This is a genomic window from Aquabacterium sp. (assembly GCF_035476535.1).
Classification (GTDB): domain Bacteria; phylum Pseudomonadota; class Gammaproteobacteria; order Burkholderiales; family Burkholderiaceae_C; genus Pseudaquabacterium.
Genome location: NZ_DATILJ010000244.1, coordinates 1 through 56874 on the forward strand (window position 1 = coordinate 1; position 56874 = coordinate 56874).

Here is a 56874-nt window from a genome sequence, read left to right on the forward strand (position 1 = left end):
CACGGGCAAGATCGAAGAGCTGATCCACGAGCTGAAGAGCGACTACACGGTGGTCATCGTCACCCACAACATGCAGCAGGCCGCACGTTGTTCGGACTACACCGCCTATATGTACCTGGGCGACCTGATCGAGTTCGGCCCCACCTCGGAGCTGTTCATGAAGCCCAAGCGCAAGGACACCGAGGACTACATCACCGGGCGCTTCGGCTGACGCCGGCGGAGAACACCATGACTGACAAACATCTGTCGACGCAGTTCGATTCCGAGCTCAGCGGCATTTCCACCCGCGTGCTGGAGATGGGCGGGCTGGTGGAGTCGCAGGTCGCCCAGGCGGTGTACGCGCTGTCCAACTTCAGCGGCGAAATCGCTGGCCAGGTGCTGAAGCAGGAGCAGCGCGTCAACGCGATGGAGATGGAGATCGACCGCGACCTGTCGTCGATCATCGCGCGGCGCCAGCCCACGGCACGCGACCTGCGGCTGCTGATTGCCGTGTCCAAGACCATCGGTAACCTGGAGCGCATCGGCGACGAGGCCGCGCGCATCGCCCGCACGGTGCAGCGTCTGCTGAACACCGGCATGTCCAGCCGCATGCGGCTGCCGGTGGGTGACCTGGCCTTCGAAGCCGAATTGGCCACCAAGCAGTTGCGCAAGGCGCTCGACGCCTTTGCGCGCCTGGACACCGGTGCTGCACTCGAGGTGCTGAAGCAGGACGACCAGATCGACCAGGAGTTCGAAGGCCTGATGCGCAAACTGATCACCTACATGATGGAAGATCCACGCACCATCTCGTCGGCAATCGATCTGGTGTTCGTCGCCAAAGCCATCGAGCGTGTTGGCGACCATGCCAAGAACCTGGCCGAGGTCATCATTTATGTGGTCAAGGGCACCGACGTCCGGCACAACCCGGTCGAAGCGGTCGAGACCCTGGTGCGCTGAACAGGAGCCGACACCATGAGCACCATCGTTGTGGTCGAGGATGAATCGGCGATCGCCGAACTGATCTCGATCAACCTGCGCCACGCCGGCCATGAAGTGACGATCGCCGCCACGGCGGAACAAGCGCAGCGCGAGATCGATGCGATGCTGCCCGACCTGGTGGTGCTGGACTGGATGCTGCCCGGCCAGTCCGGCCTGAGCCTGGCCCGCCAGTGGCGCGGCGCGGCGCGCACGCGCGAACTGCCGATCATCATGCTCACCGCGCGCAGCGAAGAGGCCGACAAGGTGGCTGGGCTGGATGCCGGCGCTGACGACTACCTGGCCAAGCCGTTCTCGACCAACGAGCTGATGGCGCGCATCCGTGCCGTGCTGCGGCGCAAGGCGCCCGAGGCCTTGGACGAAGTGGTCGAGGTCGCCGGTCTTCGATTGGATCCATCGACACGCCGCATCAGCTGCGGCGAGCGTGAGCTGAAGATGGGGCCGACCGAGTTCCGCTTGCTGCACTTCCTGATGACGCATCCGGAGCGCGTGCACAGCCGCTCGCAGCTGCTCGACCGCGTATGGGGCGACCACGTGTTCATCGAGGAGCGCACGGTCGACGTGCATGTCAAGCGGCTGCGCGAGGCGCTGGCGCCCGGCGACAAGTCCTGGATGATCGAAACCGTGCGCGGCGCCGGTTATCGGCTGACGCAGCAGGCGGGCGTCACGACGGCGTGAGGGTCACACGACGATGAACTGGCTGTTGCCGCGGCTGCTGGTCACGCTGGCCGCACTGGCTCTGGGCACCGGCATCGGCTTCGTGATCGGCGACTGGTTGAAGCTGCCGGCGGTGGCCTCGGCCATCGGTGCCGCCCTGGGCATCGCGCTGGTGGTGCTGATCGATGCGCTGCGCGGCCACCGGCTGATGCGCTGGCTGCGCGGCGCGCAAGAGGGCGACGCACCACGCGACGCCGGGATGTGGGGTGAACTGGGCTACCGCATCGAGCGGGCGCTGCGCTTGCGTGAGCGTGAGTTGGCGCAGGAACGTGAGCAGCTGGCGCAGTTCCTGTCGGCCATCGAAGCCTCGCCGAACGGCGTGCTGCTGCTCGATGCCAACGACCAGATCGAATGGAGCAATGCCGTTGCGGCCGACCACCTGGGCCTGAATGCGCAACGGGATCGGCGCCAGCCGATCACCAACCTCGTGCGCACGCCGGCCTTCGTCGCTTACCTGCAAAGCGGCGACTGGGAGCAGGCCGTGAGCTTTGCCGGGCCCGGCCACACCAGCACTCTGGCCGTGCTGATCAGACGTTATGGAGAAGGCAACAAGCTGGTGATCTCGCAGGACGTGACCGAGAGGCTGCGCACGGAGGCGATGCGGCGCGACTTCGTGGCCAATGTCTCGCATGAGATCCGCACGCCGCTGACCGTGCTGGCCGGTTTCATCGAGACCATGGCCAGCCTGCCGCTGACCGAAGTGGAGCGCCAGCGCGTGCTGAAGCTGATGCAGCAGCAGACCGACCGCATGCAGGTGCTGGTGTCCGATCTGCTGATCCTCGCCCAGCTGGAGGGCAGCCCGCGCCCGCCGGCGGACCGCTGGGTGCTGCTGAAGGGCCTGCTGCAACGCGTGGAGGCCGATGCGCGCACGCTGTCCGGCGGGCGGCATGTCTTGTCCGTGGCCGATGCCGGCAGCGCCGAGATTGCCGGCACGGAGGCCGAACTGCTCAGCGCCATCGCCAATCTGGTGACGAACGCCGTGCGCTACACGCCCGAAGGCGGTCGCATCACGGTGGGCTGGCAACTGCGGCCCGACGGCAGTGGCGAGCTGGACGTGCGCGACAGCGGCATCGGCATCGCGCGGGAACACCTGCCGCGGCTGACCGAGCGCTTCTACCGCGTCGACGGCAGTCGCTCACGCGACACGGGCGGCACCGGGTTGGGCCTGGCCATCGTCAAGCATGTAATGCAGCGTCACGGCGGCGAACTGGACATCGACAGCGAACCGGGCAAGGGCTCGCGCTTCCGCCTGCTGCTGCCCGCTGGCCGCGTGCGCAGCGGCCAGCCCCAGCCGCTCAGCCCGGCGCTGTTGTCGACCTGAGTTGCGCCGTGCCGCCGCGGCGGTAGACCACCAGCCATTCGTGGCGGTCGGTGGGCCGGGGTTCGCGCGCAACCTCGTCCCAACCCGGCGGGCCGATGATGCGCTGTGTGCCGCGTTGCACCTGGACCAGCACTGGGCAGCGCCCTGCGGCGGCGCGGGTGTCGGCGTCGACCGTGCGACGTGCGTGGTACTCCAGCGCGGCCACCAACGAAGGCGTGGCGCCCGGCGCCGCGACGCACTCGCCCGCGGGCAGCCAGCGCTGCAGGCGCGCCATCAAAGGCCGGTAGCTGCGGCCGTAGTCCAGCAAGGGCAGCCACAAGGTCATCAGCAGCAGCCAGCACAGCGCCACGCCGCCGGCGGGTAGCACCAGGCTCTTCCACAAGGCCGTCTGGTGACGGCCCGTGCGCCAGCGCACCAGGCCGATCCAGGCCGCACTGGCAGCCAACGCCAGCAGCAGCGCCGTCAGCGAGAACTGGGGCTTGAATCCGATGGCCAGGCGCACGATGTTGGCCGCCGGCTTGGCTGGCACACCGGTCTGCATGGACAGGTAGACCACCCAGATCGTCAGCGCGCACAGCGAGAAGAAGAACACCGAGAACCAGTCGATTGCCGCCGCAGTGCTGCGGCGCAATGTCGGCAACGCGAAAGCGGCGAGGATCGCGCTGCCCGGCAGCGCGAGCATCAAGGCGCGGTCCGAGCCGCCCATGGCGATGCTGGTGAACAGCGCGACGGCCACCGACAACAGGGGCACCACCAGATGCAGCTGCCCCAGGTGATTGCGCCAGCGCCACAGCGTCCAGCAGGCCAAGGCCCAGGCTGGCCAGAGGAACCAGACGAACAACCGCAGCAATTGCACCGGCTCGATCGGTGCGCCCAGGCGCCAGCGCCAGGCGTGCACCGGCCACGCCACCAGCACCGCCAGCAGAGTGGCTGCAGCGACCCAGGGCATGAAGCGCTGCTGCGCCGTGCCACCTTCAGCACGCCAGCACAGCAGCACGCTCCCCAGGCCGATGGCCGCAGCCATCGCCGGCGCGTCGCTGGCCGCCAGCGCCGGCAGCGCGGCCAGCGCACCCAGGCGTGCCATCCAGCGGCGCGATGACACAGCGGACAAGGCCCATTGGTAGCAGGCCAACGCGGCCAGTTGTGCGAGTTCCGGTGTCGTTTCATGGCCCAGTTGCAGCAACCCCAGCGTGGCGATCAACGCGAGCAAGGCGCCGTCAGCCACGGCACGCGCATAGTCCTGGGGGCTGGCCTCGCCGCCGAAGGCGAAGGGCAGGGGCTGGGCTGCTTCGGTCTGGGCCAGGTTGAAGCAGGCGTACCACACGGCAACCAGCGTCAGCACCAGCAGCAGCGCAAACGGCAGGCGCGCGGCCACCGCGGCATCCAGCCAGGGCGACAGCGCCGCAATGCTGATAGCGCCTATCCAGTGCGGCAGCAGCGACGCTTCGGTCGGCACGCCGCCGAGCGCCGGAACCAACCATGAGATGCGGCCCTCGGCCATGGCCAGCATCTGGCCGAAGGCATTCAGGTCGGCGCCGCGCCAGGGGTCGCGGCCGAAGAGACCGGGCAGTACATAGGCTGCACAAAAAGCCAGCAAGGCCAATCGCGGCAGCCGGCGGGCGGCGTCTCGCGTGACCAGGGCGGGGTTGGGCAGCGGCGTCACGGGCCGATCATGAAGGGCAGGCAACAAAAAGGGCAGCCGAGGCTGCCCTGATCGTGGGGTTGCATCCCGCCGGCAGTCAGGCCGACTTCTTGGTGATGCCCACGCGCGCAAATTTGTTGCGGAACTTCTCGACGCGGCCGCCAAGGCTGTCGATGCTCTTTTGCGTGCCGGTGTAGAAGGGGTGGGTTTCGCTGGTGGTTTCCAGCTTCACCAGCGGCAGCTCGCGACCATCGTCCATCTTGACGGTTTCCTTGGTCTGCACCGTCGAGCGGGTGACAAACTTGAAGCCGTTGGACAGGTCCACGAAGCAGACGTCGCGGTAGTTGGGGTGAATGCCTTCTTTCATACGAAACCTCTCGCTGCAATGTCGGCAGCCACTCGGCACCATGCCGGGCACTTGCCAGTTGCGGTAAACCCAAGATTATAGCGGTCGATGCTCACCCACCGCGCCGCATCATGTCGAAGAAGTCCAGGTTGTTCTTGCTGGCCTTCATCTTGTCGAGGATGAATTCCATCGCCTCGATCTCGTCCATGTTGTAGAGCAGCTTGCGCAGGATCCAGGTCTTTTGCAGGATCTCGGGCTTCAGCAGCAACTCTTCGCGGCGCGTGCCGGTCTTGTTGATCAGGATCGACGGGTAGACGCGTTTCTCGGCCATGCGGCGATCCAGGTGGATTTCGCAGTTGCCGGTGCCCTTGAACTCTTCGTAGATCACTTCGTCCATGCGGCTGCCGGTATCGATCAGCGCGGTGCCGATGATGGTCAGCGAGCCGCCTTCTTCGACATTGCGGGCCGCGCCGAAGAAACGCTTCGGGCGTTGCAGCGCATTGGCGTCGACGCCACCGGTCAGCACCTTGCCGGAAGAAGGCAGCACGTTGTTGTAGGCCCGCGCCAAGCGGGTGATCGAATCGAGCAGGATCACCACGTCCTTCTTCAGCTCGACCAGGCGCTTGGCGCGCTCGATCACCATCTCGGCCACCTGCACGTGGCGGGCTGCGGGTTCGTCGAAGGTGGAGGAAATGACCTCGCCGCGCACGGTGCGCTGCATTTCGGTCACTTCTTCGGGCCGCTCATCGACCAGCAGCACGATCAGGTGGATCTCGGGGTGGTTGGCGACCAGTGAATGGGCGATGTGCTGCATCATCACCGTCTTGCCGGTCTTCGGCTGCGCCACCAGCAGCGCGCGCTGGCCTTTGCCGATCGGCGCGATCAGGTCGATGATGCGGCTGGTGACGTTCTCTTCGAGCTTGATGTCGCGTTCGAGCTTGAACTGTTCCTTGGGGAACAGCGGCGTCAAGTTCTCGAACATGATCTTGTGCTTGCTCTCCTCGGGCGTCAGGCCATTCACGCGGTCGACCTTGACCAGCGCGAAATAACGCTCACCGTCCTTGGGCACGCGCACTTCGCCTTCGATCATGTCGCCGGTGTGCAGGTTGAAGCGGCGGATCTGGCTGGGCGAGAGGTAGATGTCGTCGGTCGACGCCATGTAGCTGGCTTCGATCGAGCGCAGGAAGCCGAAGCCGTCCGGCAACACCTCCAGCACGCCGTCGCCGAACACCTGTTCGCCGCCCTTGGCGCGCTTTTTCATGATGGCGAACATCAGCTCCTGCTTGCGCAGTCGAGCGACGTTGTCGATCTCCAGTGCCTCGCCCATCGTGATGAGTTCGGAGACGTGGAGCGCCTTCAGTTCTGAGAGATGCATATCGGGGAATCACCCTCGGGTGGTGGGCCATGCGCCTTGCCAGGGACACAGAGCCGGAAACCGGGCACGAACCGTTGCGACAGGCTCCGCAGTTGGCGGAGTACAACAATGGCGCTGGGGTGGTGGCCGGAACCCACGCGCTTGGCCCGAGCTTGGGGCTCAGGGGGCGTGGTGGCAGATCCTGCGGCGGCGGGGGTGCGCTTTTGACGACACCACCCGCTGCAATGCGCAGATTATAGGTGCGGGGCGAGGAATGCCGTCAACTGGGCTTTGGACAATGCGCCGACCTTGGTGGCGGCCAGCTGGCCGTCCTTGAACAGCATCAGCGTCGGAATGCCGCGAATGCCGTACTTGGCGGGCACGTCGCGGTTCTCGTCGACGTTCAACTTGGCCACCTGCAGGCGGCTGCCCAATTCCTTGGCGGTCTCGTCGAGGATCGGAGCGATCATCTTGCACGGACCGCACCACTCGGCCCAGTAGTCCACCAGCACGGGGGTGCCGGACTTCAGCACGTCGGCATCGAATGTCGCATCGGTGACGTGCTTGATCAGTTCACTGCTCATCGCGTTTCCTTGGGGCGAACGCCCTCGAAGTCTGCCTTCGAAGACGACCCTCGAAGACGGCCCGAAGAATTCTGACACAAAGGCCTTGCCCACGCTGTCGGCGACACTCCGGACAGTCGCTATGGCCACGATAGACCAGATCCATCTTTCAACAAGCCTGACGCCGGCCGAGCTGTGGCGCGAGCTGCCCTGTCAGGCGCAAGCCTGGATGCAAGGTCTCCAGTTGCCGGCACGCGACGCCGTGTTCCTGCTGCCGTTTGCCGAACTGCTGCCGCTGGCGCGCCAGGCCTTCGCCGAGCAGGGCGGCTGGCAGCCGCGCATTGAAACCGTGCAGACGCTGGCGGGCTCGCTGGGTCCGGCACCGGACCCCGCGGCCGGCGCGCCCAGCGGCGACCTGGCGATCGACCGCTTGCTGGCCGCCGGGCTGCTGGGCTCGGTGGCCGGTGTCAACGAGTGGCGACGGCGCGACCCGGCCGCATTCGACCAGGCCGTGGACGACGTGGTGCAGGCGACACACGCGCTGCTGCGCGGTGCGTGTGCACAGGCGCCGCAGGACCGCGCCGCCTGGTGGACGCAGGCCAGGGTGGCGCTGGAAGCGACCATCGGCCCAGGCGCCGTGTCGCAAAGTCTGACCGGGGCCCTGGCGCGCCTGGCACTGGAGTGGGCGGCGCTGGGCGGCGACGTCGCCACCGACCGGCTGTTCGATCTGCGGCCGTCGGCCTGGCTGTTGCTCTCGGCCGGCGGTGATGACGCTTTGGCCGGCGCGCTGCTGCATGACGCTGCGCAGCGCGGCACGCCGGTGCTGGTGCTGGCGGCCGACGCGGCACCGCAGGCCTTGTTCCAGGAATTGCCGCCGCAAGCGCCACGCCTGTGGCGCGCCATCGATGCCGAGACCGAGGCGCTGGCGGCCGCCACCGCCGTGATCCAGGCGCTGCAGCAAGGCCTGGCGCCGGTGGCCCTGGTCGCCGAGGACCGCCTGCGGGTGCGCCGCGTCCGCGCCTTGCTCGAACGTGCCGGTGTGGTGATTGCCGACGAGTCCGGCTGGACCTTGTCCACCACCCGTGCCGCGGCGCATGTCATGGCGCTGCTGCGTGCCGCGCATCCCGCCGCAAATGCCGATGCGCACCTTGATGGATTGAAGGCCGAGGCCGGCCCCGATGAGGCTGGTTGGATCGATGTGCTGGAAGCGCACTGGCGCCGGGGCGGTGCGCCCGATGCACGCCACATGCGCTTGTTGCGCGCGCTCGAGCGCTGGGAGATCTGCCAGGCGCGCTGGCGGGCGTTCGCCGTGCCGCGGCGCCAATCGCTGGCCGCCTGGCTGCAGGCCTTGCGCCAGTTGCTGATCGAAGGCCCCTCGGCCCAGCGCTGGAGCAGCGATGCCGCCGCGCGCGCGGTGTGGCAAGCACTGCGCCTGGACAGCGCCTCGGCACGCAGCGATGTCGACGCCACGCTGATGGGCTTCGACGAGTTCACCGCCTGGGTGGACGCGGCGCTGGCCGCCGGCAGCTACATCCCGGCGATTGATCGGGACGCCGCGCAGGTGCTGATCACGCCGCTGGCCCGCGCGATGCTGCGGCCCTTCGGCGCCGTGGTGCTGCCCGGTGCCGACGAGCGCACGCTGGGCCCACCGCCACCGGCGCCGGCCTTGCTGGGTGAAGCCTTGCTGCGTGCCATCGGCATGCCGGACCGGGAAGCCCGTGCGCGCCGCGCCGTGCTGGGCTTCGCGCAGCTGCTGCGCCATCCGCAACTGCTGCTGGTGCGGCGCCTGGCCGATGGAGACGAGCATCTGGGCCCGTCGCCCTGGGTGGCGCGGCTGCAGCTGGCGCGGCACGCGCAAGGCCTGTCGCCGTTGCCCGAGATCGACGCCCCGCTGGCGCAGCAATGCCTGCAGGCCGCGCCGGTGTACCCACCCAAGCCCAGCGCGGCCGGGGCATTGCCCAACGCCGTGAGTGCCAGCGCGGTGGAGGCCTTGCGCACCTGCCCCTATCGCTTCTACGCTCGCTCGGTGCTGCGCTTGACGGAGGTGGAAGAGCTGGCGCTGGACCCCGGCAAGCGTGACTTCGGCAGCCTGCTGCATGCCGTGCTCCAGCGTTTCCACGACGAGCGGACTGCCGGCCGGCCGCCGGCCGAGGAACATCAGCGCCTGCTGGCACTGGCCGATGAGGTGGCCGCCGAGAGTCAGCTCGATGGGCCGGCAATGCTGCCGTTTCGCGCCGGCATGCCGGCGTTCGCGCAGCGCTATCTGCAGTGGCTGGCGCAACGCGATGCCCAGGGCTGGCGCTACGCCGCCGGTGAACTGGACAAGACCTGCCTGCCCGACATCCTGCAAGGCCTGCAGCTGCGCGGCCGCATCGACCGCCTCGATCGCCACGACAGCGGCGAATTGCAGGTCATCGATTACAAGACTGGCAGCCTGCGTTCACTGCAGGCCAAGGTGAAGCAGCCGCTCGAAGACACGCAGCTGGCCTTCTATGCCGCGCAGATGTTGTGCGACGAAGAACTGCCTCCCGCGCTGTCTGCGGGTTATGTAGCGCTGGACGAGCGCGAGGCGATCACCGATGTGCCGCATCCGGATGTGGTGAGCAGCGCGCAGGCCCTGCTGGCCGGCCTGGCCGACGAATGGGCCCGGCTGGGGCAGGGCACCCCGCTGCTGGCCCTGGGTGAGGGCATGGCCTGCGAATTCTGCGAAGCGCGTGGCCTGTGCCGCCGTGACCATTGGTCGAACCGTCCAGACGACGATCCCGCATGACACCTGCCGGCACCTCCGCTCCCGTTGCGGCCTATCGGGCCGACGGCCAGCCCTGCAGCCGCGAAGCTTTCTACGCCATCGCCTGCGATCCCGCGCGCAGCGTGGTGGTCGAGGCCTGCGCCGGCGCTGGCAAGACCTGGATGCTGGTATCCCGCATGCTGCGTGCCTTGCTGGAGGGCACCCAGCCGCACGAGATCCTGGCCATCACTTTCACGCGCAAGGCGGCCGGCGAAATGCGCGAGCGATTGCAGGGCTGGTTGGCCGAGTACGCGCTGGCGACGCCCGACCAGCGCATCCAGGCGCTGCGAGATCGTGGGCTCGACGAGGTGCAGGCGCGGCGGCTGGAACCCACACTGGCCACGCTGCACGACAAGGTGCTGGCCGGCGGCCGCGCCGTGGACATCCACACCTTCCACGCCTGGTTCTCGCAGCTGATGCGCGCGGCGCCGCATGAGTTGTTGGACCGGCTGGGCCTGCAGTCGGGCATGAGCCTGGTCGAAGACACCAGCGAACTGCGGCCCGAACTGATGCGCCGCTTCCATGCCGCGGTCGCCGACGATCCCGCCGCGCTGGTCGACTACACCGCGCTGCTGGAGCAGCATGGCCGCAATCGGCTGGCGGCCTGGCTGGACGTGGCGCTGGCCAAGCGCATCGAGATCGAACTGGCCGACGAAGCTGGGCGCGCTGAAACCTCCGTGCCGCCGGCGCGCACCGATGGCCAGCCGCCCATAGCCCGCCTGCGCGACGACCCGGGCTTGCGTGCCGTGCTCGATGCCGCCGCCCGCACGTTGGGGGCCCACAAGAACAAGCGGCCGCGTGATGCCGGCGCGGCGCTGCGTCAGGCGCTGGAGCAAACCGATCCACAAGCCGCCTTCGACGCTGCTTGGTCCGCGCTGTTCACCCAGAAGGGCGAAGCGCAAAAACTCGGCGATATGCCCGAGTTCGGCGCGGCGGTCGATGCACTTCAGGCCCTGCGCGACGAACTCGACCAGCACCAGGCCCGGCTCGACCACCTGCGCATGCTGCGGCTGGCCAGGCTGCTGCTGCAGGCCTGGCGCGATCTGAAACGGGCCCGTGCGCTGGCCGACATGCCGGACCTGGAGCGCTGCGCGCTGGCGCTGCTGTCGGACCCGGTGCTGTCCGGGTGGGTGCAGCAACGGCTGGACGCGCGCATCCGGCAGGTGCTGATCGATGAGTTCCAGGACACCAGCCCGCTGCAGTGGCACGCGCTGTCGGCCTGGCTGTCGTCCTATGCCGGGGCCGGCGGCGGCGCCAGCGGGCAGCGGCCGCCGGCGGTGTTCATCGTCGGCGATCCGAAGCAAAGCATCTACCGCTTCCGTCGCGCCGAACCGCGTGTGTTCGAGGCGGCGCGGGCCTTCGTGGCCACCGGCCTGGGTGGCGTGCTGCTCGAATGCGACCACACCCGCCGCAATGCGCCCGGCGTGATCAATGCGCTGAACGCGGTGTTCGACACTGCGGCGAAGGCGGGTGAATTTGCCGGTTATCGCCTGCACAGCACCGAGGTCAGCGACGGCCCGCAACCGGCGCTGTTGGCGCTGCCGGAAGCCGAGCGTTCGGCGCGCAGCCGCCCGGGCGCTGCCGCGTCGACGACCTGGCGCGATTCCCTGACGATGCGGCGCGTCGAGCCCGAGCAGCTGTTTCGCCGCGCTGAAGCCGAGCAGGTGGCCGCGGCCGTGGTGGAACTGCTGGCCGCGGGAGAGGCGCCGGGCGACATCATGATCCTGTCGCGCAAGCGGGCCAGCCTGGCGCTGGTGGCCGAGGAACTGCGCCTGCGCCAGGCGCCCTGCATGGCCGCCGAAGACCTGTTGCTGGCCGAGTTGCCGGAGGCGCTGGACCTGATGGCCTTGCTGGACGCGCTGGCCTCACCGAGCCACGACCTGGCGCTGGCGCAGGCCCTGAAGAGCCCCATCTTCGCGGCCGCTGATGACGAGTTGCTGGCCTTGTCGCAGCGCGCCCGCGCGACGGGCCAGACCTGGGCCGGCGCATTGGACCACTGGTTTGACGCACCGCCCGCACTGGCGCGCGCGCGCACGCTGATGGCCGGCTGGCGCACCGTGCTGCCGGTGTTGCCGCCGCACGATCTGCTGGACCGCATCGTGCACCAGGCCGATGTGCTGGCGCGGCTGGTGGCCGCTGCACGGCCGGAGCGTCGGGGCCTGGCCAGCCAGGCGGTGCAGGCGCTGCTGGCGCAGGCCTTGGCGCTGGATGGCGGCCGCTATGCAACGCCCTACAACGTGGTGCGTGCCTTGCGCCAGCGGCCGATCCGCATCACCGCGCCGGCACAGGCCGGGGCCGTGCAGTTGCTGACAGTGCACGGCGCGAAGGGCCTCGAAGCCGAGACGGTGTTCGTGCTCGATGCGGATGCCGAGCCGCCACGGGCCGGCCAGGCGGGCCTGATGGTCGACTGGCCCTTGCATGAGCGCGCGCCGGCCTGCGTGGCCTTCGTCGCCAACGAGCACCGCTGCCCACCGAGCCTGCGTGCGCTCGACGAAGCCGAAGCGGTGCTGAGCGCGCGGGAGGATCTCAATGTCCTGTACGTGGCCATGACCCGCGCGCGCCAGCGTCTGGTCGTCAGCCGCACGCCCGCACGCAGCGCAAGTCCGGCGGCCTGGTGGCCCCGGCTGGCACCGTTGGCCACGGTGTGGTCGCCGCATGCCGCGGGCGGCAGCGTCAACGACAGTGAAGCGCCGAGCGTGTGCGTCCTGCCTGCCGCCCCACCGGCCGTTGCCACGCTGTCGCGCCCAAGCCGCCCCGCTGCCGACGACGAGGCCGCGGCCCGCCTCGGCCAAGCTGTGCACCGCCTGCTGGAATGGGCCGCGCAACCCGGCCGGCCGCCAGGCGAACCCGCCGAGCTGGCCCGCGCCGCTGCACAGGCCTTCGGCGTGCCGGACGACGAAGTGGCCACGGTGCTGCAGGCGGCCTCCCGCGTGCTGCAGTCGCCTGCGCTGGCGGCCTTCTTCGACCCCGCCGCGCTGCAATGGGCCGGCAACGAGGTGCCGGTGGCGGTGGACGGTGCCTGCCTGCGCATCGATCGCCTGGTGCAGCTGAAGGCCGACGGCTGCTGGTGGGTGCTGGACTACAAGCTCAACGCGGCGCCGGAGCAGCTGGCCGGCAACCGGGACCAGTTGCGCCGCTACCAGGCTGCCGTCGCCGCGCTGCAGCCCGGCGAGACGGTGCGAGCGGCCTTCATCGCCGGCGGCGGCCGGCTGGTGACGCTGTAGCCGGCCTGCTCCCCGACCGATCTGGCGCCCCTTCACCCGGCTGTTTCGGCCATCATGGCGAGCCGGTCTTGGGTCCAATCGGCTGCATCACCGCCTTCGTGCCCATGCCCGCTTCGTCTTCGGTCCAACCCCCAACTGCCCGGCCCAACGCCGTGCGCAACTTCGGTCGTTTCCAGCTGCTGCAGCTGATCGGCAAGAGTGCGCGCACGATGCTGTGGCTGGTGGCCGATCCGCGCAACGAGCAGGAACTGGTGCTGGCCATGCCGCGCCAGCGACCGGGCGACGCGGCGGCCCTCGAACGCTGGCGCCAGACAGCGCGCAAGGCCACCCGCATCGACCACCCGTCGCTGGCCCATGTGGTCGAGGTCGGCGAACACGAGCAGTGGCCCTACATCACCTACGACCGCGGCAACGCCGTCACGCTGGCCGAGGCGCTCAGCAGCAAAGGCATGCCGGCACAGGAGTTCGTACCCCGTGCGCTGCAGGCCTTGCAGGGCCTGGCCTTTGCGCATGAGGCTGGCGTGGCGCATCACGACTTGCAGACCACGATGCTGCTGATCGCCGATGGCGGCCCCTGCCGCGTGATGGGGCTGGGCGTGGCGATCGCCAGCCATGAACTTGCTGTCAACCCCGGCACGCTGCAAGGGCAACGCCAGGCGGCCGAGCGCGACGTGCTGGCCTTCGGCCTGCTCATGCACCATGCCCTGGCCGGCCAGCCGGCGCTGGAGCAGGTCGATGTCTCCAGCATCATCGAGCGGCTGCCACCGGCGGGCCGCGACATGGTGCGCCTGCCCTGGGACACGGCCCACCAGATTCCCGAGGCCTTGCGTGCCATCGTCAACCGCGCCACAGATCGTCAGGAACGCCAGCGCTACCGCAATGCGCGCACGCTGGAGCGGGCGCTGGAAGGCTGGTTCGCCAGCGAAGGTGATCACGGCGGCGGGCCGATCAGCCTGCTGCAGGACCGTATTCGCGCGGCCGGTGTGCTGCCCTCGGTGCCTGGCGGCGCTGCGCGCGCCGCCCGGCTGGCGCTGATGGAGCGTGAACGCACCATCGAACTCGCCGAGATCGTGCTGCAGGACACGGCACTGGCCTTCGAGCTGATCCGCATGGTCAACAGCGCGCAGGTGCGCGGCGCGATGGCCGCCGGCAGCGGCCCGGTGCTGACCATCCGCCGCACGATTGCGATGCTGGGGCTGGACGGCGTGCGCCGCGCCGCGTTGTCGCTGCGCGCCTGGCCGGGTCCGCTGAGCGAGAGCCATGCCGCTGACCTTGAACGTCTGCTCGACCGCGTGCGCCGTGCCGCGCGCATGGCGCAATGGCTGCGCCCGGCCGGCTACGACGCCGAGGTGGTGTTCCTGCTGGCCTTGTTGCAGAACCTGGGCCGCCTGGTCGTGCAGTACCACTTTCCCGATGAAGCCCAGCAGATCCGCCGCCTGATGCAGCCGGCCCCCGCCGCCAAGGCGGGCGAACCCGATGAACCCGGCATGAGCGAAGAGGGCGCCGCGTTCGCGGTGCTCGGCACCGACATCGAGGCGCTGGGCACTGCCGTGGCGCGCCAGTGGGGCCTGGACGACACGGTCCTGCACATGGCCCGCCGAGTTGCGACCAGCAGCCCGATCCGTTCAGCCGAAACCGATGATGAAGTGCTGCGCCTGACCGCCTGTTGCGCCAACGAGGTGGTGGATGCCACGGCCTTGCCGCCACACCTGCAGGTGAGCGCATTCCAGCGCGTGGCGCAGCGCTATGCACGGACGCTGGGCGTCTCGCTGCGCGACATCCAGCTGTCGGCACAGGGCATTGCCCCGGGCTCCGAAGAGGATGACGCGGCGCGTGCCTCGCAACTCGGAGGCCTGCATTGACCGCAACCGGCATGGCCGTGCGCCCAGGGCGCCGGGTGGGCCGCTTCAAGCTGGCCGAAGAACTGGGGCGGGGCGCGCAAGCCACTGTCTGGCGTGCGCATGACGAGCGGCTGGACCGCGACGTGGCGCTGAAGCTGCTGAACCCGGAAGCCGACACGGTGGCCGTGAGCCAATGGCTGCACGAAGCGCGCGCGGTGAGCCGGCTGTCACACCCGCACATCGTGCCGGTGTTCGAGGCCGACGAACACAACGGGCAGCCCTACCTCGTCTTCGAACTGGTGCGTGGCCACACCTTGGCCGATGTGCTCAAGCGCAAGGGCGCGATGGCCGCGCGGGATGCCGGCGTGATGCTGCTGGGCGTTCTGGATGCACTGCGCGTGGCCCACGAACATGGCATCGTGCACCGTGACCTGAAGCCGTCGAACATCCTGATCGATGCCGACGGCCGTGCCCGGGTGATGGACTTCGGCATCGCCGCCCGCGCGGCCGACACCAGCGACGGCCGCATCATCGGTACGCCGGGCTACATGTCGCCTGAAGCGGCACGCGGACTGCCACCCACGCCCTTGATGGACGTGTTCGCCGCCGGCATGGTGCTGGCCGAGATGCTCTGCGGCAAGCCTTTGCTGCGCGAGAAGGATCCGTACCGCGCCCTGCACCGCGTGGTCAATGAGGACATGGCGCTGCCCGACGGCGTGCAGATCGACGATGCACTGCGTGCGGTGGTCCAGCGTGCACTGGCGCGCGATGCGACGATGCGCTTCGACAGTGCCAGCGCCATGCGCGATGCGCTGCAGGCCTGGCTGCAGCCGCAGCAGGGCGAGGGCGCGGCCGGTGGTGCGTCGAACGGCACGCTGGAGTTCCTGTTGCGCCGCATGCGCCACAAGAGCGACTTCCCGACGCTCAGCGATTCGGTGGTGCGCATCCAGCGCATCGCCACCTCCGAGAACGAAAGCCTGAACAGCCTGGCCGGCGAAATCCTGAAGGATGTGGCGCTGACCAACAAGCTGCTGCGCATGGTCAACACCGTGCACTACAGCAGCGCGGGCGGCGGCTCGATCAGCACCGTGTCGCGCGCGGTGGCGCTGGTGGGGTTTGCCGGCATCCGCAACATGGCCTTGTCGCTGGTGCTGCTGGAGCACATGAAGGACAAGGGCCATGCCATCCGCCTGCGCGAGGAATTCCTGCGTTCGCTGATGGCCGGCCAGTTGGCCAGCGAACTGTCGCCCGTGGCGCGCGACACCGAAGAAGCCTTCCTGGGGGCGATGTTCCATAACCTGGGCCGACTGCTCACCGAGTACTACTTCCCCGAAGAAGCGCAAAGCATCCGCGAGCAATTGCAGCCCAAGGCGCAGCGTGGCGATGCGGCGCTGCCTTCGGCCGAAAGTGTGTCCGAGCGTGTGCTCGGTATCGGCTTCGAACAACTGGGCCTGGGTGTCGCGCGCTCCTGGGGTCTGCCGGAGGGGCTGCAGCGCTGCATGCGCCGGCCGGACACCGAGCCGCCCAACCGCGCGGTGGAGCGGGGGGCCGAGCGTCTGCGCTGGCTGTCGGCGGCGGCGAACGAGGCAGCCGATGCGATCCTGCGCAGTGAACCCGAACAACTGGACGGCAAGCTGAGCGCGGTGGCCGAGCGCTTTGGCAAGGCCCTGGCCCTGGGCAGCAAGGATCTGCTGGCCGCGGCTGCCGCGGCACGCCAGAAGCTGGCCCAGTTGGCGCCGGCCATGGGCTTGCAATTGCCCAGCGGCAGTGCGGCGCTGCGCCTGTTGACGGCCACTGCCAAGGTGGCACCCCAGGACGCTGGCGATTCACTGTCGCCCTATGAATTGCAGGCGACGATTCCGATGCCTGCACCGGCCCCTATCGCCGAAGCTGCGCATGCACCAACGCTGGTGCTGGTGCCGCCCGAACGCGTGGCTGAACTGCTGGCTGCGGGCATCCAGGACATCACCAACACCATGGCCAGCGAGCAGTTCAGGCTCAACGAGGTGCTGCGCATGATCCTCGAGACCATGTACCGCAGCATGGGTTTCCAGCGCGTGGTGTTCTGTCTGCGGGATGCGAAGAGCGGCATGCTGCAGGGCCGCTTCGGCCTCGGCGCCCAGGCCGATGTGGCGGCCAAGGCCTTCAGCGTCGACCTGCGCAAGGGCGCGACGCCGGATCTGTTCAGTGCCGTGTGCCTCAAGGGTGCGGACACGCTCATTTCGGACGCCAGGGCCACGCACATCGCGCAGCGCCTGCCGTCCTGGTATGCCAAGCAGGTCAACGCGGCATCGTTCCTGCTGCTGCCGATGTCGATGAAGAACGCGCCGTTTGCGCTGATCTACGGTGATAAGGCAGCGCCTGGCGAACTGGCGCTCGGCGAACGTGAACTGGCCTTGCTGCGCACTTTGCGCAATCAGGCGGTGATGGCTTTCCGCCAAGTGGGCTGAGGCAGGCCGCGCCATGAAAAAAGGCTGCCCGATGGGCAGCCTTTTGATTCCACGTACAGCGGAGAAGCGATTACTTCTTGGTCGCTTCGCCTGCCGGCGTCGTGGCGCCTTCTTTCACGGCCTTCTTGGTCTCGGCCTTGACTTCGGCGCGCGACTTGTCGGACTTGGCTTCCGCAGTTGCCGTGGCACCCGCTTCGCCGGCCTTCGGCGTCTTGCCTTCCTTCACGGCCTTCTTGGTGTCGGCCTTGACATCGGCGCGGGCCTTGTCGGACTTGCCGCCAGCGGGAGCAGCCGCGGTGGCTTCGCCGGCCGGGGCGGTCTTGCCTTCCTTCACGGCGGCCTTGGTTTCGGCCTTGACTTCAGCGCGCGTGGGCGCCGAAGCGGATTGCGCGTAGGCGCCTTGTGCCAGCATGGCCACGGCGGCGGCGATCAGCGAGAGAGCAGTCTTCATCTTCATCAGCAACTCCTGGTTGGATTTTGAGGGTATATGGACACTACGCGATGGAGCCAGAACGCTCGGACCATCAACCCTCATCTGGTCGATACGCCTTCACGCGGGAGCACTGCGGAAGGGAGCGAGGCGTCTATCCATCATCATAACGTCGCACTGTCACGCGGGTTGACTCAGGCCTGCCGCAGCGCCACTGGCTGCGGCGCGGAACATCAAAGCGTTGCGCCGATGCCGCACTTTCGCGCTTCACGCAGCCGATGGGGCTGGCGACAGCAAGTCGATGGAGAAGGGGGGAGGGTGACGAGCCTTGCCCTCGGCACTGGTTGCAACGGTTGGGGCTGCTTCGTTCCCGACCTGACCCGGTTGGCCGCGCTTCCATGCGAGGAGGCCCGTCACTGCCGATTGTAGGCGAGGCCGCCGGCCGCGATGGCTGCATCACGGCAGACCGTCCGGGCCGCCCACCGGCCCTGGGCATCGCGGTGCTCAGCGCAGCTGCAAGTCGTCGTCGCCGAACCGGATGTTCAGCGGCTCGATCAACAGCTGCTTCGGTCCGGCCTCGACCGTTCCGGCGATCCGCGCACCGATGCCCTGGGCCAGGGCGATGTCGACCGTGCGCTGTGCGTCACCGGCCGCCACGAAGATCGCGAAGCCGGCGCCCATGTTCAGCGTGCTGTAGGCCTCGCGGTCGTCCTGGTGGGCATGGGTCTGGATGAAGCGCAGCACCGGCGTCACCTCGGGCACGGTGTGAACGCGGTAGGTGAAGCTGCCCGGGTGGCGCAGCAGCTTGCGCCAGCCGTGGCCGGTGATGTTGGCGCAGTAGTGCGGCACGATGCCGGCACGCCACAACGCCTCGGTCACCGGTGAATACAGCAGGGTGGGGGCCAGCAGCGCTTCGCCGTAGCTCAGGCCGGGCAGCACCGGCGTCAACCAGCCCTGCGGCAGGCGCTCGACCAGCTTGCGCGCCAGGCTCAGGCCGTTGGCGTGGATGCCGCTGGAATCCAGCAGCACGATGGCGTCGCCCGCGGCGAGCTTGTCGCCCACCGACAGGCGTTCCTTCGGGTTGATCAGGCCAGTGCAGGAGGCCGCCAGGTCGATGCGCCCGGCCTCGACGATGCCGGCCAGCGCCGGCGTCTCGCCGCCGCCCCAGGCCACGCCGCACACATCGCAGGCGTTCTTCCAGCCGGCCACCAGCGCTTGCGCACGCTGCGCGTCGCCGAACCAGTCGGAGCCGCCGGCAGCCCAGTACGCCTGCACCACCAGCGGCGTGGCGCCGACCGTGATCAGGTCGTTGACCGCCATCGCGATGGTGTCCTGCGCGATGCCTTCGTACCAGCTCTTGCCGGTGAGCGTGGCCATTTCGTCGGCCACCATGGCCTTGGAGCCCAGGCATTCGACGATGGAGGCGATGTAGAACGGCCCCACGTCGACCACGTACGCCGATTCGCCCCGCGAGGCCTTGACCTCACTGAAGCCATGGGCGGCCAGATGCCCCGCCGTGGCTGCCGCGGCGCGCTGGGCGCTGACCTTCAGCGGATCGATCAGGTCGTAGTTGACGCCGGCCTGCTCGTAGCTGAGCGTGGCACTTTGCGTCTCGGTGGCGATGGGTTTCATGGCCCGGATTATCGGCGAGCCGACGCCCGGCCCCGACTGCCGTTTGGCAGCCGGAGGGCGCGAACCCGACCCGTAGAATGAGACCATGAGTCACGTCGTCCTGGCCCGCAAGTACCGGCCCCGCAGCTTCGATCAGATGGTCGGGCAGGAGCACGTGGTGCAGGCGCTGGGCAATGCGCTGTCCAGCGGTCGGCTGCACCATGCCTACCTGTTCACCGGCACCCGCGGCATCGGCAAGACCACGGTCAGCCGCATCCTGGCCAAGAGCCTCAATTGCACCGGGCCCGACGGCAGCGGCGGCGTCACCGCCCAGCCCTGCGGCCAGTGCATGGCCTGCACCGAGATCGATGCCGATCGCTACATCGACTACATCGAACTCGACGCCGCGTCGAACCGCAGCATCGACGAGATCCGCGACTTGATCGAGCGTGCGGCCTACAAGCCCAGCGTCGGCCGCTTCAAGGTCTTCATGATCGACGAAGCCCACCAGCTCACCAAGGACGCTTTCAACGCGCTGCTGAAGACACTGGAAGAGCCGCCGGACTACCTGAAATTCGTGCTGGCTACCACCGATCCGGAGAAGATGCTGCCGACGGTGCTGAGCCGCTGCCTGCAATTCAACCTCCGGCCGATGCCGCCCGAAGTGGTGCACGCGCATTTGCAGGCGGTGTTGCAGGCTGAGGACGTGCCGGTGGATGCCGGCTCGTTGCGCCTGTTGTCGCGTGCCGCGCGGGGGTCGATGCGCGATGCCTTGTCGCTCACCGACCAGGCCATTGCCTACGGCGCCGGGCAGTTGCAGGAAGCCGGTGTGCGGACGATGCTCGGCAGCGTCGACCGCCAGCATGCCGCGCGCCTGGTGCAGGCGCTGGCCGTGCGTGACGGCGCGGCCGTGCTGGCCACCGTGAACGAATTGCGCTCGCACGGCTTGTCGGCCGCCGGTACGCTGGAAGAAATGGCCGGGCTGCTGCAGCAGATGGCGGTGGAGCAGGCGGTGCCCGGCGCGCTGGACGACACCGATCCCGATACCGCCGGCGCGCGCCAGCTGGCCGGCGAGTTGCCGGCCGACGAGACACAGCTGCTCTACAGCATCGTGCTGCATGGCCGTGCGGAGTTGAGCCTGGTATCGGACGACTACGCGGCCTTGACGATGGTGCTGCTGCGCCTGCTGGCGTTTCCTCCGGCGGGTCCGGCGCCAGTTGGCGCCGGAACACGTGCGGCGCCGTTGCAGGCCGCGCCGCGCGAGGCCAGGCTCTCCACCGTGGCCAGGCCTGTGGTGGCGCCGCCGCCGAAGGCCTTGCCGGCATCCCACCCGCCGTTGCCGCGACCGGCCGCTGCCGTGGTGCCGCCATCGCCGCCCAAACCTGTTCCCGCGCCACCGCCGCAGTCGCAGCCCAAGGATGAGTTGCCGCCCTGGCTGGACGATGCGCTGCCCGACGAGGCCGAGGCGTCTGGCGAATCGGCAGCCCCCGCCGAGCCGGCCGCCAGTTCGCCGCCGCCGCCCGGCATCGTGGTGGTCACCACGCCGCTGGGTGACCGCTGGGCCGAGTTGCTGCGTCCGGTGCTGGCCGGCGGCAGCATCGTTGCGCTGGTGCGTGAACTGGCCTTGCAGGCCGAGTTGGTGGCTGTCGAGCAGCGTGACGGCAACAGCATCTGGCGCCTGCGGGTCGAGCGCGAATCGCTGCGCACTGCCGCCCTGCGCGACAAGCTGCAGGCGGCGCTGCAAGCCGCTGCTGAACCGACGCTGCGTCTGGAGCTCGAAGCCGGCGTGGCGGCCGATTCGCTGGCCCGCCGCGATGCCGCCGAACGTGAGGCCGCGCAGCGTGAGGCCGAACAGCTGATCCAGGGCGATCCGGCGGTGTGTGCGCTGATGGCACAGTTCCGCACCGCCCGCATCGTGCCCGGGTCGATCAAACCCGTTTCCGAACCGAGGACCCCCCTACCATGATGAAGAACCAGTTGGCCGGCCTGATGAAACAGGCCCAGGCGATGCAGGACAACCTGAAGAAGGCACAGGACGAGCTCGCCACGATCGAGGTCGAGGGCCAGTCCGGCGCCGGCCTGGTGAAGGTGCAGATGACCTGCAAGCACGACGTCAAGCGTGTGACCATCGACCCCAGCCTGCTGGCCGAGGACAAGGACATGCTCGAGGACCTGGTTGCCGCGGCGATCAACGACGCAGTGCGCCGCGCCGAGGTCACGACGCAGGAAAAGATGGGCAAGCTCACCGCCGGCATGCCGCAGATTCCCGGCATGAAGTTCCCCTTCTGAGCACCCGCAAGCAGTGACCGAGCGCAGTCTCGATGCGCTGATCGAAGCCTTGAGGCGCCTGCCCGGTGTCGGCGTCAAGTCCGCGCAGCGCATGGCCTTTCATCTGCTGCAGCATGACCGCGAAGGGGCACGGCGGCTGGCCGTGGCGCTGCAGGCAGCCTCGGAAGGCATACGCCACTGCGAGCGCTGCCATACCTTCACCGAGGCGGCGGTGTGCAGCACCTGCCTCGATGGCTCGCGCGATGCGCGGCAATTGCTGGTCGTCGAAACGCCGGCGGACCAGGCCGCGCTGGAGCGCACCGGCAGCTACCGGGGCCTGTACTTCGTGCTGATGGGGCGGCTGCGCCCGCTGGACGGCATCGGCATTGCCGACATCGGCATCCAGGCACTGCTGGAGCGGGCTGCCGACGGGGTGGTGCAGGAGGTGATCCTGGCGACAGGCTTCACGGCCGAAGGTGAGGCCACGGCGCATGTGCTGGCGCAGGCGCTGAAGGCTCAGGGCTTGTCGGTGACACGGCTGGCCCGCGGTGTGCCGGCCGGCAGCGAACTGGAGTACGTCGATCTGTCGACGCTGGCTCACGCGCTGTCAGATCGCCACTGAGTACCCCCAAAACCTGCCGCTTCGCGTCAGGCCCTCCGAGGGAGTTGAATCCGCGCGCCGCGGCCGATTCAGTCCCGCGCGACGCGTGTGCGCGCAGCCACCGCCGGCTTGGCCAGGCGTTTGCCGGTGGTGCTGGCTGCCCGTGCCGCCACGCGCACAGGCTTGCTGCTGACCGCCGGCGCGTTGGCCATCATGACCATGATGGCCTGGCCCGGCTTGAAGCTGGCTTGCGGTGAAGTTTTGTTCCACTGCGCCACCTGGGTCGGGTTGAGCCGGTAGCGCTTGGCCACGGCCGCCACGCTGTCGCCCTTCTTGCCGGCCTTGAAGCTCACGCGGCGCAGCGGCGGCCGGTCGGGCGCCAGCGCCAGCATCGCGTGGTCGGCGACATGCTCGGCCACGTCGTCATGGCGCTTGTTGTCGCGCGGCACCAGCAGCGTCGAGCCGGCCTTGACCAGCATGCCGCCAGGGATGCGGTTGACGTCGCGCAACTGCGGCTCGCTCATGCCGACCTGCCGCGCCGCATCGGCCGGTTTCAAGGTCTTGGGCGCCACCCAGGCGGTCCAGCTGGCCAGCGTGCCCTTGTGCTCGCCGAGGGCACGCACGAAGGTGTTGGCGTTGTCGTAGGGCAGCAGCACCTGCGGCGTGCCGGCGGCCAGGATCACCGGCTTGTTCATCTGCGGGTTCAGCTGCTTGAACTCGTCCAGCGGCAGCCCAGCCAGGCGCGCGGCAAGGTCGACATCGATGTCGCGCTGGATCGGCACCGTCAGGAAGTACGGGTGGTTCTGCAGGGCCGGCAGCGTCAGCGCAAAGGCTTCGGGCCGCTGCACGATGTTCTTCACCGCCTGCAGCTTGGGCAGGTAGTTGCGCGTTTCATCGGGCATGCGCAGGCTCAGGTAGTCGGTGCCCAGGCCGGCCTTCAGGTTGCGCGCCTGGCCGCGCTGCACATTGCCCTGACCCCAGTTGTACGCGGCCAGCGCCAGTTGCCAGTCGCCGAACATGGTGTGCAGCACCTGCAGGTAGTCCAGCGCCGCGCGGGTGGAGGCCAGCACGTCGCGCCGGTCATCGCGGAAGACGTTCTGCTTCAGGTCGAAATCGCGGCCGGTGCCGGGCACGAACTGCCACATGCCCGAGGCCTTGGCGTGCGACATCGCCTCCGGGTTGTAGGCGCTCTCGATGAAGGGCAGCAGCGCCAGCTCGGTCGGCATGCCGCGCTTGCCCAGCTCTTCGAGGATGTGAAAGAGGTAGCGGCCGCCGCGCTCGGTCATGCGCTGCACGTAGTCGGGCCGCGTCGCGTACCACTGTTCCCACTTGCGCACCAGGTCGCCATCGAGATCGTTCATGGCGAAGCCCTGGCGCACGCGGCCCCAGAGGTCAGTGCGCGCGGTCGCGTCGTTCGGGTCGATGCGCACCTGCGGACGCAGCGGGTCGATGGCCACCGGCTCGGCCGGCGCCACGGCGACCGGGCTGGCCACCGGCTCTGCCGGCGCGGGGGCCGGCACTTCGGGGACAGGGGCGATGACGACGGGCGCGGGTTCCGGCGCGGGCACTGTCGGCGCCGGGGCCGTGGCGCAAGCCGTGAACAGCAGGGCGGCCAGGGCCGGCGGAATCAGGCGGTACAGGCGTGTCATGGGATGCAGTTCTTCCTGTTAACGGACCCTAGAATGGCCGCCAGCGCGAGCCCCTTGGCATCCAGTGCATCGGCTGCGGATGGCACCGGCTGTGTCCCCTGGATCGGCCGCGCTGGCATATGGGCCAGCGGTGCGCATCCAGGCTGGGTTGTCGACGTAGGCGGGCTGGGCGATCAGTGTCATGACGCGCGAATCATCGATTATAGAGTTGGCCCAGTGGCTGAAAAGCCCGCCCGGCCGTTACCTGCTGTCCTGGGAGCAAGCGCAGTTCGATCGTGACGTGGCCGATCTGTTCGGCTTCCATGCGCTGCAGCTGGGCGTGAGCGAGCTCGATGGTCTGCGTGCCAACCGCATGCCGCACCGCTGGTTGGCCAGCGATTCGCTGTTCCTGCCCGATCCGCTGGACCTGCCGCCGGTGGATGAATCCATTTCGACGCTGGCGCCGCATGGCGGCCTGGCGCTGCATTGTGAATTCGATGCGCTGCCCTTTCCCAGCACCAGCCTGGACCTGGTGGTCCTGCCGCATGCGCTGGAACTGGCGCGTGATGCGCACGACACGCTGCGCGAGGTGGAGCGGGTGCTGGTGCCCGAGGGCCGCATCGTCATCACCGGCTTCAATCCCACCAGCCTGTGGGGCCTGCGGCAGGGGGCGACGCGCATGCGTCAGCGCATGGGTCTGGGCGGTGGCCCGTACCTGCCGCAGGCTGGCGAATTCATCGGCTACTGGCGGGTGCGAGACTGGCTGCGCCTGCTCGGCTTCGAAGTCGAGCTCGGCCGTTTCGGCTGTTGGCGGCCGCCTTTCCGCACCCAGCGCTGGCTGGAGCGCGGGCCGTGGATCGAAGCCGCTGGCGAGCGCTGGTGGCCGGTGCTGGGCGCGGTGTATTGCCTGGTGGCCGTCAAGCGCGTGCGGGGCATGCGGCTGGTCGGCCTGACGCGGCGACAAACGAGCAACAACAAGGCCTCCGCACCCGCGGTGGTGGCCAACATGGACATGGATGCGAGAGGACAGGAATGAGTGACACGGTAGTGATCTACACCGACGGTGCCTGCAAGGGCAACCCCGGCCCCGGCGGCTGGGGAGCCTGGCTGCGCTGGGGCGAGCACGAGAAAGAGCTGTTCGGCGGCGAGCCACTGACCACCAACAACCGCATGGAGCTGACCGCGGTGATCGAGGCCTTGTCGGTGCTGAAGAAGAAGCCCACGCCGGTGGCCGTCTACACCGACAGCGAGTACGTGAAGAACGGCATCACGACCTGGATCCACGGCTGGAAGACACGCGGTTGGCGCACCGCCGACAAGAAACCGGTGAAGAACGTCGAGCTGTGGCAGAAGCTTGATGCGCTGGTGGCGCAGCACAGCGTCAGCTGGCATTGGGTGCGCGGGCACACCGGCGATCCCGGCAACGAGCGCGCCGATCAACTCGCCAATCGCGGTGTCGACAGCGTGCGTCGGTCGTCCTAGCCGAGTCTTGGCAGTAAGGGGCATTCATACGACGTTACAGTGTGCGACCCGCTGAAACGAAGCTGCGATGAAGAAGGTTCACACGACGATGGTGGTGCTGGCGCTGGCCGGCGCTGCGCTGGCGGCCTGGTGGCTGCAGAACCGGCCGGCTGCCAGCGGTGCCGGCAGCGTCAATGCGGCCGCCAGCGCCGCCGCGTCGCGGGGACCGGCCGGCGCGGGTGGACCGGTGGCCGTGGAAGTCGGGCGGGCCGAACGCGTGCGGCTCGAAGACGATGCGCTGGCGGTCGGCTCATTGCGCTCGAATCAGGGCGTGATGCTGCGGCCCGAGGTCAGCGGGCGCATCCTCAAGCTCGGTTTTGCCGATGGCCAGCGCGTCAAGCGCGGCCAGCCGCTGGTGCAGCTGGACGATGCGTTGCAACACGCGCAGCTGCTGCAGGCCCAGGCCCAGGCCAGCATCGCGCGCACCAACCTGCAACGCAACCGCGAACTGGTGGCGCAGAACTTCGTCAGCCAGAGCGTCGTCGACCAGGCGCAGGCCACGCTGGAGGTGGCCGCAGCCCAGGTCACGCTGGCCCAGGCGCAGCTGCAGCGCATGAAGGTCACCGCGCCCTTCGACGGCATCGTCGGCATCCGCAACGTCAACATCGGCGACTACGTGAAGGACGGCGCCGACCTCGTGCAGGTCGAGGACGTGTCCTCGGTGTGGGTCGATTTCCGCCTGCCCGAGCGCAACCTGGCGCAGCTGAAGCCCGGACAGGTCGTCTCGGTCAACCTCGATGCGCTGCCGGGCAAGGCCTATACCGCGCGGGTCGAGGCGGTGGATTCGCAGCTCGACGCCAGCGGCCGGTCCTTGCTGGTGCGGGCCAAGCTGGCCAACACCGCCGGTGACTTGCGCTCGGGGATGTTTGCGCGGGCGCGCATCGTGTTCGCGGTGCGCGAGGCGGCGATCATGGTGCCGGAAGAAGCGCTGGTGCCGCTGGGCAACCAGCAGTACCTGATCAAGGTCGTCGACGGACCGAACAACAGCAAGCAGAGCGAGCGCATCGAAGCCCGCATCGGCGCCCGACGGGCTGGCCGCGTCGAGATCCTCGAAGGCCTGCAGGCCGGCGACGTGCTGGTCATTGCCGGCCAAACGCGCCTGATGCGCGGCGGGCCGCAGCCGCTGCGGGTGGTGCAGCTCGGTGACAAGGCGGGCGCCAAATCGGCGGACCGGCCGGCCAGTGCGGCGGTGATGAAGTCGGCCGCCGCGGCATCTGCCGTCAAGACCGGGCTCAACGGCACGCCCTGAAGGAGCGCTGGCGATGAAACTCTCCGAGATCTCGATCCGGCGGCCGGTATTCGCCACCGTGATGTCTCTGCTGCTGTTGCTGGTCGGTGCGGTGTCCTACACCAAGCTCAATGTGCGCGAGTACCCGCGCATCGATGAGCCGGTGGTCACCGTCAGCACGCGGCTGATCGGCGCGTCGTCCGAGGTCATCGAGTCGCAGGTCACCAAGCCGCTGGAGGATTCGATCGCCGGCATCGACGGTGTCGACATCCTGACCTCGATCTCGCGCCAGGAGCAGAGCCAGATCAGCGTGCGCTTCAAGCTGAGCAAGGACCCGGATTCCGCCGCCGCCGACGTGCGCGACCGCGTGGCCCGTGTGCGCGGCCGGCTGCCGGAGGCGGCCGACGAATCGATCGTCGCCAAGGTCGAGGCCGACGCCTTCCCGGTGGTCTGGCTGGCCTTCACGAGCGAGACCATGTCGCCGCTGGAGATCACCGATGTCGTCAACCGCATCGTCAAGCCACGCCTGCAGACGATTCCCGGCGTCGCCGACGTGCCGATCTTCGGCGAGCGCAAGTTCGCGATGCGCATCTGGCTGGACCCGGACAAGCTGGCCTCGTACCGGCTGACGACACTGGATGTCGAGGATGCACTGCGCAAGCAGAACCTCGAAGTGCCGGCCGGCCGCATCGAGAGCCAGCAGCGCGAGTTCAACGTCACCGCACGCACCGACCTCAACACCGAGCGCCAGTTCGCCGAAGTGGCACTGAAAGTCACCGGCGGCTTCACCGTGCGGCTGAAGGATGTCGCGCGCATCGAGCAGGCGCCGGCCAGCGAGCGCCAGAGCGTGCGCCTGAACGGCGTGCCGGCGGTGTCGGCCGGCATCATCCGCAATGCCACCGCCAACCCGCTGGACATATCCGCCGGCGTGGCAGAGGCTCTGCCGCGGGTGCAGCTCGATCTGCCGCCCGGGCTGAAGGTGCAGGTCGCCAACGACAACTCGGTGTTCATCGACCGCTCGGTGAAGTCGGTGTATCGCACCATCGCCGAGGCGGTGGGGCTGGTGGCGCTGGTGGTGTTCGTGTTCCTGCGCACCTTGCGTGCCTCGGTGATTCCGCTGGTGACGATTCCGGTCAGCCTGATCGGCACCTTCGCGCTGATGGCCGCGGCCGGCTTCACGATCAACACGCTCACGCTCTTGTCGCTGGTGCTGGCGATTGGCCTGGTGGTCGATGATTCGATCGTCGTGCTCGAAAACATCTTCCGCCACATCGAGGAAGGCGACGGCCACACGATGACGCCGTTCCAGGCCGCGCTGCTGGGCGCCAAGGAAATCGGCTTCGCGGTGCTGGCGATGACGATGACGCTGGCCGCGGTGTTCGCGCCGCTGGCCTTCACGCCCGGCCGCACCGGGCGGCTGTTCGTCGAATTCGCGCTGGCGCTGGCCGGCGCGGTGATCGTCTCCGGCTTTGTCGCGTTGACCCTAACGCCGATGATGTGCAGCCTGCTGCTCAAGCACAACCCGAAGCCGAACTTCTTCGATCGCGGCATGGAGCGTGTGCTGGTCTGGATCACCGGGCGCTACACCGGCGCGCTGCGCTGGGTGCTGAGCCAGCGCTGGATCGTGCTGGTGGTGATGGCCGCTTGCGGCGCCGGCAGCTGGGTGCTCTACGGCGGCCTGCGCAGCGAGCTGGCGCCGATGGAAGACCGCGGCATCGTGCTCGGCTCGATCAACGCCCCGGATGGCGCCACGCTCGGCTACACCGCGCGCTATGGCCGGGAGATCGAACGCATTGCCGCCGACTACCCGGAACTCGACCGCGTGTTCGTATCGTCCGGCAACCCGACGGTGTCGCAGGCGGTGGCGTTCATGGGCGCCAAGGACTGGACCGAGCGCCAGCGCAGCACGCTGCAGATCGCGCGCGACATGCAGGTCAAGTTCGCCGGCCTGCCCGGCGTCAGCGCGTTCGCATCGACGCCACCGAGCCTGGGCCAGGGCTTTCGGGACCGGCCGGTGAACTTCGTCGTCGTCACCAACGACAGCTACCAGAACCTGGCGGTCGCGACGCAGGCCATCCTGGCCGAGATGGCGAAGAACCCGGGCTTCATCGCCCCCGATTCGGACCTGCGGCTGAACAAGCCCGAGCTGTTCATGGAAGTCGACCGCGACCGCGCGGCCGATGCCGGCGTCAGCGTCGACCAGGTCGCGCGCACCGTCGAGACCATGCTCGGCGGCCGCGCGGTCACGCGCTACAAGCGCGGCGCCGACCAGTTCGACGTGCTGGTGCAGACGCAGACCTCGGGCCGCACGACGCCGGAAGACATCGACAAGCTCTTCGTGCGTGGCCGCAACGACGTGATGGTGCCGCTGTCCTCGCTGGTCAAGGTGCGTGAATCGGTGAGCCCGCGCGAACTGAACCACTTCAACCAGCGGCGCTCGGTGTCGATCGGTGCCAATCTGGCGCCGACCTACTCACTGGGCGAGGCGCTGAACTTCATGGACGAGACCGCACGCAAAGTGCTCCAGCCCGGTTACACCACCGAGCTGAACGGCGTGTCGCGCGAGTTCCGTTCATCCAGCGGCGCGCTGGCGCTGGTGTTCGTGCTGGCGCTGGTGTTCATCTTCCTGGTGCTGTCAGCCCAGTTCGAGAGTTTCATCGATCCCTTCGTGATCATGCTGTCGGTGCCGCTGTCGATGGTCGGTGCGCTGGGTGCGATCCAGCTCAGCGGCGGCACGCTGAACGTCTATTCGCAGATCGGGCTGATCACGCTGGTCGGGCTGATCACCAAGCACGGTATCCTGATCGTCGAGTTCAGCAATCAGCTGCGCCAGCAGGGGCGGGCCACGGTGGAGGCGGCGATCGAAGCCGCGTCCTTGCGCCTGCGCCCGATCATGATGACGACGGGGGCCATGGTGCTCGGTGCCCTGCCGCTGGCGCTGGCCAGTGGCGCGGGCGCCGAAAGCCGGCAGCAGATCGGCTGGGTCATCGTCGGTGGCATGTCGGTCGGCACGCTGCTGACGATCTTCGTCGTGCCCACCGTCTACACGCTGTTTGCCCGCGGCCGGGTGCCCGGTGAAATCTCGACGCCGGCGCTGGCCGATGCCACGGCGGCGGTGCATTGAGGCTTACGCGAAGCCGGGCAGCGTGAACTGCTCGGCACGCACGTCGGATGGCGCCAACACCTTGCTTGGCGCGGGTGGTGCCCCGACGGAGAATGACCCTACGCGCGGATGGGCCGTGCAGCACGGGACATGACGGCGGCCACGGGCAACTACCCACCCTCGAGAATCAGGCGCGCCATCGTGCAAGCGATGGTGCTGTTGCCGGTCGCCCGGCACGCTGTTGCGGCCGAACCGGCGGCGGCCATCGGCGTGCTGTACCCGGACATCGGCGAGCCTTACCGCAGCATCTTCACCAAGATCATCGAAGGCATCGAGCAGCAGGCCAAGGGCCGCGTGGCGAGCTTTGCGGTGGGCACCGCCACCATCGGTCCCGAGCTGGCGACCGAGTTGCGCCGCCGCGATCTGCGCGTGGTGATCGCGCTCGGCCGCAATGGCCTGAAGGCGGCGGCGGCGCTGGAGCGTGCGCTGCCGGTGGTAGCCGGCGGCGTGTTGGCGGTGCCGGAAGCCGAAGCACGCGACTTCGCCGTGCACAGCCTGACACCCGACCCGGCGCTGCTGTTTGCCCGGCTGCGCACGCTGGTGCCCGGCGCGAGGCGCGTCGCGGTGGTCTTCGACCCGCGCCAGAACGCTTGGTTGATGCGGCTGGCGCGGGAAGCTGCGCGTGCGCAGGGCCTGGAACTGCTGGCCACCGAAGCCGAAGACCTGAAATCGGCACTGCGCGCCTATCAGGGGACGATGGCCACGCTGGAATCGCGCCGCGACGCCCTGTGGCTGCCGCACGACTCCACTACTGTCGATGACTCGTCAGTCCTGCCGCTGGTGCTGCAGGAAGCCTGGGACCGCAGCTTCACGGTGATCTCCAGCAGCGTGGCCCATGTGCGCCGCGGCGCCTTGTTCTCGCTGTACCCGGACAACCTGGCGCTGGGCCGGCGGCTTGGCGGTGCCGCCCTGGCCGCGCTGGGCGGCGCCCGGCCCAGCGGCGTGCTGCCGCTGAAAGACGTGCTGATCGCCGCCAACGTGCGCGCAGCCAATCACCTGGGGCTGAATTTCGCTGCCGGCCAGCACAGCTTCGACATGGTTTTCCCGGAGTCATGACATGAGTGCCGAAGTCACAGCGTCCTCGGCCAGTCGGCCCCTCGCCAGCGGCTTGCAGGGCAGCACTTTCCGCCGCCAGCTGGGCGTGATGGTCACGGTCGGCGTGCTCTTCATTGCGCTGATGTCCTCGCTGGTCAGCTCCTGGCAGGCCAGCCGCGGCATCCGCGACACGCTGATCGAGCAAGGCCAGCGCATCACCCAGAGCCTGTCGACACAAAGCACGCTGGCGCTGCTGTACGGCGCGGCGGACAACGTCAGCGAAGCGGTGCAGACCACGCAGGCCTTCCCGGACGTCATCGGCGTCGAGGTGCGTCATGCCAGTGGCACCGTGCTGCTGGCCCGCGGCACGCCCGGCGCGCTGCCGGAAGCCCCGCGCGGCAAGTCCGACCTGCCTGTCGACGCCGCGGTGGCTGCACCCCGTGCACAGCCCGCACCGCGCCAGGCCTACCTGGCCGGTGAGACCGCTGGCGCCTGGCACTTCGCCGCGCCGGTGTGGACCCGCCGCGCCAACGATTCCCCCTTTGTCGTCGCCGCGCAACCCGAGGAGCTATTGGGCGAAGTACGCGTGGTGCTCAGCAAGACTACGCTGACGCGCATGATGAGCAACGTGTTCCTGACGAACATGGCGGTGTCCTTCTTCTTCGCGCTGCTGTTCCTGCTGGCGCTGCGCTGGTTCGCTGACCGGCTGACGCAGCCGCTGAATGCACTGTCGCAGGCCATGGCGCGGGCCGAACGCGGCGAGGCCAATGTGCATGCCGAGGTCACCGGGCCACGCGACATCGGCGCCATGGCCCAGGCCTTCAACAGCATGATCGCCGCCTTGCGCCAGCGCGAAGCGGAGCTGCAGCATCACCGCGACCACCTGGAAGAGCTGGTGACCGAGCGCACCACCGAGCTGAGCCTGGCCAAGGAGCGCGCCGAGGTGGCGAACCTGGCCAAGAGCGAGTTCCTCGCACGCATGAGCCACGAGTTGCGCACGCCCTTGAACGCGGTGCTCGGTTACGCCCAACTGCTGCAGATGGACGCTGGCCTCAGCGACCGTCAGCGCAAGGGTTTGGCGACGATCCAGACCAGCGGCGAGCACCTGCTGACGCTGATCGTCGACATCCTCGACCTGTCGCGCATCGAGGCCGGGCGCACCGAGTTGCGACCGGTGGTCGCCGACCTGCATGCGCTGCTGCTGGGCGTGGCCGACATCATCCGCATCAAGGCGCTGGAGAAGAGCCTGAGCTTCCAGCTCGAACTGGCGCCGGAAGTGCCTGGCACCATCGTGATCGACGAGCAGCGGCTGCGCCAGGTGCTGCTGAACCTGCTGAGCAATGCCGTGAAGTTCACCGACCGCGGCCAGATCGCCCTGGTGGTGCGCGAGGCCGGGCGCGAAGAGTCGCTGGTGCGCCTGCGTTTCGAGGTTCGCGACGAAGGTGTGGGCATCGACCCGCAGCACCTGGAGCACATCTTCGAGCCCTTCGAGCAGGTGGGCGACCTGCACCGCCGCTCCGGCGGCACCGGCCTGGGCCTGGCGATCAGCCGTCAGCTGGTGCGGCTGATGGGCGGCGAGGTGCACGTGGCCAGCCAGCTGCAAGTGGGCAGCGTGTTCTGGTTCGAACTGGTGGTGGCCTTGCGGCAGGGCGCCGCTGGCGAAGCACCGCTGCGCCGCGCCGGCATCACCGGGTACAGCGGCCGGCGCCGGCGGGTGCTGGTGGTCGACGATGTATCGGGCAACCGCACCCTGCTGTGCGAGATGCTCGGCACGCTGGGCTTCGAGGTCGACGAGGCCCACCATGGCCAGGAAGCGGTGGACCGCGCGCTGATGCCGGTGGGCGAGGGCGGGCCGGACCTGGTGCTGATGGATTCGGTGATGCCGGTGATGGACGGCTTGTCGGCCACGCGGCGCATCCGCCAGACTCGGCCGGCGAACGAACTGCCGATCGTGGCCGTGTCGGCGAATGCCTCCAGCGTCGACCGCCTGCGCTGCCTGGAGGCCGGCGCCAATGCCTTCCTGCCCAAGCCCATCGAGCGCAGCAGCCTGCTCGACACGGTGGGGGCGCAGCTGCGCCTGCAATGGCAGACCGAAACCGTTGCGCCGCCGCCGGCCGAGGCCTCTACGGCCTAGCGTTCAAGAGACGCGTCAGATAAAACAGCGTCAGGTCAGCCCGTCGAACGGCAGCACTTCGACCAGATCGCCCGCCGCGACATGGCCCTGGCCATGGTGCAGCACCACCAGGCCGTTGGCCTGGCTCATGCTGCGCAGGATGCCGGACCCCTGGCTGCCGGTGATCTCCACCTGCCAGCGGCCATCGGGCCCGCGGCTGACGATGCCGCGCTGGTACTCGGTGCGGCCAGCCTTCTTGCGCAGGCCGGTCGTGCACACCGCCTGCAGCGGCGGCAGGGCTTCGGCGGTGGCCCCGCTCATCGCCAGCAGGGCGTCGCGCACGAAGGCATAGAAGGTGACCATCACGGCCACCGGGTTACCGGGCAGCCCGAACAGGATGGCTTCGCGCCCGGCGTTGCCGGGCTCGCAGATCTTGCCGATCGCCATCGGCCGCCCCGGCCGCATCGCGATCTTCCAGAACAGCACCTCGCCCAGCTCGGCCATGATGCGCTTGGTGTGGTCCGCTTCGCCGACGCTGACGCCGCCGGAGGTGATCACTGCATCGGCGCAGGCCGCGGCCCGCGTGAAGGCCTCGCGCAGCGCCTGCGGGTCGTCGCGCACGACGCCCAGGTCCAGCACGTCAACGCCCAGGCGCGTCAGCATGGCCCAGATGGTGTAGCGATTGCTGTCGTAGACCTCGCCTTCACCCAAGGGCTCGCCGATGGAGCGCAATTCGTCGCCGGTGGAGAAGAAGGCCACGCGCAAGCGCCGAAACACCGCCACCTCGGCCTGCCCCAGTGACGCCAGCAAACCCAGGTCAGCCGGTCGCAGCAGGCGGCCGGCGTGCAAGGCTGCGTCACCGCGCGCCAGATCCTCGCCGCGCAGCCGGCGGTTGTCGCCCGTGCGCACGATGCCGGCCGGCACGCTGACCAGGCCCTCGGCGTTCAGCGTGGTGAACTCCTGCGGTATCACGGTGTCCAGGCCATCGGGCATCACCGCGCCGGTCATGATGCGCACGCAATGCCCCGGCGGCACCGGGCCGGTGAACTGCTGGCCGGCCAGGCCCGTGCCGGCCACGGCCAGCAGCGTCGGGCCATCGTCGGCCAGGTCCATGCCGCGCAGCGCAAACCCGTCCATCGCCGAGTTGTCGTGCGAGGGCACGTCGATGCCGGAGATCAGGTCGCGTGCCAGCACGCGGCCCAGCGCGCTGCGGATGGCCACCCGCTCGACCGCCTGCACCTTGGGCACCAGCCGGGCGATGAACTCCTGGGCCTGCGCCACCGGCAGCGCATTCGGGTCGTAGCCGGAGATGCAGGAAGCGATCTGTTCGAGGGTCTGGGTCATGGCCGCTCATCCACCGATGTAGTGCATTTCAACACGCCGTTCGCCGGAGGAGGCCGATGGCGCATCTGCACTGCGCAGTTCCGAGTAGCGGTCGTCCCGCCCGGCCCACAACAGGCCCAGCGCCGCGCTGATCTCGGCGTCGCTGCGGCCCGATCGCAGCAAGGCCCGCAGGTCGTGCCCGCTGCTGGCAAACAGGCACATGAACAGCTTGCCTTCGGTGGACAGCCGGGCGCGGTTGCAATCGCTGCAGAAGGCCTGGGTCACGCTGGAGATCAGCCCGACCTCGCCGCCGCCATCGGCGTAGCGCCAGCGTTCGGCGGTTTCGCCGGGCGCGCTGGGCGACAGCGGCACCAGCGGCCATTCGGCCTGCAGGCGCTGCAGCACCTGGGCCGAGGGCAGCACCTCGTCCATGCGCCAGCCGTTGCTGGCGCCCACATCCATGTACTCGATGAAGCGCAGCACGATGCCGGAGTGGCGGAAGTGCCGCGCCATGGCGACGATTTCCTGGTCGTTGGTGCCGCGCTTGACCACCATGTTGACCTTGATCGGCCCGAGCCCGGCGGCTCGCGCGGCTTCGATGCCACGCAGCACATCGGCCACCGGGAAATCGACATCGTTCATGCGGCGGAAGATGGCGTCGTCCAGGGCATCCAGGCTGACGGTGACGCGCTTCAGTCCCGCATCGGCCAGCGCCTGGGCCTTGCGCGCGAGCACCGAGCCGTTGGTGGTGAGCGTCAGGTCCAGCGGCTGGCCATCGGGCGTGCGCAGTTCGGCGAGCATGCCGATCAGGACTTCCAGGTGCTTGCGCAGCAGCGGTTCACCACCGGTCAGCCGGAGCTTGTGCACGCCATGCGCCACGAACAGCCGGGCCAGCCGCGTGATCTCCTCGAAGCTCAGCAGAGAGCTCTGCGGCAGGAACACGTAGTCCCGGTCGAACACCTCCTTGGGCATGCAGTAGCTGCAGCGGAAGTTGCAGCGGTCGGTGACCGAGATGCGCAGGTCGTGCAGCGGTCGGCCCAAGCGGTCGGCCAACAGGCCAGAGGCGGGTGTCAGCAGCGCCGGGATGACCGGCACCGGCGCGGCATAACGCAGATCGGCCAAAGGAATGACGGTTTCGCCCATGCGCTGATTGTGCCGTGGCCCCCGTGCGGCGCCATGACCGCCGGCAAGTTCAGCCCTGCCGCGCGGCGGGGGATGGCGCCGTCACGGCCGTGGCGATCACGGCGCGGTGATCAGCGTGCGGTGGCCTGCGGCAGGGCCGCGCCGCCCAGCTCGGCACGGCGGGCGCCGGTGAAGCGGCGCGACCAATAGGCCTCGCGCATGCTTTCGATGCGCACCTCGCCGCCGGCGCGCGGCGAGTGGATGAACTTGTCGTCACCGACGTAGATGCCGACATGGGAGAAGGTGCGGCGCATGGTGTTGAAGAACACCAGGTCGCCGGGCTTCAGTTCCTCGCGCGTGATCTTCTGCAGCACGCTGGTGCTGGCCTGTTCGTCGGCGCGGCGCGGCAGCACCAGGCCCAGGCTCATCTCGAAGATGTGGCGGGTGAAGCCGCTGCAATCGAACCCGGCTTCTTCGCTGTTGCCGCCGCGACGGTAGGGCACGCCGAGGAAGTTCATCGCCGACATCACCAGGTCCGACGTGGTGTCCCGCACCGATTGCACCAGCGCCGCCCCCTCGACCAGCGGCTTCAGCAGCTTGCGCTCGGCCAGCAGGTTCATCACCGGGTCGGTGGCCGCGGGCGGCGCGGGGGCGGGCGTCGGTTCGGGCGCGGCTTGGGCGCAGGCCGCAGCCAGCCACAGGCTCTGGGCGCACAGGCGCAGGAGGGATGAGGTCGGGCGCAGCACAGCGCGCGAGGATATCACCGCATGCGGCCAGTCCAGTCCGTGCAGAACCTGGGCGAAACCCGGGCAATTGTTACCGGTCAAGTCTCGGGCGGCCTGAACGCATGCGTCAGTGTGTTGTCAGTGCCAGGCCTTGCAATGCGCCGGGCATTGACCGCCCAGAGATCCGCAAAGAAGATCCAGCGAGCTGCCCAGGAGCGCCGAGCCATGACCCGCTACACCGACTTTTACCGCCGATCGATCGTGGATAGCGACGGCTTCTGGCGCGAGCAAGCCGCACTGATCGACTGGGAAACGCCGTTCTCGCAGGTCTGCGACTACAGCAAGCCTCCGTTCGCGCAGTGGTTCGTCGGCGGCCGCACCAACCTGTGCCACAACGCGGTCGACCGCCACCTGAAGGACCGCGCGGACCAGCCCGCGTTGATCTGGGTCTCGACCGAGGTGGACCAGGAGCGCAGCTACAGCTTCGCCCAGTTGCGTGCCGAGGTGCAGCGCATGGCGGCGATGCTGCTGTCCCTGGGCGTGAAGCAGGGCGACCGGGTGCTGGTGTACATGCCGATGATTCCCGAAGCGGCTTTTGCGATGCTGGCTTGCACGCGCATCGGCGCGCTGCATTCGGTGGTTTTCGGCGGCTTCGCGAGCGGCAGCCTGGCCAGCCGCATCGACGATGCGCGACCCACCGTCATCGTCAGCGCCGACGCCGGTAGCCGCGGCGGCAAGGTCATGGCCTACAAGCCCTTGCTCGACGAAGCCATCCGCCAGGCCGCGCACAAGCCCGAGCGTGTGCTGATGGTCGACCGGGGCCTCGCGGCCTTCGAGCGCGTGCCGGGACGCGATGCTGACTACGCCGCCTTGCGCGAGCAACTGGCCGATGCCATCGTGCCCTGCACCTGGGTCGAGTCCACGCACCCGAGCTACACCCTCTACACCAGCGGCACGACCGGCAAGCCCAAGGGCGTGCAGCGCGACACCGGCGGTTATGCGGTGGCCCTGGCCGCGTCGATGAAGCACATCTTCTGCGGCCAACCCGGCGAGACCTACTTTTCGACCAGCGACATCGGCTGGGTCGTCGGCCACAGCTACATCGTCTACGGCCCGCTGCTGGCCGGCATGGCCACGCTGATGTACGAGGGCCTGCCGACGCGCCCGCATGGCGGCATCTGGTGGCAGCTGGTCGAGCGCTACAAGGTCAACGTGATGTTCAGCGCGCCCACCGCCGTGCGGGTGCTGAAGAAGCAGGATCCGGCGCTCCTGAAGCAATACGACCTGTCGTCGTTGCGCAGCCTGTTCCTGGCCGGTGAACCGCTGGACGAGACCACCGCGCAGTGGATCGCCGAAGGCCTGGGCAAACCCATCATCGACAACTACTGGCAGACCGAAACCGGCTGGCCGATCCTGACCATCGCCAACGGGGTCGAACCCGCTGCGTCCAAGTTCGGCTCACCCGGCGTGCCGATGTACGGCTACGACGTCAAGCTGATCGATGAATCCACCGGCGAGACGCTGACCGGCGCTCATCAGAAGGGCGTGCTGGCGATCGAAGGCCCCTTGCCGCCCGGCTGCATGCAGACCGTGTGGGGCGACGACGAACGCTTCGTCAAGACCTACTGGAGCAGCATGCCGGGCCGGCCGCTGTACAACACCTTCGACTGGGCCATCCGCGACGAGGACGGCTACTACTTCATCCTCGGCCGCACCGACGACGTGATCAACGTCGCCGGGCACCGGCTCGGCACGCGCGAGATCGAGGAGAGCATCTCCAGCCATGCGGCGGTCTCCGAAGTGGCCGTGGTGGGCGTTGCCGATGCGCTGAAAGGCCAGGTCGCGATGGCCTTCGTCGTGCTCAAGGATGCCTCGCTGGCCGCCGATGCCGGCGCGGCGCTGAAGCTCGAGGGCGCGATCATGAAGCTGGTCGACGAGCAACTCGGCGCGGTGGCCCGCCCGGCGCGGGTGCGCTTCGTCACGCTGCTGCCGAAGACGCGCTCCGGCAAGTTGTTGCGCCGCGCGATCCAGGCGGTGTGCGAGGGGCGTGATGCGGGCGACCTGACGACGATCGAGGACCCCAGCGCCTTACAGCAGATCAAGGACATTTTCAGCGCAGCCTGATCCTCCAAAACTGTCGTTCATCGCAGGGTGTCGGCGGCGCGGCGCCGCACCGGTAGCATGTCGGCCCTGGACTTCCGGGAACCCCGCATGTTGCACATCACCCTGGCGCGCTCCGTCGCGCTGCTGGTGCTGACGCTGGCCACAAGCCTCGCGTCGGCGCAGACCAAACCCCGCATCGAGAAGGCGGCCGACCTGCCGCGCTTCTCCTACAAGATCGAGGGCAAGCTCGAAGACGTGGTGCGCTCGCCGGAGCGCTTCGGCCCCTTCGCCGCCGCGCTGCGGCGCGACACCGAATCGGTGCTCGCCGGCTACGACATTCCCGACAAAGGCACGCAGCGCGACCTGATCGCCACGCTGGCGGCGCTGGATTTCCTGGACGGCCAATACGACAGCGCGCTCACCCGCGCTGAAGAAGTGCGTGCGCTGCAGGAAAAACCGGCCGACAAGCTGCTGTCCGGCCTGCGCCTGCGGGCCATGGCCAACGCCGCCAAGCGCCATGCGATCGGCAGCGAAGGCTACCGCCAAGCCGTCGCCGAGACGATCAAGCGCGAGATCGAGCCGCTGCCGTATGCGGTGATCGAGAACGACATCAAAGGCGGCAAGGCCAGCGCCGAACTGATCGGCGAGGCGCTGATCCTGGGCCGGGTGCGCGAGGTCTGGCAGCCGATCATCGACACCAATGGCGCGCTGAGCAGCGACTTCGCGCCCGGCGTCGTCAACGCGCGCCTGGCCCTGGTGGCCGTGCTGCCCTTGAAACAGGTGCTGATCGACACCTATGGCAGCTACCTGGCCGCGCACAAGGTGCAAAAGCCCGACATCTGGGCGGGCCGCGACTTCGTGCTGGCGCCGGGCAAGAAGGCCAGGCCGGTCGCCGTGGGCGTCTGGGACAGCGGCGTCGACAGCAAGCTGTTTCCCGGCCAACTGCTGAAGTCCGCCGCCGGCACGCCGCCGGTGCAGGCCTATGACAAATACGCCAGGCCCACCAAGGGCGAGCTGATGCCGATTCCGGGCGCGCTGCAGGCCAAGCTGCCGCAGATGATCGGCCGCACCAAGGGATTCTCGGACCTGCAATCGAACATCGACAGCCCCGAGGCCAGCCAGGTCAAGCAACTGCTGTCGACGCTGGCGCCGGACCAGTACAAGGCCACCCTCGAAGAGATCGGCCTGACCGGCAACTACGAGCACGGCACGCATGTGGCCGGCATCACGCTGGCCGGCAACCCGCTGGCGCGGCTGGTGGTCGGCCGCATCGAGTTCGGCCACACGCTGAAGCCCGATCCTTGCCCGAGCCGCGAACAGACCGAGCGCGAAGCCCAGTCCTACCAGGGCACGGTCGATCACTTCAAGCGGCACGGCACGCGGGTCGTCAACATGAGCTGGGGCGGGAGCGTCGGTGCCATCACCAGTGATCTCGAACAGTGCGGCATCGGCAAGACGCCCGAGGAACGCAAGGCGCTGGCCCGCGAGTACTTCGACATCGGCAAGAAGGCGCTGACCAAGGCCTTCGAAAGTGCACCCGGCATCCTGTTCATCACCGCTGCCGGCAACAGCAACAGCGACGCCAGCTTCGCCGAGGACATGCCGGCCGACATCGTGCTGCCGAACCTGCTGACCGTTGGCGCCGTGGACCGTGCCGGCGACGAAGCGCCGTTCACCAGCTACGGCCCGACGGTCAAGGTACATGCCAACGGCTACCAGGTCGAAAGCTTCCTGCCCGGCGGCCAGCGCGTGGCGCTGTCGGGCACCTCGATGGCGGCGCCGCAGGTGGCCAACCTGGCGGCCAAGCTGCTGGTGGTCAACCCTCGGCTCAAGCCGACCGAGGTGATCGCCGCGATCGTCGGCACGGCCGAACGCAGTGCCGATGGCCGGCGCAACCTGATTCACCCGAAGAAAGCCCTGGCCGCCGTCCAGGCTGCTGTGCACTGAGCGCCTCACCAGGACGTCCTTGAATGAAAACCACCCTGAGTCTGCTGGTCCTGGCGCTGGCCGGTGGCGCCTGCCTGGCTGCTGCCCCGACCTTGCCCGGCCCCGCCTTTCCCAACTACCCGAACGCCGAGGCGCTGAAGGCCTCCTGCGACAAGAACATCACGCGCGCCAACCAGCTGCTGAGGCAACTGGAGAAGCGCGCGGTCGATGTCCGCTGGCTGGGGGCCTTCGACGCGTTCAACGCCGCGCTCGAAGACCTCGGTTACCCGCAGCAGTTCGTCTCGGCCGTGCATCCCGACAAGGCAGTGCGCGAGGCCTCGGAAGCCTGCGAACTGCGCTGGAACGACTTCACGTCCACGCTGGGGCAGAACGAAAAGCTCTTCAAGGCGGTACGGCAATTCAAGCCCCGGGACGCCATCGATCGTGAGTTGGTGAAGACCACGCTGGAGGGTTTCGAGGACGCCGGCGTCTCGCTGCCGCCGGCGCAACGCGCGCGGGCCAAGGAACTGGCCGACCGCATTGCGTCGCTGGGCGTCGATTTCCAGCGCCACATCCGCGATGCCGGCGTGCGCGTGGCCTACACCGAGGCCGAGCTGAAGGGCGTGCCCGAATCGGCCTGGAAGAGCGCCAAGCGCGACGACGCCGGCAAGCTGCTGCTGGGCGTGGACTACCCGACCTACAACGCCGTGATGCAGTCGGCCGAGCTGGAACCCTCGCGCGAGCGCATGTGGCGCGCCAAGGTCAACGAAGGCGGCGAGGCCAACCTGAAGCTGCTGGCCGAGATCACCCAGCTGCGCAAGGAATACGCCACGCTGTTCGGTGCCGGCAGCTGGGCCGAATTCACCTTGCGCCGGCGCATGGCCGAGACGCTGCCGCGTGCGCAGGCCTTCCTGGCGGAAGTGAAGGCCGCCGTCGAGGCGCGCGAGCGCCAGGAGGTCGAAGAGCTGCGCCGTGCCAAGGCCGAGCATCTTGCGCAGGCGCCGGACGGTGCGCGCGTGGAGCGTTGGGACGTGCCCTTCTATACCGAGCGTGTACGCCGTGCCCGCTTCAGCGTCGACCAGGAAGCCTTCCGCCAATACTTTCCGCCGCAGGAAAGCCTGCAGTTCTGCCTGCGCCTGATCGAGAAGCTGATGGGCGTGCGCTACGAGCGGGTGGAAGGCGTCACGCTGTGGCATCCGGAGGTCCAGGCCTACCGTGTATCGGACGCGGCCAACGGCAAGGCGCTGGCCACGCTGTGGGTCGACCTCTACCCGCGTGACGGCAAGTACAACCATGCGGCGGTGTGGAGCATGCGGGGTGGTTCCGCCGCGGCGCGGCGTGTGCCGCAGGCCGCGCTGGTGGTGAACTTCGACCGCAAGGGCCTGACGCTGGATGAGCTGAGAACCCTGCTGCACGAGCTGGGCCATTCGGTGCACAACAACCTGTCAGCCACGCGCTACGTGCAGCAGGCCGGCACCTCGGTCAAGCGCGATTTCGTCGAGGCGCCGTCGCAGATGCTCGAGGACTGGATCTACGACAAGCAGGTGCTGACGCTTTTCGCCGAGGTCTGCCCGACCTGCAAACCGGTGCCCGATACGATGATCGAGCAGGCCAAGGCCGCCAAGGATTACGGCAAGGGCGTTCAGCAGAGCCGCCAGCACCTGTTTGCCAGCTACGACCTGGCGCTCTACGGCATCGAGCAGCGTGACCCGATGGCCTTGTGGGCGGCGATGGAAGGCGCCACGCCGCTGGGCCACGTGAAGGGCACGATGTTCCCGGCTGGCTTCGCGCACATCGCCACCAACTACAGCGCCGGCTACTACGGCTACCTGTGGAGCCTGGTGGTGGCGATGGATATGCGCACCGCGTTCGGCAACAACCGCCTGGATGCGGCAGTCGGCAAGCGCTACCGCGACATCGTGCTGGCCAACGGCAGCCAGCGGCCGCCGACCGTGCTGGTCAAGGAATTCCTCGGCCGCGAGTTCAACTCGAAGGCTTTCTTCGATGACCTGAAGAAATGAACAAGGGCCCCCGTGTTTTACCGGCGTGGGGCCCTTGTTCCTACAGCACTTCGGAGGCGAAATCCGCCAGGCGGGAGCGCTCGCCGCGCGCCAGCATCACGTGGCCGGAATGTGGCCAGCCCTTGAAGCGGTCGACCGCATAGGTCAGGCCCGAGGAGCCTTCGGTCAGGTAGGGCGTGTCGATCTGCGCCAGGTTGCCCAGGCAGACGATCTTGGTGCCCGGGCCGGCGCGGGTGATCAGCGTCTTCATCTGCTTGGGGGTCAGGTTCTGCGCTTCGTCGATCAGCACGAACTTGTTCAGGAAGGTGCGGCCGCGCATGAAGTTCAGGCTCTTGATCTTGATCTTCGAGCGCACCAGATCCTGCGTCGCGGCCCGGCCCCATTCGCCGGCCGAGCCGTCGCCACGGGCCAGCACTTCGAGGTTGTCGTCCAGCGCGCCCATCCACGGGCCCATCTTCTCTTCCTCGGTGCCGGGCAGGAAACCGATGTCTTCGCCCACCGGCACGGTGACGCGGGTGACGATGATCTCGGTATAGCGCCGGTCGTCCAGCACCTGGGACAGGCCGGCAGCCAGCGTCATCAGCGTCTTGCCGGTGCCGGCGGTGCCGGTCAGCGAGACGAAATCGCATTCCGGGTCCATCAGCAGGTTCAGCGCGAAATTCTGTTCGCGGTTGCGCGCGGTGACGCCCCAGACCGAGTTCTTCGCGTGGCTGTAATCCTTCAGCGTCTTCAGCACCGCGGTCTTGCCGGTGATCTCGGTGACGCGGGCGTATAGCGGCGCGGCGCCGGGCGACTCGAGGAAGACGAACTGGTTGACCATCAGCGCCGGCACCATCGGCCCGCTGATGCGGTAGAAGGTCTGGCCGCCTTGCTGCCAACTCTCCATGGTCTTGCCATGACGTTCCCAGAAGTCGCCGGGCAGCGCCAGCACGCCGGTGTACAGCAGGTCGCCGTCTTCCAGCACCTTGTCGTTGAAGTAGTCCTCGGCGGCCAGGCCCAGCGCGCGTGCCTTGACGCGCATGTTGATGTCCTTGGACACCAGCACCACTTCGCGGCTGGCATGCTGTTCGCGCAGCGACTGCACGACGCCCAGGATCTGGTTGTCGGCCTTGCCCTGCGGCAGGCCATCCGGCAGCTTGATCGTGAACAGCGTGGTCTGGAAGAACAGCTTGCCGCCGGCGTCCTTGTGGCCGGTCTTGGCCAGCAGAATGCCTTCCTTGGGGTCGAACTTGGTGTCGGTGGCCAGCGCGTCCAGTTCGCGGCTGACCTGGCGCGCATTGCGCGCGACCTCGCTCATGCCCTTCTTGTGGCCGTCCAGTTCTTCCAGCGTGATCATCGGCAGGAAGACGTCGTGTTCCTCGAAGCGGAACAGGCTCATCGGGTCGTGCATCAGCACGTTGGTGTCCAGCACGAAGAGCTTGGGCGGGCCGTCGCCACGCGGCTTGCGCACGCGCGGCTTGGCCGCGGCGGCCAGGCTGGGCGCCTTGGACGGCATCTGGCTCACCGGCGCCGCTGCCTTGGCCGGCGACTTCACCGGCGCGGCCACGGTGGACGATTCGTCGTACAGGTCCAGCGCGCCTGTCGCCGGCTCGGCGGCGGCCGGTTTGAGGCTTTTCTTGTCAGTGCGGGGCGCGGCCTGCGCTTCGAAGTCAACGGGGCTCAGCAATGCGGCTTTGGTGGCAGGCGGCTTTGGCAGTGGCATGGACTCGATGGCTAGGCAAAAGGACAAACAAAAAAGCCGCACAGTCGTCTGTGCGGCTTGGGGACTTTCAGGTGAAACGCAAGGGGCGACTCACAAGCATGGTTCGATTATGCATAAGTCGAACCCGCTGTCTGTTGCAATCGCGTGACGGCCATCGGCCGGGCCAGCCGCTGCGCGATGGCTTGCTCAGGCAGCCTTTTTCAGGTCCTTGACGGCCTTCAACACTTCGTCGACATGGCCGGCGACCTTGATGCCGCGCCATTCGGCGCGCAGCACGCCGCCGCCATCGATCAGGAAGGTGCTGCGCTCGATGCCCTTGACCTTCTTGCCATACATGATCTTGTTCTTGACCACACCGAACATGTGGCAAAGCTTCTCTTCGGTGTCGGCGATCAGCTCGAAGGGCAGTTCCAGGTTCTGGCGGAATTTCTCGTGCGAGGCCATGTTGTCGCGCGAGACGCCGAACACCACGGCGCCGGCTTTCAGGAAATCCTTGTGCTTGTCACGGAATTGCATCGCCTCCGTGGTGCAGCCGGGTGTATGGTCCTTCGGGTAGAAGTACAGCACCACCGAATGGCCGGCAAAGGCCTGCGGCGTGAACTTCACACCGCTGGTGGCTTGCGCTTCGAAGTCGGGCAGGGCTTTGTTGAGGACAGGCGTCATGAGCGGGTGGGGTGGTCAGACGTGGCGCCCCTTGAGGGGCGTAACCTGTGATTATAAAGTTCCGGCGCCGCTCGGTCTTCCGATGCTTGGGGGCAGGGTATCCCTCAGACCATTTCCGGTGCCTGAGGCAGTAGCAAGGCGGCCACGGCCTTGCGCCCTTCGGCCACCAACACGTTGTAGGTACGGCAGGCTGCGGCGGTGTCCATGGTCTCGACGCCGATGCGGCGTTCGATCAGTGAGCGCAGCAGCGCCGGCGATACGAACTGCAGCCGTGCTCCGCTGCCGAAGATCACCAACTCGGGCTTCAGCGCCAGCAGCGCCTCGAAATGCCCGGCCGTCAATTCCTGCGGTGTGCGCGGTGACCAAGGCAGGACCTCGCCGACCCAGGGCACCAGCAGACTTTCAGTGAAGCGTGTACCACCGACCCACAGTTCGCCGGGGGCATGGCGGGTGAGCACATTGGTGCCGGCAAGGTGGTCGGGTTGAAATTTCACGAAGAGCGGCGGCAGGGCGCCAGCGTTGCACCAGATAAAATTATAGTTTTTGCGTCGCAGCATCCTGGCCGGTGAGGTCATGCAGTGGCCGATCAGGAGACACCGTTTTGAAACCGATCACCAAGTCCGGCAAGCTCGACAGCGTCTGCTACGACATCCGCGGCCCGGTGCTCGACAAGGCTCGCGAGATGGAAGACGAGGGCCACAAGATCATCAAGCTGAACATCGGCAACATCGCCGCGTTCGGCCTGGAGCCGCCCGACGAGATCGTGCAGGACATGATCCGCAACCTGCCGCACGCCGCGGGCTACACCGACAGCAAGGGCCTGTTCGCGCCGCGCAAGTCGGTGGTGCACTACAGCCAGGAAAAGCACATCGCCGGGGTCACGATCGACGACGTGTACCTGGGCAATGGCGCCTCGGAGCTCATCACGATGAGCCTGAACGCGCTGCTCGACAACGGCGACGAGATTCTGGTGCCGGCGCCCGACTACCCGCTGTGGACGGCCTCGGTCTCGCTGTCCGGCGGCCGGCCGGTGCACTATGTCTGCGACGAACAATCCGGCTGGCTGCCGGACCTGGACGACATCCGCCGCAAGATCACGCCCAACACCCGCGGCATCGTCGTCATCAACCCGAACAACCCGACCGGCGCGCTGTATCCGGACGAGTTGCTGACGGAGATCGTCGAGATCGCCCGCCAGCACCAGCTGATCGTCTTTGCCGACGAGATCTACGACAAGACGCTGTACGACGGCCACACCCACACCAGCATCGCCTCGCTGGCCGACGACGTGCTGTTCATCAGCTTCAACGGCCTGTCGAAGAACTACCGCTCTTGCGGCTACCGCGCCGGCTGGATGATCGTCTCCGGCGACAAGCGCCACGCCAAGGACTACATCGAAGGCCTGAACATGCTGTCCTCGATGCGGCTGTGCTCGAACACGCCGGGCCAATTGGCGATCCAGACCGCTCTGGGCGGCTACCAGAGCATCAAGGACCTGGTGGCGCCGGGCGGCCGGCTGTGCCGCCAGCGTGACCTGGCCTACCAGCTGTTGACGCAGATTCCCGGCGTCAGCGTGGTCAAGCCCAAGGGCGCGCTGTACATGTTCCCGAAGCTGGACGCGAAGATGTACCCGATTGCCGACGACCAGCAGTTCGCCTACGAGCTGCTGGCCGAGGAGAAGGTGCTGATCGTGCAGGGCACCGGCTTCAACTGGATCAACCCGGATCACTTCCGGCTGGTCTTCCTGCCCAATTCCGATGACCTGGCCGACGCGATCGGCCGCATCGAACGTTTCCTCTCGCACTACAGAAAGCGGCATACGCTATGACAACACGCAGTGTTGCGGTGGAGACTCATGTCGCGCAGCGACGTGATGTCGAAACCAAACCCATCCAGGTCGGCCTGCTCGGCATCGGTACTGTCGGATCCGGCACCTTCAAGGTGCTGACGCGCAACCAGCAGGAGATTCGGCGTCGTGCCGGCCGCGGCATCGAGATCACCATGGTGGCCGACCTGGACGTGGCGCGGGCCAAGACGCTCGTCGCCGACATGGGCGGCACGGGTGTCGAGGTGGTGGCCGATGCGCGGGCGGTGATCGCCAATCCGGACATCGACATCGTGATCGAGCTGATCGGCGGCTACGGCATCGCCAAGGCGCTGGTGATGGAGGCCATTGCCGCCGGCAAGCATGTGGTCACCGCCAACAAGGCCTTGCTCGCGGTGCACGGCACCGAGATCTTCGCCGCGGCCAGCGACAAGGGCGTGATGGTCGCCTTCGAGGCCGCGGTGGCCGGCGGCATCCCGATCATCAAGGCGCTGCGCGAAGGCCTGACCGCCAACCGCATCGAATGGATCGCCGGCATCATCAACGGTACGACGAACTTCATCCTGTCCGAGATGCGCGACAAGGGGCTGGACTTCGGCGTGGTGCTGAAGGAAGCCCAGCGCCTGGGCTACGCCGAGGCCGATCCGACCTTCGACATCGAAGGCATCGACGCCGGCCACAAGGTGTCGATCATGAGCGCGATCGCCTTCGGCACGCCAGTTCAGTTCGACATGGCCCATGTCGAGGGCATCACCAGCCTGCAGGCCGCGGACATCCGCTACGCCGATCAGCTGGGCTACCGCATCAAGCTGCTGGGCATCACCAAGCGGCGCGACGAGGGAATTGAGCTGCGCGTTCACCCGACGCTGGTGCCTGCCAAGCGCCTGATCGCCAATGTCGAAGGCGCGATGAACGCGGTGGTGGTGCAGGGCGACGCGGTCGGCACCACGCTGTACTACGGCAAGGGAGCAGGCGCCGAGCCGACGGCTTCCGCTGTGGTGGCCGACCTGGTCGACATCACCCGGTTGCACACCGCCGACCCCGATCACCGCGTACCGCACTTGGCCTTCCAGCCCGATGCGATGCACGACACGCCGATCCTGCCCATCAGCGCCGTGGTGACCTCGTTCTACCTGCGCCTGCAGGTCGCCGACCAGACAGGGGTGTTGTCGAAGATCACCACCATCCTGGCCGAACACGACATCTCGATCGATGCGGTGCTGCAGCGTGAGAGCGCCGAAGGTGAGAAGCAGACCGACCTGATCATCCTGACCCACGACACCGTCGAAGGCCGCATGCGCGCCGCGCTGGCCAAGATGCAGGCGCTGCCGACTGTGCTGGCGCCCATCGTCAACATCCGCAAAGAAGAGTTGAACTGATGCGCTACGTCAGCACCCGCGGCGACCAGACCGAGCGCCGCTTCTGCGAAATCCTGCTGGAAGGCCTGGCGCCCGATGGCGGGCTGTACATGCCCAAGCGCTACCCGCGCGTCAACGGCTTCCAGATGCTGCGCTGGCGTGGGTTGCCGTACAACGAACTGGCCTTCGAGATCCTGTCGCTGTTCATCGACGACATTCCGCGTGAAGACCTGAAGGCACTGGTCGATCGCACCTACACCAAGACCACCTTCGGCACCGACGCGATCGTGCCGCTGCGCCAGCTGGAAGACGGGCTATTCATCGAAGGTCTGTCCAATGGCCCGACGCTGGCCTTCAAAGACATGGCGATGCAGCTGCTGGGCAACCTGTTCGAGTACGAACTGGGCCGCCGCGGCGAAACGCTGAACATCCTGGGCGCCACCTCGGGCGACACCGGGAGCGCCGCCGAGTACGCAATGCGCGGCAAGCAGGGCGTGCGCGTGTTCATGCTGTCGCCGCACGGCCGCATGAGCCCGTTCCAGCAGGCGCAGATGTTCAGCCTGCAAGACCCCAACATCCACAACATCACGATCGAAGGCGTGTTCGACGACTGCCAGGACATCGTCAAGGCCGTCAGCAACGACCTGGCATTCAAGCGCCAGCACAAGATCGGCACGGTGAACTCGATCAACTGGGCGCGGCTGCTGGCCCAGGTGGTCTACTACTTCGCGGGTTATTTCCAGGCCACGACATCGGACGCGCAGAAGGTCAGTTTCGCCGTGCCCTCGGGCAACTTCGGCAATGTCTGCGCCGGCCATGTGGCGCGCATGATGGGCCTGCCGATCGCGCAGCTGGTGGTGGCGACCAACGAGAACGACGTGCTCGACGAGTTCTTCCGCACCGGCACCTACCGCGTGCGCGGCAGCGCCGAGACCTACGAGACCTCCAGCCCGTCGATGGACATCAGCAAGGCCTCGAACTTCGAACGCTACGTCTTCGACCTGACCAACCGCGATGGCGCGCGCATTGCGCAGATCTTCGGTCCCGGTCTGGTTCGAGAGGGCGGCTTCAGCCTGTCGGCCGAAGAAGTGGCGCGCATTCCGATCACCGGCTTCGTCTCGGGCAAGAGCACGCATGCCGATCGCCTGGCCACCATCCGCCAGGCCTGGCAGCAGTACCAGGACATGATCGACACCCACACGGCCGATGGCCTGAAGGTGGCGTTGGAACGGCGTCAGCCCGGCGTGCCGATGATCGTGCTGGAGACCGCCTTGCCGGCCAAGTTCGCAGCCACCATCGAAGAGGCGCTGGGCCGCCAGCCGACGCGCCCCGCGGCGCTGGAAGGCATCGAAGCGCTGCCCAAGCGCTTCACCGTGATGCCGGTGGATGCGCAACGCGTCAAGGCCTACATCGCGGAAAACACCGCGACATGATGCCCCCACGCTCACTTCGTTCGCTTCCCCCCGAGGGGGCGCGCCAGTGCCTTGGGAACGGCCCGGCGGCACTGGCATGAACGTCGTCGGCTTCTGCGGCTGCTCCGGCGTCGGCAAGACGACGCTGATGGAGGGCTTGATCGCCGAGCTGAAGGCGCGCGGCCAGCGCGTCTCGGTGATCAAGCATGCGCACAAGACCTTCGACATCGACCATCCCGGCAAGGACACCTGGCGCCATCGCCAGGCCGGCGCCTTCGAGGTGATGATCGCCTCGGGCCACCGCCTCGCGAAGATGCGCGAGTACGAGGTCGAGGGCCAGCCCAGCGTGCACCAGCTGATCGCCGAGATGGTGGAGTGCGACTGGCTGCTGGTCGAAGGCTTCAAGCAGGCCGACATCCCGAAGATCGAGGTCTGGCGCCAGGCGCTCGACGAGGCGCCGATCTATCCGGACGAGCCTTTCGTCGTCGCGATCGCCACCGATGCGCCCAGTGCCTTACCGGTGGCCACGCTGCGCCCAGTGTTCGACATGGCCGCGGTACCGGCGCTGGCTTCGTACCTGATGGACACTGCCGATCGCTTCCACTACCGGCCCGAGATCCATGGCTGAACAACGCCCGACCCTGCTGAGCCTGGACGAGGTGCTGTCGCGGCTGCTGCAGGTGGCCAGCGAACGCCGCATCGCGGACAGCGACACCGTGTCGAGCTTCGACGCACTGGGCCGCGTGCTGGCCCGGGGCGTGCATTCATCGCTGGATGTGCCGCCGGCGGACAACAGCTCGATGGACGGCTACGCGCTGCGCGCGGCCGATGTGCCGGCGGCGGGCGCGCTGCTGCCGGTGAGCCAGCGCATCCCCGCGGGCGTCGTCGGCCAGCCGCTGGCGGCCGGCACGGCGGCGCGCATCTTCACCGGTGCGCAGGTGCCGGCGGGGGCCGATGCCGTGGTGATGCAAGAGCAGTGCGAGGCGGTGGCCGGCGAGGCGCTGGGGGCGGTGCGCGTCAACACCGTGCCGGCTTCAGGCCAATGGATACGCCGGTGCGGCGAAGACGTGATGCACGGTGCCGAAGTATTGGCCGCCGGCAGCCGGCTGACGCCGCAGGCGCTGGGCCTGGCGGCCTCGGTCGGCGCGGCGACGCTCGCCGTCTGCCGCCGCCCCCGCGTCGCGCTGTTCTCGACCGGCGACGAACTGGTGATGCCCGGCCAGCCGCTGAAACCCGGTGCGATCTACAACTCCAACCGCTTCACCTTGCGCGGCCTGCTGCAGGCCGCCGGCTGCGAGGTGGTCGATCTCGGCATCGTGCCGGACCAGCTGGACGCGACGCGTGAAGCGCTGCGCCGCGCGGCCGCCGGCAACGACTTGATCCTGACGTCCGGCGGTGTCTCGGTCGGCGAAGAGGACCACCTGAAGCCGGCGGTCCAGGCCGAAGGCTGGCTGGAAGCCTGGCAGGTGGCGATGAAACCCGGCAAGCCGCTGGCCTTCGGCGCCGTCAAGCGCGAGGGCGGCGAGACGCTGTTCATGGGCCTGCCCGGCAACCCGGTGTCCAGCTTCGTGACTTTTCTGCTCGCCGTTGCGCCGGTGCTGCGCACGCTGCAAGCCTGCCCGGCCGCGTTGCCGCAGGCCGTGGCCGTGCGCGCCGATTTCGACTGGCCGCAGCCGGACAAGCGGCGCGAGTTCCTGCGCGCCCGCTTCAATGCCGAGGGCGGGGTCGAGCTGTTCCCGAACCAGAGTTCCGGCGTGCTGACCTCGGCGGTGTGGGCCGACGGCCTGGTCGACAACCCGCCCAGCCAGGCGATACGACGTGGCGACACGGTGCGGCTGCTGCTGTTGACATCCCTGATCGGCGGTTGAGCATGGCCATCGTCAATCTGCGTTATTTCGCCTCGCTGCGCGAGGCCCTGGGCGCCGGCGAGCGCATCGACTGGCCGGCAGGCGGGACGTTGGGCGAGCTGCGCGACATGCTGATCGCGCGCGGCGGCCGCCATGCCGAGGTGCTGGCCCGCGGCCGAGCGCTGCGTTGCGCGCTGAACCAGGTGATGGCTGACGAAGCCACGAAGGTCGGCGAAGGCGCCGAGGTGGCGTTCTTTCCGCCGGTGACCGGCGGCTGACGCCGCGCTACTGCGGCCGGGTGCCGCCGCGTTCCAGCTCGGCCAGCCGCGTCTGCAGGGCGGCCCTAACCTCGGCATCGGGCTGCGATTCGACGATGGGCTTCAAGGCCATCACCTGCGCCACGCGCAGCGCATCGTCGGCTGCCACCTTCACATCCGGCTCCACACCCACACCCTCCCAATTGGTCTTGCTGATCGGGTTGATCGCGCGGCCGCTGGGGATGAAGACGTGGAAATGCGTTGCCACCTTGACCATGTCGCCGGGGTGCGCGCCGCCGCCGGTGGTCTCGCCGATCAAGGTGGCGCGTTTCAGGTTCTTCAGGTTGTAGCTGAACTCCTCGGCGCCGGAGAAGGTGCGCCTGGAGGTCAGCACGTAGACCGGCTTCTTCGCGTCGAAGCGCTTGCCGGGCACCCAGTCCTGGGTCCAGAACTGCTCGGTGCGATTGCCTTCGCGCCAGTACATGTCGTTCAGGTGAGTGCGTTCGGCAAACAGATAACTGCTCATCAGAGCGACCGTGGCGGGATCGCCGCCGCCGTTGCGCCGCAGATCGATGATCAAGGCCTGCGAATGGGCGACCAGGTTCATCGCCGCCGCGATCGCTTCGCCGGCCAGCTCGGCCGAGGCGAAGCCGCGCAGCTCGATGTAGCCGATGTTGCCAGGCAGGCGCTCGACCTTCTCGACGCCGAAGTTGCGCGCCTGTTCACTCTTCAGGTAGGCCTCGCGCTCGCCGGCGGTCGGCGCACGATCGGCCGCGCGGTCTTCCAGCGGCGTGGCGCTGAAGCGCATGCGGATGTGCTTGTCGCGCGTCACCGCCTGCAGCGCCTCCGTCAGCTTGTCGGCAAAACCGGTGGCCCCCGTGAGCTGATCGAAAGCACCGGCCTGCTGCTGGCTGCGTAGCGCGGTCTCGACCTGCGTGGCCATCTCGGGGAACACGTACTGCGCGTTCATCTCGCGGATCGTGCCGGCGATCACCTGCTGGCGCGTCGCTGCGTCGATCGGCGGCCCGGCGTTCTGGGCGCTGGCGCTCACCGTGGCAACGATCAGGCCCACAGCCAGGGCACGGCGGGAGAACGGTGGCATGGGCTAGGTCGGATGGGCGGGGATGAGCAGCATTGTGCTGCGCGATGCACTGCGCTTGCTCATCTTTCTGGCGTTCGACCACGCCGCGCGCGTGGCCTGCACCGACCGGGATGAACGGGTGCAGGTCACCGAGCACCTGCGTCAGAAAGCCGGTGTGCGCGAGACCTACACCCGGCTGGTGCTGCGCGAGGTTCAGCTGGCGACGACGGCCTGAGCGGGCGTGCCACTGCGGGCCGCCGGGTCTTCGGCGGGCCGCGGTGGCCAGTCGCGCGCCAGGCCTTCCAGCACACTCAGCACACGCGCGGTGGTCGCGACATCGGCCGGCTGCATCGGCGCCCGCAGTTCGTTGCGCAGCCAGCCTTGCTGCGCCAACACGGCCTTCACCACCATCGGGTTCGGTTCGGCAAACAGTGCCTGGGCCAGCGGCCGCAGCGCGCGCCACAGCGCCTGGGCCTCGTGCAAGCGCTGCTGCTGCAGCAGGCGATGAAGTTGCACGAAGAGGTCGGCCCGCAGGTGCGCCGAGGCCGCGATGGCTCCCGTTGCGCCCAGCGCCATCTGCGCGAACATCTCGTCGTCGTTGCCGGCCAGCAGCGCCAGCCGGCCATCGCCGAGCACGGCGGTGGCGGCCGCGGCATCGCTGCTGCAATCCTTCACGGCCTGGATGCGGGGATGAGCGGCCAGCGCCAGCAGCGTCGGCAGTTCGATGCGCACGCCCGTGCGTGCCGGGATGTCGTAGGCCACGATCGGCAGCGGCGACGCATCGGCCACGCTGCGGAAGTGCGCCAGCAGGCCGGCTTGCGACGGCTTCATGTAGGCGGGTGCACTGAGCAGCAAGCCCGAGACGGCGTGCTCGGCGGCCAGGCGCCGCGCACGCACTGCCAGCAGGTCCGCGCGCACGCCGGCCAGGCCCATCAGCACCGGCAGCCCGGCGGCAGCGGCGAGGGTGGTGGCCAGCACCTGGTCCTGCTCGGCCTCGTCCAGCATGGCGGCTTCACCGGTGCTGCCGCAGGCCACGAAGCCGGCCACGCCTCGGCCGGCCAGATGCTGGACCAGGCGCCGCAAGGCCGGCAGGTCCAGGCGGCCGTCGCAAAAAGGGGTGACCAGCGGCACCCAGATCCCCGAAAACGTCATCATCACGAACACTCCATGCATCAACGACCGTGTGGAAGAACCGGTCGGATGAGTGTGCGGCGTGGGGCGGGGCAGGGTCTGGCAGCCTGTGGGGAGTTCACCGGTCCGGTGCCCGCTGTGTTCCGTCGCTCGTCCGACGACGGAACAGCTGCCCCGGTCAGACGAGCGGCTGCTTTTTCGATTTCTCCGCCACGCACACGCCGGCCGGGAGGGCCAGGACGATGAGGAAGGGGGCGGAGAACATGCGGCCGATTCTAGTGGCGATGGGCGTCCCACCCGCAGTGCCACAATCCTCGCCATGAGCCGCGTCAGCATCCAGGCCGCCGATTTCGACCTCTCCACCGAGGTCGCGGCACTCCGTGCAACCGACCTCGGCGTGGGGGCGGTGGCCAGCTTCATCGGCACCGTGCGCGACCGCAACGACGGCGCGGGCGTCAGTGCGATGGAGCTCGAGCATTACCCGGGCATGACCGAAGCGGCGATCGAGACGATGATCGACGACGCCTGTTGCCGCTTTGCCTTGCGCGCGGTGCGCGTGATCCACCGGGTCGGCCTGCTGCAACCGGGCGAGCAGATCGTGCTGGTGGCCGTCAGTTCGGCGCACCGCGCCGATGCCTTCCAGGGCTGCGAGTTCCTGATGGACTACCTGAAGACGCAGGCGCCGTTCTGGAAGAAGGAGACCACGCCGGAGGGCGCACGCTGGGTCGATGCGCGGGTGGCCGACGATGCGGCGCTCGCGCGCTGGGGCCTCAGCGCGGGCAACGCAGCGTGAGTGCTGCGGGGGTCGACATGACCGAGGCGGAGAACCTGGATCCGCAGGCGCTGCGCCAGGCGCTCGGCCGCTTCGCCACTGGCGTGACGATCGTGACCTGCCTCGACGCCACGGGTCAACCGGTGGGGCTGACTGCCAACTCGTTCAACGCGCTGTCGCTGCAGCCGCCGCTGGTGTTGTGGTCCTTGCGGCGGGCCAGTCCCAGCCTGGCAGCGTTCTCGGCAGCGCGCTTCTTTGTCGTCAATGTGCTGGCCGAAACGCAGGTGGATCTGTCGCGCCGCTTCGCGTCGCAGTTGCCGGACAAGTTTGCCGAGGGCCACTGGACACCCGGGCTGGGTGATGCCCCGGTGCTCACCGCCTGTGCGGCAGTGTTCGAGTGCGAACTGCGGGCCCAGCACGAGGCCGGCGACCACCAGTTGTTCATCGGCCACGTGCGGCGCATGGCCGATCTGGTGACGGCGCCGCTGCTGTTCCAGGGCGGCCACTACCGCATGCTCGGAGAAATCCTGTGAATGCCGTGATCGAAGCCAAGTGGATCGAGGTGTTTGCCGATGCCTTCCGGCTGTGCGGCGTGCAGCCCGGCGATGCCTGCGCGGTGCTGTGCGAAACACAATCGCGGCCGGCGCTGGTGCAACTCTCCGAGCTGGCGCTGGCGCGGCTGGGCGCGCGCTGGTTCCGCCTGACCGTGCCGACGCCGCGCCTGAGCGCGCCGGTGCCGGTGCGCTCGACCGGTGCGTCGGACGCCATCGGCCGCTTGCAGCCGGTGGTGCAGGCCTTGAGCGGCAGCAGCTTTGTTGCCGACTGCACGGTCGAAGGGCTGCAGCATGCGGTGGAGTTGCCTGAGATCCTGCGTGGCGGCGCCCGCGTGCTGGCCATCAGCAACGAGCATCCCGAGATCCTGGAGCGCTGCCTGCCGCGCGCCGAAGACGAAGCGCCGGTGCGCGAGGCGATGCGCCGGCTGAAGGCGGCGCGCGAGATGCGCGTGCAGTCTGCCGCCGGCACCGACCTGCGTATCGACCTCGCCGGTGCGCGCATCGGCGGCGTCTGGGGCTTCAGCGCCAAGCCCGGCAGCCTGTCCCACTGGCCGGGCGGCCTGGTGCTGGCCTTCCCGGCGGCCGGCACGGTGCAGGGCAGGCTGGTGCTGGACCGCGGTGACGTGAACCTGACCTTCAAGCGCTACCTCGCCGACCCGGTGGCGCTGCGCATCGAGCGCGACCACGTGGTGGCGGTGGAGGGCAGCAGTGTCGATGCCGAGCTGATGCGGGGTTATTTCGCGGCCTGGAACGACCCCTTGGCGTATGCGGTGTCGCATGTCGGCTGGGGCCTGAACCGCCGCGCGCGCTGGGATGCACTGACCTTCTACGACAAGGCCGATTGCAACGGCACCGAGCTGCGCGCCTTTGCCGGCAACTTCCTGTATTCCACCGGCGCGAACGAAGTGGCCGGCCGCCACACCGCCGGGCATTTCGACCTGCCGCTGCGCGGCTGCAGCGTGCTGCTCGATGGTGTTCCGGTGGTCGACAAGGGGGTGCTGCTGTGAGCGCGCGGCTGGTCACCGATGCACCGCTGGCGCACCTGCGCTGGGGCGAGGGGCCACCGGTGCTGCTGCTGCACGGTGTGGGCGGCGGGCGCGAGGTGTGGCGCGATGAGCTGTCCGGCACTGGCGCGGCGCTGGCGGCCGCGGGCTTCAGTGCGCTGGCCGTTGATTTTCCGGGTTATGGTCTGTCGCCGGGCATCGAGCCGTATGAGTTGTCCGGCCTGGCCCGATCGGTCGAGGCGCTGATCCGCTGGCTGGAGGCGCCCCCGGCCGTGCTGGTCGGCCACAGCATGGGCGGCATGGTCGCGCTGGAGCTGGCGGCGCTGGCGCCGCAGGCTGTTGGCGCGCTGGTGCTGGCCAGCACCTCGCCGGCTTTCGGCAAACCGGGAGGCGACTGGCAGCAGGGCTTCCTGCGCTCGCGCTTCGCGCCGCTGGACGCCGGCCTGGGCATGGCCGGCATGGCGGCGCAGCTGGTGCCGGCCATGGTGGCGCCGGGCCTGCCGGCCGACAGACTGGCCGCGGTGCAGGCGCTGATGGCGGCGGTGCCTGAAGCCACCTACCGCCGCGCGCTGGCCGCGCTGGTGGCCTTCGACCGCCGTGCCGCCTTGTCGGTCATCACCGTGCCGACGCTGGTGCTGACCGGCGAGCACGACACCACCGCCGCGCCGGCCGTGGCGGCGCGCATGGCCGAGCGCATTCCCGGTGCGGCGCTCGAGATCGTGCCCGGGGCCGGCCATCTGCTGACGATGGAGCAGCCGCAGGCCTTCAACACGGCGCTGCTGCGCTTCCTGCAAGGAGTCACGCGATGACCAGCCCCCGCCCCGAGCCGGTGGCCACGCGCTACCAGCCTTCGCACATTGCCGGCAATGCGGCAAACCTGACGCCGCTGCAGCGCGAACTCATCGAGCGCGTCGCCGAACTCGGCCCAGGCTTCGCCGAGCGCGCTGCCCGCTACGACCGCGACGCCAGCTTCCCCTTCGAGAACTACGCCGACCTGCGCGCGGCCGGCCTGCTGGGCATCTGCGTGCCCGAGGCCTATGGCGGGCTGGGGGCAGACTTCGCGACCTATGTGATGGTCTCGGCCGAGATCGGCCGCTGGTGCGGATCCACCGCGCTCAGCTTCAACATGCATGTCTGCTCCTGCCTGTGGTCCGGCGCGATCGCCGATGCGCTGGACATGACGGCCGAGGAGCGTGCCGAACACCACCGCATCCGCAGCATCCACTACC

46 protein-coding genes, 1 other RNA gene and 1 pseudogene (1 of these 48 only partly in view) are annotated in these 56874 nt (G+C 68.3%); 32 read left to right on the forward strand and 16 right to left on the reverse strand.

Annotated elements, in window-relative coordinates; translation table 11 throughout:
- The 4 genes and pseudogenes from VLK61_RS24035 to phoR all read left to right on the forward strand — a co-directional run.
- Positions 1-211 (forward strand): annotated as a pseudogene (locus VLK61_RS24035) (phosphate ABC transporter ATP-binding protein); the annotation flags it as partial.
- Positions 212-228: 17 nt separating this feature from the next.
- On the forward strand, positions 229-936 hold the full coding sequence (gene phoU, locus VLK61_RS24040; RefSeq protein WP_325424732.1) for a phosphate signaling complex protein PhoU: 708 nt from the start codon (positions 229-231) through the stop codon (positions 934-936).
- A gap of 15 nt (positions 937-951) precedes the next feature.
- A complete protein-coding gene (gene phoB / locus VLK61_RS24045; protein ID WP_325424734.1) occupies positions 952-1653 on the forward strand; it encodes a phosphate regulon transcriptional regulator PhoB in 702 nt (233 codons plus the stop codon).
- Between the two features lie 13 nt (positions 1654-1666).
- The gene (gene phoR / locus VLK61_RS24050) at positions 1667-3013 is read left to right on the forward strand and encodes a phosphate regulon sensor histidine kinase PhoR (protein WP_325424736.1); all 1347 of its coding nucleotides are present in this window, start codon (positions 1667-1669) and stop codon (positions 3011-3013) included.
- Here the strand turns inward: phoR and VLK61_RS24055 are convergent.
- The 4 genes from VLK61_RS24055 to trxA form a co-directional block, all read right to left on the reverse strand.
- On the reverse strand, positions 2988-4676 hold the full coding sequence (locus tag VLK61_RS24055) for a hypothetical protein (protein ID WP_325424737.1): 1689 nt from the start codon (positions 4674-4676) through the stop codon (positions 2988-2990). The genes phoR and VLK61_RS24055 overlap by 26 nt on opposite strands.
- Before the next feature lie 76 nt (positions 4677-4752).
- A complete protein-coding gene (locus tag VLK61_RS24060; RefSeq protein ID WP_325424739.1) occupies positions 4753-5022 on the reverse strand; it encodes a type B 50S ribosomal protein L31 in 270 nt (89 codons plus the stop codon).
- 91 nt (positions 5023-5113) lie between these two features.
- Complete coding sequence (rho, locus tag VLK61_RS24065; RefSeq protein ID WP_325424741.1) at positions 5114-6376, reverse strand: transcription termination factor Rho; 1263 nt, start codon at positions 6374-6376, stop codon at positions 5114-5116.
- A gap of 233 nt (positions 6377-6609) precedes the next feature.
- Positions 6610-6939 carry a thioredoxin TrxA gene (trxA, locus tag VLK61_RS24070; RefSeq protein WP_325424743.1) on the reverse strand — a complete coding sequence of 110 codons (330 nt, stop codon included), beginning with the start codon at positions 6937-6939 and terminating at the stop codon, positions 6610-6612.
- A gap of 121 nt (positions 6940-7060) precedes the next feature.
- Between trxA and VLK61_RS24075 the strand changes: the two genes are divergently transcribed.
- The 4 genes from VLK61_RS24075 (at position 7061) to VLK61_RS24090 (ending at position 17221) form a co-directional block, all read left to right on the forward strand.
- On the forward strand, positions 7061-9688 hold the full coding sequence (locus tag VLK61_RS24075) for a PD-(D/E)XK nuclease family protein (protein WP_325424745.1): 2628 nt from the start codon (positions 7061-7063) through the stop codon (positions 9686-9688).
- Positions 9685-12930, forward strand: coding sequence for a UvrD-helicase domain-containing protein (locus VLK61_RS24080; protein ID WP_325424747.1), 3246 nt, complete (start codon positions 9685-9687; stop codon positions 12928-12930). Before VLK61_RS24075 ends, VLK61_RS24080 begins: the two co-directional genes overlap by 4 nt.
- 104 nt (positions 12931-13034) lie before the next feature.
- Positions 13035-14792, forward strand: a complete 1758-nt coding sequence (locus VLK61_RS24085) for a serine/threonine protein kinase (protein WP_325424749.1) — start codon at positions 13035-13037, stop codon at positions 14790-14792.
- An 11-nt stretch (positions 14793-14803) separates the two neighbouring features.
- Positions 14804-17221 carry a protein kinase domain-containing protein gene (locus VLK61_RS24090; protein ID WP_325424751.1) on the forward strand — a complete coding sequence of 806 codons (2418 nt, stop codon included), beginning with the start codon at positions 14804-14806 and terminating at the stop codon, positions 17219-17221.
- 70 nt (positions 17222-17291) lie between these two features.
- Here the strand turns inward: VLK61_RS24090 and VLK61_RS24095 are convergent, their stop codons facing one another.
- The 3 genes from VLK61_RS24095 to VLK61_RS24105 form a co-directional block, all read right to left on the reverse strand.
- Positions 17292-17678: a DUF4148 domain-containing protein gene (locus VLK61_RS24095; protein ID WP_325424753.1), complete on the reverse strand. Its 387-nt coding sequence runs from the start codon at positions 17676-17678 to the stop codon at positions 17292-17294.
- 290 nt (positions 17679-17968) lie between these two features.
- Positions 17969-18066, reverse strand: an RNA gene (ffs, locus tag VLK61_RS24100) — signal recognition particle sRNA small type.
- Between the two features lie 89 nt (positions 18067-18155).
- Positions 18156-19283 carry an AIR synthase related protein gene (locus VLK61_RS24105; protein WP_325424755.1) on the reverse strand — a complete coding sequence of 376 codons (1128 nt, stop codon included), beginning with the start codon at positions 19281-19283 and terminating at the stop codon, positions 18156-18158.
- 85 nt (positions 19284-19368) lie between these two features.
- On the opposite strand from VLK61_RS24105, the gene dnaX reads away from it, so the two are divergent.
- From dnaX to recR, 3 genes are read left to right on the forward strand one after another with little or no spacing between them, the layout of a single operon-like run.
- On the forward strand, positions 19369-21228 hold the full coding sequence (gene dnaX, locus VLK61_RS24110; protein ID WP_325424757.1) for a DNA polymerase III subunit gamma/tau: 1860 nt from the start codon (positions 19369-19371) through the stop codon (positions 21226-21228).
- Positions 21225-21551, forward strand: a complete 327-nt coding sequence (locus tag VLK61_RS24115) for a YbaB/EbfC family nucleoid-associated protein (RefSeq protein WP_325424759.1) — start codon at positions 21225-21227, stop codon at positions 21549-21551. Before dnaX ends, VLK61_RS24115 begins: the two co-directional genes overlap by 4 nt.
- A gap of 13 nt (positions 21552-21564) precedes the next feature.
- Positions 21565-22152, forward strand: coding sequence for a recombination mediator RecR (recR, locus tag VLK61_RS24120; protein ID WP_325424761.1), 588 nt, complete (start codon positions 21565-21567; stop codon positions 22150-22152).
- 68 nt (positions 22153-22220) lie between these two features.
- Here recR and VLK61_RS24125 read toward each other — a convergent pair whose 3' ends face one another.
- On the reverse strand, positions 22221-23780 hold the full coding sequence (locus tag VLK61_RS24125; RefSeq protein ID WP_325424763.1) for a transglycosylase SLT domain-containing protein: 1560 nt from the start codon (positions 23778-23780) through the stop codon (positions 22221-22223).
- Positions 23781-23961: 181 nt separating this feature from the next.
- Here VLK61_RS24125 and VLK61_RS24130 point away from each other — a divergent pair, with 181 nt between their 5' ends.
- The 6 genes from VLK61_RS24130 (at position 23962) to VLK61_RS24155 (ending at position 32840) form a co-directional block, all read left to right on the forward strand.
- Entirely contained in the window at positions 23962-24795 is an 834-nt protein-coding gene (locus tag VLK61_RS24130) for a class I SAM-dependent methyltransferase (RefSeq protein ID WP_325424765.1), read from the forward strand.
- Positions 24792-25241 (forward strand): ribonuclease HI, encoded by a 450-nt coding sequence (rnhA, locus tag VLK61_RS24135; protein WP_325424767.1) that lies wholly within the window; start codon positions 24792-24794, stop codon positions 25239-25241. Before VLK61_RS24130 ends, rnhA begins: the two co-directional genes overlap by 4 nt.
- Before the next feature lie 67 nt (positions 25242-25308).
- A complete protein-coding gene (locus VLK61_RS24140; RefSeq protein ID WP_325424769.1) occupies positions 25309-26529 on the forward strand; it encodes an efflux RND transporter periplasmic adaptor subunit in 1221 nt (406 codons plus the stop codon).
- 13 nt (positions 26530-26542) lie between these two features.
- A complete protein-coding gene (locus VLK61_RS24145) occupies positions 26543-29632 on the forward strand; it encodes an efflux RND transporter permease subunit (RefSeq protein ID WP_325424771.1) in 3090 nt (1029 codons plus the stop codon).
- 189 nt (positions 29633-29821) lie between these two features.
- Positions 29822-30727 (forward strand): ABC transporter substrate binding protein, encoded by a 906-nt coding sequence (locus tag VLK61_RS24150; protein WP_325424773.1) that lies wholly within the window; start codon positions 29822-29824, stop codon positions 30725-30727.
- Position 30728: 1 nt separating this feature from the next.
- Positions 30729-32840 carry an ATP-binding protein gene (locus VLK61_RS24155; protein WP_325424775.1) on the forward strand — a complete coding sequence of 704 codons (2112 nt, stop codon included), beginning with the start codon at positions 30729-30731 and terminating at the stop codon, positions 32838-32840.
- Positions 32841-32870: 30 nt separating this feature from the next.
- Here the strand turns inward: VLK61_RS24155 and glp (VLK61_RS24160) are convergent, their stop codons facing one another.
- From glp (VLK61_RS24160) to VLK61_RS24170, 3 genes are all read right to left on the reverse strand, one after another.
- Positions 32871-34163, reverse strand: a complete 1293-nt coding sequence (gene glp / locus VLK61_RS24160) for a gephyrin-like molybdotransferase Glp (protein ID WP_325424777.1) — start codon at positions 34161-34163, stop codon at positions 32871-32873.
- Positions 34164-34169: 6 nt separating this feature from the next.
- The gene (moaA, locus tag VLK61_RS24165; RefSeq protein ID WP_325424779.1) at positions 34170-35285 is read right to left on the reverse strand and encodes a GTP 3',8-cyclase MoaA; all 1116 of its coding nucleotides are present in this window, start codon (positions 35283-35285) and stop codon (positions 34170-34172) included.
- 110 nt (positions 35286-35395) lie between these two features.
- Entirely contained in the window at positions 35396-36010 is a 615-nt protein-coding gene (locus VLK61_RS24170; protein WP_325424781.1) for a C40 family peptidase, read from the reverse strand.
- 135 nt (positions 36011-36145) lie between these two features.
- On the opposite strand from VLK61_RS24170, the gene VLK61_RS24175 reads away from it, so the two are divergent.
- The 3 genes from VLK61_RS24175 to VLK61_RS24185 all read left to right on the forward strand — a co-directional run bounded on the left by VLK61_RS24175 (position 36146) and on the right by VLK61_RS24185 (position 42039).
- Complete coding sequence (locus VLK61_RS24175) at positions 36146-38113, forward strand: propionate--CoA ligase (protein ID WP_325424783.1); 1968 nt, start codon at positions 36146-36148, stop codon at positions 38111-38113.
- An 87-nt stretch (positions 38114-38200) separates the two neighbouring features.
- Positions 38201-40039, forward strand: a complete 1839-nt coding sequence (locus VLK61_RS24180; RefSeq protein ID WP_325424785.1) for a S8 family serine peptidase — start codon at positions 38201-38203, stop codon at positions 40037-40039.
- 23 nt (positions 40040-40062) lie between these two features.
- The gene (locus tag VLK61_RS24185; protein WP_325424787.1) at positions 40063-42039 is read left to right on the forward strand and encodes a M3 family metallopeptidase; all 1977 of its coding nucleotides are present in this window, start codon (positions 40063-40065) and stop codon (positions 42037-42039) included.
- A gap of 40 nt (positions 42040-42079) precedes the next feature.
- Here VLK61_RS24185 and VLK61_RS24190 read toward each other — a convergent pair whose 3' ends face one another.
- From VLK61_RS24190 to VLK61_RS24200, 3 genes are all read right to left on the reverse strand, one after another.
- Positions 42080-43741, reverse strand: coding sequence for a PhoH family protein (locus VLK61_RS24190; RefSeq protein ID WP_325424789.1), 1662 nt, complete (start codon positions 43739-43741; stop codon positions 42080-42082).
- A gap of 186 nt (positions 43742-43927) precedes the next feature.
- The gene (locus VLK61_RS24195) at positions 43928-44404 is read right to left on the reverse strand and encodes a peroxiredoxin (protein WP_325424791.1); all 477 of its coding nucleotides are present in this window, start codon (positions 44402-44404) and stop codon (positions 43928-43930) included.
- Positions 44405-44508: 104 nt separating this feature from the next.
- Entirely contained in the window at positions 44509-44979 is a 471-nt protein-coding gene (locus VLK61_RS24200; protein WP_325424793.1) for an Mth938-like domain-containing protein, read from the reverse strand.
- A gap of 26 nt (positions 44980-45005) precedes the next feature.
- Here VLK61_RS24200 and VLK61_RS24205 point away from each other — a divergent pair, with 26 nt between their 5' ends.
- The 6 genes from VLK61_RS24205 (at position 45006) to VLK61_RS24230 (ending at position 51124) form a co-directional block, all read left to right on the forward strand.
- Positions 45006-46232 carry a pyridoxal phosphate-dependent aminotransferase gene (locus VLK61_RS24205; RefSeq protein ID WP_325424795.1) on the forward strand — a complete coding sequence of 409 codons (1227 nt, stop codon included), beginning with the start codon at positions 45006-45008 and terminating at the stop codon, positions 46230-46232.
- Positions 46229-47608 (forward strand): homoserine dehydrogenase, encoded by a 1380-nt coding sequence (locus VLK61_RS24210; RefSeq protein WP_325424797.1) that lies wholly within the window; start codon positions 46229-46231, stop codon positions 47606-47608. Before VLK61_RS24205 ends, VLK61_RS24210 begins: the two co-directional genes overlap by 4 nt.
- Entirely contained in the window at positions 47608-49020 is a 1413-nt protein-coding gene (thrC, locus tag VLK61_RS24215; protein ID WP_325424799.1) for a threonine synthase, read from the forward strand. Before VLK61_RS24210 ends, thrC begins: the two co-directional genes overlap by 1 nt.
- 76 nt (positions 49021-49096) lie before the next feature.
- Positions 49097-49627, forward strand: coding sequence for a molybdopterin-guanine dinucleotide biosynthesis protein B (gene mobB / locus VLK61_RS24220; RefSeq protein WP_325424801.1), 531 nt, complete (start codon positions 49097-49099; stop codon positions 49625-49627).
- A complete protein-coding gene (gene glp / locus VLK61_RS24225) occupies positions 49620-50867 on the forward strand; it encodes a gephyrin-like molybdotransferase Glp (RefSeq protein WP_325424803.1) in 1248 nt (415 codons plus the stop codon). The genes mobB and glp (VLK61_RS24225) overlap by 8 nt, the downstream gene beginning before the upstream one ends.
- A gap of 2 nt (positions 50868-50869) precedes the next feature.
- A complete protein-coding gene (locus VLK61_RS24230; RefSeq protein ID WP_325424805.1) occupies positions 50870-51124 on the forward strand; it encodes a MoaD/ThiS family protein in 255 nt (84 codons plus the stop codon).
- Positions 51125-51131: 7 nt separating this feature from the next.
- On the opposite strand, the gene VLK61_RS24235 is transcribed toward VLK61_RS24230, so the two are convergent.
- On the reverse strand, positions 51132-52205 hold the full coding sequence (locus VLK61_RS24235) for a S41 family peptidase (protein ID WP_325424807.1): 1074 nt from the start codon (positions 52203-52205) through the stop codon (positions 51132-51134).
- A gap of 22 nt (positions 52206-52227) precedes the next feature.
- On the opposite strand from VLK61_RS24235, the gene VLK61_RS24240 reads away from it, so the two are divergent.
- Positions 52228-52419, forward strand: coding sequence for a hypothetical protein (locus tag VLK61_RS24240; RefSeq protein ID WP_325424809.1), 192 nt, complete (start codon positions 52228-52230; stop codon positions 52417-52419).
- Here VLK61_RS24240 and VLK61_RS24245 read toward each other — a convergent pair.
- Entirely contained in the window at positions 52398-53339 is a 942-nt protein-coding gene (locus tag VLK61_RS24245; RefSeq protein WP_325424811.1) for a 4-hydroxy-tetrahydrodipicolinate synthase family protein, read from the reverse strand. The two genes, VLK61_RS24240 and VLK61_RS24245, sit on opposite strands and share 22 nt — an antisense overlap.
- A 295-nt stretch (positions 53340-53634) precedes the next feature.
- Here VLK61_RS24245 and VLK61_RS24250 point away from each other — a divergent pair, with 295 nt between their 5' ends.
- The 5 genes in view from VLK61_RS24250 to VLK61_RS24270 are tightly spaced (at most 17 nt apart) and all read left to right on the forward strand, a layout consistent with a single transcriptional unit that may run on beyond the window.
- Positions 53635-54108, forward strand: coding sequence for a molybdenum cofactor biosynthesis protein MoaE (locus tag VLK61_RS24250; RefSeq protein ID WP_325424813.1), 474 nt, complete (start codon positions 53635-53637; stop codon positions 54106-54108).
- A gap of 17 nt (positions 54109-54125) precedes the next feature.
- Positions 54126-54620: a flavin reductase family protein gene (locus tag VLK61_RS24255; RefSeq protein ID WP_325424815.1), complete on the forward strand. Its 495-nt coding sequence runs from the start codon at positions 54126-54128 to the stop codon at positions 54618-54620.
- Positions 54617-55648 (forward strand): peptidase M29, encoded by a 1032-nt coding sequence (locus VLK61_RS24260; RefSeq protein WP_414636852.1) that lies wholly within the window; start codon positions 54617-54619, stop codon positions 55646-55648. Before VLK61_RS24255 ends, VLK61_RS24260 begins: the two co-directional genes overlap by 4 nt.
- Positions 55645-56454 carry an alpha/beta fold hydrolase gene (locus VLK61_RS24265; RefSeq protein ID WP_325424817.1) on the forward strand — a complete coding sequence of 270 codons (810 nt, stop codon included), beginning with the start codon at positions 55645-55647 and terminating at the stop codon, positions 56452-56454. The genes VLK61_RS24260 and VLK61_RS24265 overlap by 4 nt, the downstream gene beginning before the upstream one ends.
- Positions 56451-56874 carry the beginning of an acyl-CoA dehydrogenase family protein gene (locus VLK61_RS24270; protein WP_325424819.1) on the forward strand. The gene runs 866 nt beyond the window's last position, so only the first 424 of its 1290 coding nucleotides appear in the window; its start codon is at positions 56451-56453; the stop codon falls past the right edge of the window. The genes VLK61_RS24265 and VLK61_RS24270 overlap by 4 nt, the downstream gene beginning before the upstream one ends.

What these genes read in the sequence shown, in the direction of transcription:
- phoB (WP_325424734.1), top strand. Translation starts at nt 952, where the DNA reads ATGAGCACCATCGTTGTGGTCGAGGATGAATCGGCGATCGCCGAACTG.
- VLK61_RS24240 (WP_325424809.1), top strand. Translation starts at nt 52,228, where the DNA reads ATGAGCAGCATTGTGCTGCGCGATGCACTGCGCTTGCTCATCTTTCTG.
- VLK61_RS24080 (WP_325424747.1), top strand. Translation starts at nt 9,685, where the DNA reads ATGACACCTGCCGGCACCTCCGCTCCCGTTGCGGCCTATCGGGCCGAC.
- VLK61_RS24245 (WP_325424811.1), bottom strand. Translation starts at nt 53,339, where the DNA reads ATGATGACGTTTTCGGGGATCTGGGTGCCGCTGGTCACCCCTTTTTGC.
- VLK61_RS24230 (WP_325424805.1), top strand. Translation starts at nt 50,870, where the DNA reads ATGGCCATCGTCAATCTGCGTTATTTCGCCTCGCTGCGCGAGGCCCTG.
- VLK61_RS24075 (WP_325424745.1), top strand. Translation starts at nt 7,061, where the DNA reads ATGGCCACGATAGACCAGATCCATCTTTCAACAAGCCTGACGCCGGCC.
- VLK61_RS24095 (WP_325424753.1), bottom strand. Translation starts at nt 17,678, where the DNA reads ATGAAGATGAAGACTGCTCTCTCGCTGATCGCCGCCGCCGTGGCCATG.
- VLK61_RS24190 (WP_325424789.1), bottom strand. Translation starts at nt 43,741, where the DNA reads ATGCCACTGCCAAAGCCGCCTGCCACCAAAGCCGCATTGCTGAGCCCC.
- VLK61_RS24115 (WP_325424759.1), top strand. Translation starts at nt 21,225, where the DNA reads ATGATGAAGAACCAGTTGGCCGGCCTGATGAAACAGGCCCAGGCGATG.
- phoR (WP_325424736.1), top strand. Translation starts at nt 1,667, where the DNA reads ATGAACTGGCTGTTGCCGCGGCTGCTGGTCACGCTGGCCGCACTGGCT.
- VLK61_RS24235 (WP_325424807.1), bottom strand. Translation starts at nt 52,205, where the DNA reads ATGCCACCGTTCTCCCGCCGTGCCCTGGCTGTGGGCCTGATCGTTGCC.
- VLK61_RS24210 (WP_325424797.1), top strand. Translation starts at nt 46,229, where the DNA reads ATGACAACACGCAGTGTTGCGGTGGAGACTCATGTCGCGCAGCGACGT.
- glp (WP_325424803.1), top strand. Translation starts at nt 49,620, where the DNA reads ATGGCTGAACAACGCCCGACCCTGCTGAGCCTGGACGAGGTGCTGTCG.
- VLK61_RS24175 (WP_325424783.1), top strand. Translation starts at nt 36,146, where the DNA reads ATGCGCCGGGCATTGACCGCCCAGAGATCCGCAAAGAAGATCCAGCGA.
- VLK61_RS24185 (WP_325424787.1), top strand. Translation starts at nt 40,063, where the DNA reads ATGAAAACCACCCTGAGTCTGCTGGTCCTGGCGCTGGCCGGTGGCGCC.
- rnhA (WP_325424767.1), top strand. Translation starts at nt 24,792, where the DNA reads ATGAGTGACACGGTAGTGATCTACACCGACGGTGCCTGCAAGGGCAAC.
- trxA (WP_325424743.1), bottom strand. Translation starts at nt 6,939, where the DNA reads ATGAGCAGTGAACTGATCAAGCACGTCACCGATGCGACATTCGATGCC.
- VLK61_RS24105 (WP_325424755.1), bottom strand. Translation starts at nt 19,283, where the DNA reads ATGAAACCCATCGCCACCGAGACGCAAAGTGCCACGCTCAGCTACGAG.
- VLK61_RS24255 (WP_325424815.1), top strand. Translation starts at nt 54,126, where the DNA reads ATGACCGAGGCGGAGAACCTGGATCCGCAGGCGCTGCGCCAGGCGCTC.
- phoU (WP_325424732.1), top strand. Translation starts at nt 229, where the DNA reads ATGACTGACAAACATCTGTCGACGCAGTTCGATTCCGAGCTCAGCGGC.
- VLK61_RS24060 (WP_325424739.1), bottom strand. Translation starts at nt 5,022, where the DNA reads ATGAAAGAAGGCATTCACCCCAACTACCGCGACGTCTGCTTCGTGGAC.
- dnaX (WP_325424757.1), top strand. Translation starts at nt 19,369, where the DNA reads ATGAGTCACGTCGTCCTGGCCCGCAAGTACCGGCCCCGCAGCTTCGAT.
- VLK61_RS24145 (WP_325424771.1), top strand. Translation starts at nt 26,543, where the DNA reads ATGAAACTCTCCGAGATCTCGATCCGGCGGCCGGTATTCGCCACCGTG.
- rho (WP_325424741.1), bottom strand. Translation starts at nt 6,376, where the DNA reads ATGCATCTCTCAGAACTGAAGGCGCTCCACGTCTCCGAACTCATCACG.
- glp (WP_325424777.1), bottom strand. Translation starts at nt 34,163, where the DNA reads ATGACCCAGACCCTCGAACAGATCGCTTCCTGCATCTCCGGCTACGAC.
- VLK61_RS24155 (WP_325424775.1), top strand. Translation starts at nt 30,729, where the DNA reads ATGAGTGCCGAAGTCACAGCGTCCTCGGCCAGTCGGCCCCTCGCCAGC.
- VLK61_RS24140 (WP_325424769.1), top strand. Translation starts at nt 25,309, where the DNA reads ATGAAGAAGGTTCACACGACGATGGTGGTGCTGGCGCTGGCCGGCGCT.
- VLK61_RS24090 (WP_325424751.1), top strand. Translation starts at nt 14,804, where the DNA reads ATGGCCGTGCGCCCAGGGCGCCGGGTGGGCCGCTTCAAGCTGGCCGAA.
- VLK61_RS24125 (WP_325424763.1), bottom strand. Translation starts at nt 23,780, where the DNA reads ATGACACGCCTGTACCGCCTGATTCCGCCGGCCCTGGCCGCCCTGCTG.
- VLK61_RS24085 (WP_325424749.1), top strand. Translation starts at nt 13,035, where the DNA reads ATGCCCGCTTCGTCTTCGGTCCAACCCCCAACTGCCCGGCCCAACGCC.
- thrC (WP_325424799.1), top strand. Translation starts at nt 47,608, where the DNA reads ATGCGCTACGTCAGCACCCGCGGCGACCAGACCGAGCGCCGCTTCTGC.
- VLK61_RS24180 (WP_325424785.1), top strand. Translation starts at nt 38,201, where the DNA reads ATGTTGCACATCACCCTGGCGCGCTCCGTCGCGCTGCTGGTGCTGACG.
- VLK61_RS24250 (WP_325424813.1), top strand. Translation starts at nt 53,635, where the DNA reads ATGAGCCGCGTCAGCATCCAGGCCGCCGATTTCGACCTCTCCACCGAG.
- VLK61_RS24150 (WP_325424773.1), top strand. Translation starts at nt 29,822, where the DNA reads ATGGTGCTGTTGCCGGTCGCCCGGCACGCTGTTGCGGCCGAACCGGCG.
- VLK61_RS24130 (WP_325424765.1), top strand. Translation starts at nt 23,962, where the DNA reads ATGACGCGCGAATCATCGATTATAGAGTTGGCCCAGTGGCTGAAAAGC.
- moaA (WP_325424779.1), bottom strand. Translation starts at nt 35,285, where the DNA reads ATGGGCGAAACCGTCATTCCTTTGGCCGATCTGCGTTATGCCGCGCCG.
- VLK61_RS24200 (WP_325424793.1), bottom strand. Translation starts at nt 44,979, where the DNA reads ATGACCTCACCGGCCAGGATGCTGCGACGCAAAAACTATAATTTTATC.
- mobB (WP_325424801.1), top strand. Translation starts at nt 49,097, where the DNA reads ATGAACGTCGTCGGCTTCTGCGGCTGCTCCGGCGTCGGCAAGACGACG.
- VLK61_RS24195 (WP_325424791.1), bottom strand. Translation starts at nt 44,404, where the DNA reads ATGACGCCTGTCCTCAACAAAGCCCTGCCCGACTTCGAAGCGCAAGCC.